Genomic DNA, 57,671 nt, shown 5'->3' with positions numbered 1-57,671 from the left:
AACGCACAGGCGGTGATATTTATTTTGGAGTTGTAGGAGCTGTTCGAACAGGGAAATCAACATTTATTAAAAAATTTATGGAACTTGTTGTTATTCCCAATATTGAAAATGAGTCAGACCGTCAAAGAGCGCAGGATGAACTGCCTCAAAGTGCTGCTGGTCGTACAATAATGACGACGGAACCGAAGTTTGTTCCAAACCAAGCGGTTTCTATCGAAGTAGATGAAGGTCTTGAAGTGAATATTCGATTAGTAGATTGTGTTGGATATACGGTTCCAGGAGCAAAAGGCTATGAAGATGAGAATGGTCCGCGCATGATTAATACTCCTTGGTATGAAGAGCCTATTCCATTCCATGAAGCTGCAGAAATCGGAACACGTAAAGTAATTCAAGAGCATTCAACAATAGGTGTCGTTATTACAACAGATGGAACAATTGGTGAAATTCCAAGAAGAGATTATATAGAGGCAGAAGAACGCGTTGTAAATGAGTTAAAAGAAGTAGGAAAGCCTTTCATTATGATTATCAATACTGTACAGCCATATCATCCAGATACGGAGCAGTTACGTCAAAGTTTATCAGAAGAATATGATATCCCAGTAATTGCGATGAGTGTAGAGAGTTTAAGAGAAACAGATGTGTATAACGTACTTCGAGAAGCGTTATTCGAGTTCCCGGTTTTAGAAGTGAATGTAAACCTTCCGAGCTGGGTAATGGTGCTAAATGAAGGACATTGGTTACGCCAAAGTTATCAGGAAGCGGTTCAAGAGACTGTAAAGGATATAAAACGTCTTCGTGATGTGGACCGTGTCGTTTGGCAGTTTAGTCAATATGAATTTATTGATCGAGCAAGTCTAGCTGGCATTGATATGGGGCAAGGTGTGGCAGAGATTGATTTATATGCGCCAGATGAATTGTATGATCAAATTTTAAAAGAAGTAGTAGGAGTAGAGATTCGAGGGAAAGATCATTTATTGAAGCTTATGCTCGATTTATCTCATGCGAAAACAGAGTATGACCAAGTGGCGGATGCCCTGCGGATGGTAAAACAAACCGGATATGGAGTAGCAGCGCCTGCATTAGCTGATATGAGCTTAGATGAACCGGAAATTATTCGTCACGGTTCAAGGTTCGGTGTTAAATTAAAAGCGGTTGCGCCGTCTATTCATATGATTAAAGTGGATGTAGAATCAACATTTGAACCGATTATCGGTACTGAAAAACAAAGTGAAGAACTAGTTCGTTACTTGATGCAAGATTTTGAAGATGACCCGCTATCAATTTGGAATTCTGATATATTTGGGCGCTCTCTTAGCTCTATTGTTAGAGAAGGAATTCAAGCGAAGTTATCACTAATGCCAGAAAACGCTCGTTATAAGTTAAAAGAAACGCTAGAAAGAATTATTAATGAAGGATCTGGCGGATTAATTGCGATTATATTATAAGAAAAAAATCCCTCTAATTGCAGAGGGATTTTTTTCTTTTTGAGTTCGTAATAGAAAAATAAACAGCCATTATCTAATATTTTGTTGTAAATTGTCAAGTTTCATCAGAAATTCACATTTTAAGAGTAACAATTTCCTTAAAAATATTGAATTATAAAGGAGAATCGTATAATATAGGCGTTGATAATGATTTATCTACATCTTTGTAGTATAGAATTTGCAAAAATTGCCTACAAATGAAAGTAAGACTCATTTTATGATCATTATACAGTCTTATCTTTGGGAGGAGGTGAATGGCATGAACAAGACAGATTTAATCAATGCTGTTGCAGAAGCAAGTTCCCTTTCTAAAAAGGACGCAACAAAAGCAGTGGACGCTGTTTTTGATTCTATCTTAGAAGCTTTAAAACAAGGTGATAAAGTACAACTAATCGGATTCGGTAACTTCGAAGTTCGTGAGCGTGCGGCTCGTAAAGGTCGTAACCCACAAACAGGTGAGGAGATTGAAATCGCTGCAAGTAAAGTACCTGCATTCAAACCTGGTAAAGCGTTAAAAGATGCGGTTAAATAATCCTTACATATTAACAGGGAAGAAGAGTTTCCTTTTTGGAAACTCTTCTTTTTGCTTTTAAAAACATAAATATGCTAGAATGTGTTCGTATCACTTTTAGGTTTTTCGGGAGGGCTAGCGGATGGCAAAAGTTAATTTAGAACAAATTGAACATGCAGTACGTCTTATTTTAGAGGCAATCGGAGATGACCCAAATCGCGAGGGAGTACTTGATACACCGAAACGTGTTGCGAAAATGTACGCAGAAGTATTCTCAGGGATGCATGAGGATCCGAAAGAGCATTTACACAAAGTATTCGGAGAAGACCACGAAGAGCTTGTATTAGTAAAAGATATACCATTCTATTCGATGTGTGAGCATCATCTTGTTCCGTTTTATGGAGTTGCTCACGTTGCATATATTCCGCAAGGTGGAAAAGTAACAGGGCTAAGTAAATTAGCCCGTACTGTGGACACAATTGCGCGTCGTCCGCAACTACAGGAACGAATTACATCAACAGTAGCTAACTCTATTATGGAAGTACTAGAGCCGCATGGTGTAATGGTAGTAGTAGAAGCAGAGCATATGTGTATGACGATGCGTGGTGTGAAAAAGCCTGGTGCGAAAACAATAACGACTGCGGTGCGCGGCGTGTTAGAAAATGATGCAGCAGCACGTAGTGAAATTTTATCGTTTATTAAGACGAAGTAAAGAAAAGCGGGAAACTGCTTTTCTTTTTTTTATATACAAAAAAATGATATAGTTTTAGTGTTAAAGAGCAAGAATATAAAGGGTGAAAATTACTTCTGCCTTTTGTGGAAATGAATGTTTGTAGTTGTTAGAGACGAAGATAACTCGTATGAATGAAAGGTGAGGCTTTATTCGTGGGCAGTTTGGCAGAAGTAGCCAAGTTTTGATTATAGAAAATAGAATGTATGTGTTATAATAAATTTTATGAATTAGAAAACAAGGGTGATTTTTTGTGTGTGACATCTACGGAGGGTATGCGGGTATTAAAGAGAAATTGATGGAGAAATTACGCCATCCTTATTTTATAAACTATATTGAAGAACCATTTATTGATGAAGAAAAAATAGCGCTGTTATACGGTGCATTAAAAAGTGCAAATATACATAAAGAACAAATTGATCATTATGTAGTAACGATTATGCTTGTACAAATTGCTCTTGATACACATGAAAAAGTATCAAATAAAGCAAACGAAGAGACGAGTGGATTCCATAAGCGTCGTCAATTGACAGTTCTTGCAGGGGATTATTATAGTGGTCTATACTATTACTTATTGTCAATGAATTGTGATATTATCTTAATTCGTGCACTTGCTGAAGGAATTAAGGAGATTAATGAACATAAAATTATGCTATATCAAAAAGCACATGTGGCGATTCAAGACATAATGGAAAGTGTAGTAATAATTGAATCTGCGCTTTTGCAAAAAACATGTGATCATTTTCATTTATCTAATTGGAAACCATATATAACTTATGTGTTAGGAAAAAATCGTCTTCAAAAAGAGTGTCAATTGTATGCGGATAAACAAAATTCACCTGTTTTTCAAGCGGTCCAAAAAATCTCATTGGATGACGATAAAAATCTAGAAACAGTTATTAATGAATGGCTTATGGAAATGAGAAAGCAGGAAGAAAATTTTCTAGAGAATCATACAGAAGTTAATGAGATAATTTCTATGTTAAGAGATAAATCAAGGACATAAGCAACTTTACATTGGAAGAAGGTACGAGCATGCAACAATCAAAAGAAGAAAGAGTACATGACGTATTTGAGAAAATTTCTGATAAATACGATGTGATGAATTCTGTAATTAGTTTTCAAAGGCATAAGGCATGGCGTAAAGAAACGATGCGAATTATGGATGTGAAACCTGGGAGTAAGGCACTTGATGTATGCTGCGGGACGGCAGATTGGACAATTGCACTAGCGGGAGCTGTAGGGGAAGATGGGAAGGTTTACGGTTTAGACTTTAGCGAAAATATGCTAGCTGTCGGTAAACAAAAGGTAGAAGCTTTAGAATTAAAGCAAGTAGAACTTATGCATGGAAATGCAATGGAACTTCCTTATGAAGATAATACATTTGATTATGTAACGATTGGTTTTGGGTTACGTAACGTTCCGGATTACATGCAAGTATTAAAAGAAATGACGCGTGTAGTAAAGCCTGGTGGAAAAGTAATTTGCCTGGAAACATCCCAACCAACGATGATAGGTTTTCGTCAAGGATATGTCTTATACTTTAAATATATCATGCCGTTATTTGGAAAGATGTTTGCGAAAAGTTATAAAGAATATTCATGGCTTCAGGAATCTGCTAGTACATTCCCAGGGATGAAAGAGTTAGCAAATATGTTTGAAGAAGCTGGGCTTAAGAATGTGCAAGTGAAACCATTTACTTTTGGTGTAGCAGCTATGCATTTAGGTATTAAACCAGAATCAAAATAGAAAAAAGAAAAAAGAAAAAAGAAAAAAGAAAAAAGAAAAAAGAAAAAAGAAAAAAGAAAAAAGAAAAAAGACGTTTTAGGTTAAGGTGAACAATATGAAGTTACAACTTATGTACTCTTTTTTACGATCGGATATTAATGTTATAGAAAAAGAATTGAAGAAGACAGTTGCTTCTGAGCAGCCGTTAGTAGAAGAAGCGGCATTACAGCTTATTGAAGCAGGTGGGAAGCGGATTCGCCCTGTTTTTGTGTTGCTTGCAGGGAAATTTGGGGATTATAAGTTAGATGCAATTAAGCATGTTGCGGTTGCATTAGAACTTATTCATATGGCTTCGCTTGTTCACGATGATGTCATTGATGCTGCGTTTTTACGACGCGGTAGCGCAACAGTGAATGCGAAATGGGGAGATCGTATTGCAATGTATACAGGAGACTACTTGTTTGCGAAGTCTCTTGAATGTATAACAAATATAGAAATTCCAGATGCACATCAAGCGTTGTCTCATACAATTTTAGAAGTTTGTAAAGGTGAAATCGAACAAATTAAAGATAAGTATAACTATGATCAAAATTTAAGAACGTATTTAAGAAGGATAAAACGAAAAACAGCATTGTTAATCGCCGCGAGTTGTCAGTTGGGAGCGATTGCTGCTGGTGCTAATCGTGATACTGTAAATCGTCTATTTTGGTATGGATATTTTGTTGGTATGTCTTATCAAATTATTGATGATATTTTAGATTTCGTATCGACAGAAGAGAAGCTTGGAAAGCCTGCTGGTGGTGATTTATTACAAGGTAACATTACATTACCTGTTTTGTATGCCATGGAAGATCCAGTTCTTCGTCAGAAAATTACATCTGTGCATGAAAATACAACAGCAAGTGAAATGAAAGAAATTATTGATGATATTAAAGCGAGCGAAGCTATTGATAAAGCATTTTCGTTTAGTGAACGTTATTTACATAAAGCATTAGAAATAATAAAACCACTCCCTCGTGGACAGGCGAAGTACGCGTTGCAAAATGTTGCAAAGTATATTGGAAAACGAAAATTTTAGTGATTTTTCTAAAAAATAAAATAATCTCTCTATTTCAAAACTATTGCACAATTGTGATAAGGGTGTTACTATGTGTGTGGGGATATACAATTACATACATAATTCAGAAGTGGAGAGATTTTTTATGGAAAAAACATTTCTAATGGTAAAACCAGACGGTGTACAACGTGCATTCATTGGGGAAATCGTAGCTCGTTTTGAGAAAAAGGGCTTTCAATTAGTTGGTGCAAAATTAATGCAAGTTACTCCGGAAATTGCTGAACAACACTACGGTGAGCATAAAGAAAGACCTTTCTTTGGTGAATTAGTAGACTTTATTACATCTGGCCCTGTATTCGCAATGGTATGGCAAGGTGAAAATGTAGTAGATACAGCACGCAATATGATGGGTAAAACACGCCCACATGAAGCTGATATGGGAACAATTCGCGGAGATTTCGGTGTAACTGTTGCGAAAAACATTATCCACGGTTCGGATTCTTTAGAAAGTGCAGAGCGCGAGATTGCTATTTTCTTTAAGGAAGAAGAATTAGTAGACTACTCAAAATTAATGAATCAATGGATTTACTAATTATTTTGAAATAATTTGTAAACGCTTTAATAACTGTGATAATAGTAAAAAGTGCAAGAAGAATAGGGGTATTCTTCTTGCACTTTTTTTATTTCGATCAGTTACGAAGTTAGGACTGTTATGATATATTGGTATGTAAAGTAAAAGGTCTATTATTATGAAAATAATAGAATAATTACAAGTAGGGAAAGCAAATACTCGATTTACTATATAATTTCTTTGTATTTTAAAGAGTGATGGAAGATAATATAGTTACTTTATGTAGCGGGATAAATACATATGCGAAAAGAGGAATAACTTATGCGATATATTACAGCTGGTGAATCCCACGGTCCGCAACTTACGACAATTTTAGAAGGTGTTCCGGCAGGATTATCTTTAGTAGCGAATGATATAAATGAAGAATTAGCTAGAAGACAAAAAGGATATGGACGCGGTAGACGCATGCAAATTGAGAAAGACCAAGTGCAAATTGTAAGTGGTGTTAGGCATGGGAAGACGATGGGGTCCCCGATTGCACTTGTTGTTGAAAATCGTGATTTTACACATTGGACAAAGGTTATGGGTGCAGAGCCGTTAACTGAGCAGGAAGAGAAAGAAATGAAAAGGCAAGTTACGAAACCTAGACCTGGACACGCAGATTTAAATGGTGCGATTAAATATGGTCATAGAGATATGAGGAATGTATTAGAGCGTTCTTCCGCACGTGAAACGACAGTTCGTGTTGCAGCTGGTGCAGTTGCAAAAAAAATATTAGCGGAATTAGGTGTACAAGTAGCGGGACATGTTGTCGAGATTGGTGGTGTACAGGCAGAAAATATCACATATAACTCTATTGAGGAATTACAAAGTACTACAGAAGTATCTCCTGTACGTTGTTTAGATGAAAAGGCCGGTAAAAAGATGATGCAAGCAATTGATGATGCGAAGGCAAATGGTGATTCTATCGGTGGTATTGTTGAAGTAGTTGTAGAAGGAATGCCAATCGGAGTAGGTAGCTATGTACATTATGATAGAAAATTAGATGCAAAATTAGCAGCGGCAATTATGAGTATTAACGCTTTTAAAGGTGTTGAAATTGGAATTGGTTTTGAAGCAGCACATAGACCCGGAAGTGAAGTACATGATGAAATCCTTTGGGATGAAGTGCAAGGATACAGTAGAAAAACGAACAATGCAGGTGGATTAGAAGGTGGCATGACAACTGGTATGCCGGTTGTTGTGCGCGGTGTTATGAAACCGATACCGACATTGTATAAACCGCTTCAAAGTATTGATATTGATACGAAAGAACCTTTTACAGCGAGTATTGAACGTTCAGATAGTTGTGCAGTACCGGCAGCTAGCGTTGTGGCTGAAGCTGTTGTCGCTTGGGAGCTCGCGACAGCTTTAATTGAACAATTTGGATTGGATCGTATCGATCTTATACGTGAAAATATTGAGAAACATAATGAATATGCGAGGGGATTTTAATGGAGAACATACATATTCAAACGAAATCAAAAGAATATGATGTACATGTTGGAAGGGAGGCGTTGTTACATTTAACAACGCTTATTCAAAAAATGAATCCTGCTGTATCTAACATAATGATTATTTCTGATGAAGCTGTTGCATCGCTGCATTTACAGACAGTTGTTGATGCATTGCAAGTAGAGCAAAAAGTATTTTCGTTTGTTGTACCGAGTGGCGAAAAAGAGAAGTCTTTTGAAAATTTCTATGAGGCTCACACTTCGGCTCTTGAAAATAAATTAGATAGAAATTCTTTAATCATCGCACTTGGAGGCGGAATGATTGGAGATTTGGCTGGATTTGTTGCCGCGTCGTTTATGCGTGGTATTCGCTTTGTTCAAGTTCCAACGACTTTATTAGCTCATGATAGCGCAGTAGGCGGGAAAGTAGCAATTAATCATCCACTAGGAAAAAATATGATTGGAGCGTTTCATCAGCCAGAAGCTGTTGTATATCATACGCCATTTTTACATTCACTTCCTGAAAAAGAGTGGCGATCAGGTTATGCAGAAGTGATAAAGCATGCTCTTATTGGTGATGTAGAGCTATATCATTGGTTAAAAGAAGAAGTGCAAACATTAACGGATCTTCGTGATGAAAAGTTAATTCATATATTAACGAAGGCGATTCCTGTGAAAGCGAATATTGTGTCGCAAGACGAAACAGAAAAAGGTGTACGTGCCCATTTAAATTTTGGGCATACGTTAGGACATGCTCTTGAAAAAGAGTTAGGATATGGAAATATTACTCACGGTGATGGAGTAGCGGTTGGTATGCTATTTGCCATGTTTTTAAGTGAGCAAGTGTACAAAATGGATCTTTCTTATGAAGAAATGAAGCAGTGGTTCTTGAAATACGGTTATCCAAAAATGCCAAGTGACTTGAATGTAGAACGTCTCGTTCAGTTGATGAAACAAGATAAAAAAGCAAATGCTGGAACAATTCATATGGTGCTTATGCAGGAATATGGGGGAGTGAATGTCGTATCTATTTCAGATGAGACTGTTCATATTGCGTTAGAAGCATTTCAAAAGGATATGGTCTAAAAAAGTTGGTAGAACAGGTATGAAATGCATATTTAAAGGTATTCTCGTAATGGTGACGGTTATGATGAAAGATGACAGTAAGGAATTATAAATCATATCAATGACTGGGGGAATAAAAGTGAGAGTAAAAGAGCAATTGTTAACTTTGAGAGCATATGTACCTGGGAAAAATATTGAAGAAGTAAAAAGAGAATATGGATTGTCAAAAATTGTGAAGTTAGCATCGAATGAAAATCCGTTTGGCTGCTCTGCGCGTGTGACAGAAGCATTAACTTCGTTAGCCAATCAATATGCACTCTACCCGGACGGGGCGGCTTTTGAGCTTCGTGAGAAAGTAGCAGAGCATTTAAGTGTAAAAGCGGAACAACTTTTATTTGGTAGCGGGTTAGATGAAGTCATTCAAATGATTAGTCGCGCTTTGCTACATAACGGAACAAATGTTGTAATGGCGAATCCTACGTTCTCACAATATTATCATCATGCTGTTATTGAAGGAGCGGAAGTTCGGGAAGTACCACTTGAAAATGGTATTCACAATTTAGATGCGATGTTACAGCAAGTAGATGAGAAAACGAAGATTGTATGGATTTGTAATCCGAATAATCCGACAGGTACATATGTAGAAAAACAAAAATTACTTTCATTTTTAGAATCAGTTCCAAAGTCAGCGCTCGTTATTATGGACGAAGCATATTATGAATATGCTGGGGCAGAAGATTATCCGCAAACATTACCCCTTCTTGAAAAGTACGAAAATCTTATGGTGCTACGCACATTCTCAAAAGCATATGGATTAGCTGCTTTTCGTATTGGATATGCGATTGGGGATGCAAAGCTTATTGGGCAGCTAGAGGTAGCAAGACTACCATTTAACACATCAACTATCGCCCAAGCGGTAGCAGTAGCGGCAATAGAGGATCAACAGTTTTTACAAGAGTGTGTGAAGAAAAATGCCGAAGGATTAAATCAATATTATGCATTTTGTAAGGAATATAACGTATTCTACTATCCATCTCAAACGAATTTCATTTTCTTGAAACTCGGTATACCTGGTAATGAAGCTTTCGAACGATTAATGAAAAAAGGATATATCGTTCGTTCTGGTGCAGCATTTGGTATGCATGATGGTATTCGTATTACTGTTGGATTAAAAGAAGAAAATGATGAGATTATTGAATTACTTACGGAACTTGTAAAAGAACAAGTGAAGAAAGAAGAAACGTATTCTTAAGAAATGGTGAAGGCTCCTGTAACAGGAGCCTTTTTCATTTGAACTGCAATAAGGGGAGTTGTTTGCACGTTCAAGAAAGAAAACGTTACAATAGAAGTAGACGTATAAGAAGAACTATTGTACATATAAACTATTTAAAATGTGAGGAGGATACAGTTTGAAACTAGTAGGACGAAAAAATAGTTTGAATGGGAAAATTGTTGTTCCAGGAGATAAATCTATTTCACATCGCTCTGTTATGTTTGGAGCGATAGCGGAAGGGACGACGAAAGTATCAAATTTTTTATTAGGAGAAGATTGTTTAAGTACAATTGCATGTTTTCAAAAACTAGGTGTCCAGATTGAACAGAGTGGGAACGATGTCACGGTTTATGGTAAAGGATTAGCAAATTTGCAAGAACCGAAAGAAGTATTAGATGTGGGAAATTCAGGGACGACTATTCGTCTGATGCTTGGAATTTTAGCAAATACGCCGTTCCATAGTACGATAATTGGGGATGCATCAATTGGAAAACGTCCTATGAAACGTGTTACAGACCCGCTTAGTAAGATGAATGCTCAAATTGATGGTAGAGAAAACGGACAATATACACCTTTATCTATTCGCGGTGGTAAGGTAAAAGGTATGCATTATCATTCACCAGTAGCGAGTGCACAAGTGAAGTCAGCAGTTTTACTTGCGGGTTTGCAAGGGGAAGGCGTAACTACAGTAACAGAGCCTATGCAATCTCGTGATCATACGGAAAGAATGTTACGTGCATTTGGTTGTACCGTAGATGTTAATGGACGGACCGTTTCATTACAAGGCGGACAACAACTTAAAGGTGCAGACATAGAAGTTCCAGGAGATGTTTCTTCGGCGGCATTTTTCTTAGTAGCTGGTGCAATTGTCCAAAATAGTAAGCTTGTATTGGAAAACGTTGGTTTAAATCCGACGAGAACAGGGATTTTAGATGTATTAACAAAGATGGGTGCACTTATTTCTATCAATCATATTAGAAATGAAGAGTTTGAGCCGTGCGGAGATATTACGATTGAAACATCTAAACTAAAAGGAATAGAAATTGGTGGAACTCTTATTCCAAGATTAATTGATGAAATTCCTGTAATTGCTTTATTGGCAACGCAGGCAGAAGGAATTACTGTTATTAAAAACGCTGAGGAGTTAAAAGTAAAAGAAACAAACCGTATCGATACGGTTGTAGATGAATTAGGCAAATTAGGCGCGAAGATTGAACCTACACCAGATGGTATGATTATATATGGTAAACAAAGTTTAAAAGGAAATACTGTTAATAGTCACGGCGATCATCGTATTGGGATGATGCTTGCAATCGCATCGTGTATTATAGATGGAGAAGTGAAAATAGAGAATAGTGATGCGGTCGCTGTATCGTATCCGAAATTTTTCGAACAATTAGCTGCGCTATAAGAGCAAATATAGGAAGAGGTAGTTCACTCAAAAGGTTGCGTTCTTACACCTAGTTGCTTATGATAAATGAACAGAAGAGAATATTTTTTGAATTAAAGGAGACGTTTATGCAAAAGTTTGAACAAGCTGTTTCTTATATTGAAAACGGTGAAGCCGAAAAAGGATTACAATTATTAAAAGAACAACTACGAGTTGCTAATGATGAAGAGAAGTATGATATCGCTCGTTACTATCATACACTTGGGTTTATGGATGAGGCGTTAGCAATTATTGATGATTTACGCTTGTTATATCCAGAAGAAAGTGAATTTACATTATTTTTAGCAGAATTATATATTGATTTAGATAAAGAAGATGAAGCGATTGAAGTGCTTCATGATATTCCAGAAAATGATAATCTATATGTTCAATCGCTATTACTTGTTGCAGATTTATTCCAAATGCAAGGTTTTGATGATGTAGCAGAACAAAAACTATTAAAGGCGAAAGAAATGATGCCAGACGAACCTGTTATTACGTTTGGATTAGCAGAATTATATAGTAGTAAAGGTGAAGAGAAAAAGGCGATCACTTATTATGAATCGTTACTAGCAGAACATAAAGTTATGGGCGGTGTTGTCATTGCGCTTCGTCTAGCAGAAACTTTAAGTGCTATTGGAAACTGGGAAGAGGCAATCTCTTACTATGAGGCGGGGTTAGAAGAGCAAAAAGATATTCACTCACTATTTGGATATGCCTTCACATTATACCAAGGGGAAGAATATCAAAGAGCAATTGGTGCTTGGCAAGAATTAAAAGAATTAGATCCTGAGTACGCATCGTTATACATGTATTTAGCGAAAAGCTATGAAAAAGAAGGCATGCTTCAAGAAAGCTATGAAACACTTCAAGAAGGAATTAAAGTAGATGAGCTTTCTGTTCCTTTCTATGTAGAATTAGCGAATATTGCGGCGAAATTAGGTAAAATAGCGGAGGCAGAAGAAGTGCTTCAAAAAGCGCTGGAGCTAGATCCGGGACATTTAGGTGCGACATTAAAATATGCGTATATCTTAAAAGAACAAGAGAAATACGAAGAGCTAATTGCAGTTGTAGAGCGTACAATTGACAGTGGAGAACCAGATACACAACTACTTTGGGATCTTGCATTTGCAAAAAAACAATTAGAAATGTATTCGGATGCATTAAAACACTATGAAAGTGCATATACTTCTTTTAAGAATCATCCAGATTTCTTGGAAGAGTACGGTTATTTCTTATTAGAAGAAGGAATGCGAAAAGAGGCGAAAGAAGTATTTACGCAGTTAATACAACTAGACCCGACACAAATTCATATTGAAGAATTGTTATATAATTTAGAGGATTTTTCGTAAGTTGGAAGGAAACTGAATGCCGCTTCTTGAATCTAAAAAGAAAAGAGCAAGACAGAGGAGGGACTTAATCGCTATGAATACCCCTGTTTCTGTAAACGAGAAGAAGGATTTTGTAAAATGGTTTTTGAATAATTACCAACTGAAACAGCGTGAATGTGTATGGATTTTGAATTATTTAATGAGTCACGATCAATTAATGCATAAAGTCCACTTCGTAGAACATGCAAAATATTGTCCGCGTGGCTTAGTAATGTCAGCGAATTGTGTGAAAGACACACCGTTTCACTTTTTTAAACAAAATGTAATGACAACAGATGCAGAAAAGTCGTTTCATGATATTCGTTTGAATCGAGATGAGGATATTTATATTCAGCTTAATTTTAAATCATCGTTCCAAAATGCAAACTATGTAGCTGTATTAGAAGAAAATCCATATTTGCCAAAGCATATTGAAGTGAATGAAAAAGATCGATTGCTTGCAGAACGATTTTTAGAAGAAAGTGTATTCTCATTTAGAAGAGAGCGTCTTTTGAAACAAATTGATGAAGCTTTGGATAAGCAAGATAAGGAAGCATTTCATAGGTTAACAGCAGAGTTGAAAATTTTATAGAATTCATTTTGATTATGTAATCTTTACGAATTTCAGACTTTTTAAGAAAAACTACTTAATAATAGGTAGTTTTTCTTTTTTTACCTCTTTTAGTATGGTTTAATATATATAAAGTGAAAGTTCTGTCATTTAAGGTGGAGGAGGGGAGAAAAGGTGAAATGGATTGTAAAAGATGTGGAACAGTTTGAGCAAGCGAGGGAGTATGTAGATACAGGGATTATCCCCCTTTTGTCTATTTCGGCAGCAAAAGAAATGAAAATGGTTGTAGAGCAAGGTGAATTTATTGAGGCTTTGAGTATGGAGTTGGAAAGGGAGTATAAAGGAAGAGTGCTTTTACTGCCCGCATTTACGTATTTGGTAGAGAGCCAAAAGAATGAAAAAGACCGCTTGCAAGAATGGACAGATCATTTGCAAAGGCAAGGTTTTAAGCATATTGCCTATGTGACAAGTGATTTTTCATGGAAAGAAGATATGCAAGAGTTGCAGGGTGATTTATTTTGGTTTCCATCGTTATCATTAGAGCAATTTAGTGATCAAGCGAAAAGGGAAGTTATTCGTGCTCACATAAAAAATATTATGGTAATGTTGGAAGAAAGATGGATAAGGTAACAATAAACAGAAAGTTCTTATTATTATGAGTAGTATGATATTGACCTATGCAAGAGGGTATTATATCATGATAGTGTCCTAGTATTTATTTTTTATATAATTTTTTCACGAGGGGACAATTTCTGATAGAGGGGGGAAATTTTCGTGAGCGAGAAAGAACATCGTGTGTCAAGAAGACAGTTTTTAAATTACACACTTACAGGGGTAGGAGGCTTTATGGCGGCGGGTATTTTAATGCCGATGACGCGGTTTGCGCTTGATCCGGTGTTAAGAAAAGAAGCGGGAACAGATATGGTTGCTGTTGGACAAGTAAAGGATATTACAACAGAGCCGAAGCGCTTTGATTTTAAGGTGAAGCAGGTTGACGGATGGTACAAGTCTGAAGAGCCAAAATCTGCTTGGGTGCATAAAGATGAAAGCGGAGACATTGTTGCGTTTTCTCCAGTGTGTAAACATTTAGGTTGCACAGTGAACTGGAATTCGGACAAAGCACATCCTAATCAATTCTTTTGCCCGTGTCACGGGGGACGTTACACAAAAGATGGGATGAACATTAAAGGCACACCGCCTCTTGCTCCACTTGACGTATACGAATCCAAAGTAAAAGATGGAACACTTTATTTAGGAAAAGCGAAGCCAAAAGGGGGTGCAAAGTAGATGCTAAATAAAATTTATGATTGGGTGGACGAACGTTTAGATATTACACCGATATGGCGTGATATCGCTGATCATGAAGTACCTGAGCATGTTAACCCGGCGCATCACTTTTCTGCATTCGTCTACTGCTTCGGAGGACTTACCTTTTTCGTTACTGTAATTCAAATTTTGTCTGGAATGTTTTTAACGATGTATTATGTGCCTGATATTAAAAATGCTTGGGAGTCGGTTTACTATTTACAAAATGAAGTGGCGTATGGACAAATTGTTCGTGGTATGCACCACTGGGGTGCCAGTCTCGTAATTGTAATGATGTTTTTACATACACTCAGAGTTTTCTTCCAGGGTGCGTATAAAAAGCCTCGTGAGTTAAACTGGATTGTTGGTGTTCTTATTTTCTTTGTTATGTTAGGTCTTGGTTTTACCGGATATTTATTACCGTGGGATATGAAAGCTTTATTTGCTACGAAAGTAGGGATTCAAATCGCAGAGCAAACGCCGCTCATTGGTCCTTATATTAAAACATTACTCGCTGGTCATTCTGAAATTGTTGGCGCTCAAACATTAACTCGCTTCTTTGCTATTCACGTCTTCTTCTTACCAGCAGCACTTCTAGGTTTAATGGCCTTCCACTTCATCATGATTCGCAAACAAGGTATTTCCGGTCCGCTATAAGAGATTGCTAAATTAAAGGGGAAAGAACAAAAGGAGGGAGATTATGCATCGCGGCAAAGGGATGAAGTTTGTAGGAGATTCTCGGGTACCGGTAGCTCGGAACCCAAATATTCCAAAAGATTATTCTGAATATCCAGGGAAAACAGAAGCGTTTTGGCCGAATTTCTTGTTAAAAGAATGGATGGTTGGTGCAGTTTTTTTAATCGGTTATTTATGTTTAACAGTGGCGCATCCGTCACCGCTTGAGAGAATGGCGGATCCTACAGATGCAGGATATATACCACTTCCAGATTGGTATTTCTTATTCTTGTATCAGTTATTAAAGTATTCGTACGCTTCAGGCTCATTTACTGTAATTGGTGCGTTTATTATGCCGGGGATTGCGTTTGGAGCGTTACTATTAGCTCCGTTTCTAGATCGAGGCCCAGAAAGAGCGCCATTGAAGCGTCCTGTAGCAACAGGGTTTATGCTTTTAGCAATTGCATCGATTATCTTTTTAACTTGGGAATCTGTAGCACACCACGACTGGGAAGCTGCAAAAAAACAAGGAGCAATTGTAAAAACAGCACCAGTTGATAAAAATGATGACGGCTACAAGTTAATGCAAAAAAATACTTGTTTAACGTGTCATGGTGACAATTTACAGGGCGGGGCGGCAGCACCGGCTTTGCAAAACTTAACTTTAAAACCAGAAGAAATCGCTAAAATTGCGAAAGATGGAAAAGGTTCAATGCCTAAAGGGGTATTTAAAGGTACAGATGAGGAACTGAAAAAGCTTTCGGAATTCGTTGCAAAGTATAATAAAAAATAATAGAAAAGCTGACTACAAAATCTGTAGTCAGCTTTTTATTTTGATGACGGAAAGTTTGCTATATAATAGAGTAGAGTTCGATGAAAGAATTACTTTGTTTGAAAGGTGTTGGACATACAGCTTGGTTTACTTGTATGCAATGTTAAGGCAACGTTCGGTACTATTATTTTTATTGGTTGTTAACATATTAGGTACAATTTACGGATTCATATGGTATGGAAATCAATTAAAAGAAACCTCACCTATATTTTGGCCGTTTGTACCAGATAGCCCTATGGCGAGTCTCTTTTTTATCTTTGTTTTAATTGCTTTTTTGATGAAGAAGAACTGGGGGTTAATAGAAGCGTTAGCGATAGTTACTTTAATAAAATATGGTGTTTGGGCTGTTGTTGTAAATGCAATTATGATTTATGTAAAAGGTCCTATTGGCTTTATGGGATATATGTTAATGTTATCTCATTTTGCGATGGCAGTGCAGGGGATGTTATATGCTCCGTTTTATCGGATAAAAAAATGGCACTTCACTGTAGCTGGCATATGGACATTACATAATGATGCAATTGATTATTTATTTTGGCAAATGCCGAGATACGGGATTATGCATTTGTTTGTAGAGAAAATTGGTTATTTTACGTTTTGGTTAAGTATTGTTGTACTGTGTATTACATATTATTATTGCTTACGTGAGAACCGAAAACAGTTTTCTTTATGATGATGAGGACATTTAGGGGGAGAAAATGAAGAAAAATAAGAGTGGTATAAACATATTGGATCGATTGATCACTTTAGTAGTTTCCTATAGCATAGCATTTTCTGTTTTCGCTCTCGCGGCAACGATAGTTGTATATGGAAAATGGTTGTATTATTTAGAAATTGATTTTTTAAATATTCCAGATTTAGCGGATATGACGAAAGATGAAATTAAGAGAAACTATGACGTGCTTATTACATATTTATCGCCGTTTTATGAAGGTGCATTACAATTGCCGACATTAGATATGTCCACAAATGGTCGCATTCATTTTGTGGATGTTAAAAATATTTTAGTAAAGATTCAATATATAATGTATGGAACGATTGTAATTGCTGTATTAGGAGGAGCGTATTTATTAAAAAAGAAAAAAGAAAAGTTTTTACTTCACGGAGCGATTCTTACAATTATTTTTCCGATAGCTCTTACGTTACCAATTGCTATTAATTTTGAAAAGAGTTTCGTATTATTTCACAAGCTTTTATTTAGCAATGATTATTGGATGTTTGATATTGAAACAGATCCGGTTATTTTAATGTTACCGGAAGAATTCTTTATGCATGCTGCATGTGTTATTTTATTATTGATTTTAGGCGGTAGCATACTTTGTTACGGTGTGTATAAATATTTAGTGAAAAAGAAAAGGGTTTCAAAGAAAAAATTCTCTGTTTAAAGAGAATTTTTTTGTTTTCATAGAGATAATATATTTTTTGATTTTGTTCTGTTCTATTCTTGTCCAATTCCACATATTTTGTACTAGTAGTTATAGGGGGGACCGGGATGAAGAGAACATTAATTGGACTGATAGCATTTCTAATTATAATGTTTCCAGTACGTATATATGCTGAAGAGTGGAGTGAACTAACTGGATTGCTAGATGACTCTTTGCAGTTAGTGAAGAAAAAAGAAGATGATAAGGCAATACAAGTACTGCATCATTTCTCAGAGCAGTTTCTATCAAAGGAAAATGAAAAAAATTCAAAAGTAACTCCGGGACAAATTAGAGTCGTTTCTTTAGCATACGATAAGGCGAAACAATCTCTCGCGGAAGATTTAGATAGGCAAGTTAAAGTTGATAATATGTTAGCGTTACAACTTGCTGTTGATGCACAAGTATCTAAATATCAGCCACTTTGGATGGAAAGAGAAAGAAAGATAATGAATGCTTTTTCTCAAGTAGAAAAAGCGATGGAAAAAGACGATGATGGACAGTTCCAACAGACGCTAAATACACTTTTAAATGAATTTAATATTATTTATCCTAGTTTAATGATTGCCCTGCCAGAAAACGAAGCACAGCGTGTAAATGCACATTTATCTTATTTGGATGAATTTCGTAACGTTATGTTAAAAACGAAAGGTGGACAAATGCAATTAGGGATTATTAAAGGTGATTTGCAAAAAATATTTCATACAGTAAAAAAAGATGAGATTGCTCCCTCTCTCATTTGGTTTATGACAATTACTGGAGGACTTATTTTGTTCACTTTAACGTATGTTGGATGGAGAAAGTATAAAGGGGAGAGAGAGAAGCGGAGAAGTAACTTGCATTCTAAAGATAGATAATGCGTATAAATAAAGATACGGATTGTAAGGTTTATTTATTGACAATGGTGGAAGAAAAAAATAGAATGAGAAGTACTATAATTAAAACTTCAATGGAGGTTTATGATGTTTTATTTAATTTACTTCGCGATCATTTTGATCATACCGTTGTATGCACAGTCCAAAGTACGTAGTGCCTATAGCAAGTATTCACAAGTTTATTCAACATCAGGTATGACAGGAGCGGAAGTGGCTCGGAAAATTTTAGATGAAAATGGATTGTACAATGTAGCTGTAGAAGAAACGCCAGGTCATTTGTCAGATCATTATGACCCGCGTGTAAAGACGGTTAGATTATCGACAGATAACTACTATGGTCATTCAGTTGCTGGTACAGCTGTAGCAGCACATGAAGTAGGACACGCAATTCAAGATGCGAAAGATTATAACTTCATGCGTGTACGCCATTCGTTAGTGCCAGTTGCTAATTTTGGTTCAAACATGTCATGGGTTTTTGTCCTAATTGGTGTATTTGCACAAATGTCTGGTTTGTTGTTACTAGGAATTATTTTAATGGCAGCAGGTGTTATTTTCCAACTTGTTACATTACCAGTTGAGTTTGATGCATCAAAACGTGCAATGCAACAAATTGAAGCACTTGGTATCGTATCGACAGATGAGTACGGTCAAGCTCGTAAAGTATTAAATGCGGCAGCATTAACATATGTAGCAGCAGCTGCTGTAGCAGTATTTGAATTATTACGTCTCGTATTAATTTATACTGGTATGCAGCGTAGCGACGATTAAAGACTATCAATTATGATAGTCTTTTTTTGTTTTGTGGATTGAATCTTATAATATGTTACAAATGGAAATAATAGAGAGAATATGGGGTATAGAACTAATTAAAATAAAGATAAGTATGGAATGATGAAAGAAGGTGACAGACATAGAATATCCGGATCATTTAGTTAAACAAGTGAGGGAGCGAAGTGCTACATACCAATTAGAAGGTTTTTTAAGTGGACAGGGCCCTAGAAATCCGAAATTAATGCTTGTTGGAGAAGCACCTGGTGAAACAGAAATTCATAATGGGATTCCGTTTAGCGGGAGAGCAGGAAAGCATTTAATGGAGTTTTTAGAACGTATTCACGTTACAAGGGAAGAAGTATATATTACGAGTGCGGTGCGGAGTAGACCTTATAAATGGAGAGAGAAAAGGGAACGAAATGGCGAAATAATACAGAAAAGGTATAATAGAACGCCAAATCAAGGAGAAATACTTGCCCATGCACCTTTGTTAGATTATGAGCTGGAACTTATACAGCCGCCTGTTATTGTTACACTTGGTAATATTGCATTACAGCGTTTAGTTGGTAAAAATAATAAAATTACGGATGTTCATGGCGAATTGTTAAAGCAACCCGTGCAGCAATTGAAAGATAGTAGCGGTACAGAATTCATATGGACTGAAAAAGAATATAATATATTTCCTACTTTTCATCCAGCTTCAATTTTTTATAATCGTAGTTTATTGGAGCTCATTTATGAGGATTTGGAGAAACTGAAAAGATATGTAATAAAAAACTAGAAAAGCTAAAGAGCTTTTCTAGTTGAATTTAATTATGTAACGGATTTTTATTTTCATCTAATGTAAATCCTTCGCCAACAACATCGTGTACATCACTTACAGCGACAAAGGCGTGAGGGTCTACAGAAGTAATGATATTTTTTAATTTCACGATTTCGTTTTTTGCAACAACACAATATAGTACATTTCGTTCAACTTTTGTATAGGATCCAACTGCTTTTAAAAAGGTTGCTCCGCGCTCCATTTCTGATAAAATTTTTGAAGCAATTGCATCATTTTTATCAGAAATAATAGTTGCTCCTTTTGCTGCATAAGCTCCTTCTTGCATAAAATCAATAACCTTAGCCCCGATAAATACAGCAACTAACGTATACATGCCTTCACGATATGATAAATATGTAAGAATAGAGACAATGATAACGATGGCATCAAACATAAACATCGTTTTTCCCATACTCCAGCCAACATATTTGTGAGCTAGTCTTGCGATAATATCAACACCGCCAGTAGTCCCGCCGTATTTAAATATAATTCCAAGTCCTATACCGATAAATGCCCCAGCGAATAAAGCAGCCAGTGTCATATCATTTTGCAAGTTTAAATGTAAGTTGAGTACTTCGTAGCGTTGGAAAATCCATAGGAATAAAGAGACGCTAAATGTACCGATTAATGTATATAAAAATGTTGTTCGGCCGAGTAACTTCCAGCCAATAAAAAATATAGGGATATTTAAAATTAAGTTTGTATAGGAAGGGTCAAGCGAAAATAGAAAATATAATAATAGCGTAATACCGGTAAACCCACCCTCTGCAAGATGGTTTTCAATATTGATATTTACAATGCCGAAAGAAAAAATAGCGGAACCGATTAAAATGAAAATGATATTTCGAATCTTCAAGTTTGCTTTCATATAGAAATCCCCCTAGTTATGTAATGATTGGAATTGCTCCGCTTACACGGTAAGACATAATAATAAGTTATTTCTAGTTGCTAGTAAAAATAGAGAATAGTATAAGGGTCTAATTAGTTCAGGCTGACCTTTTGCAAAAATCACGCAAAAGAAGTTTCACTTTACCCCGCTCAAACGGCTGGTAGGAGATAAAGCAGAGAAGACAGAGCAAACTAGCCGTAAGAGCCCAATTGGTTCAGGCTAATCTTTTGCAGAAAAACATTGCAAAAGAAAGTTTCACTTTACCCCGTCCCAACGGCTGGTAGAGGGAAAAGCAAAGAAGAAAAGGGCGAACCAGCCGTAGGGACCCGATTGGTTCAACTAATCTTTTGCAGAAAAACATTGCAAAAGAAAGTTTCACTTTACCCCGCTCAAACGGCTGGTAGGAGATAAAGCAGAGAAGACAGAGCAAACTAGCCGTAAGAGCCCGATTGGTTCAGGCTAATCTTTTGCAGAAAAACATTGCAAAAGAAAGTTTCACTTTACCCCGTCCCAACGGCTGGTAGAGGGAAAAGCAAAGAAGAAAAGGGCGAACCAGCCGTAGGGACCCGATTGGTTCAACTAATCTTTTGCAGAAAAACATTGCAAAAGAAAGTTTCACTTTACCCCGCTCAAACGGCTGGTAGGAGATAAAGCAGAGAAGACAGAGCAAACTAGCCGTAAGAGCCCGATTGGTTCAGGCTAATCTTTTGCAGAAAAACATTGCAAAAGAAAGTTTCACTTTACCCCGTCCCAACGGCTGGTAGAGGGAAAAGCAAAGAAGAAAAGGGCGAACCAGCCGTAGGGACCCGATTGGTTCAACTAATCTTTTGCAGAAAAACATTGCAAAAGAAAGTTTCACTTTACCCCGCTCAAACGGCTGGTAGGAGATAAAGCAGAGAAGACAGAGCAAACTAGCCGTAAGAGCCCGATTGGTTCAGGCTAATCTTTTGCAGAAAAACATTGCAAAAGAAAGTTTCACTTTACCCCGTCCCAACGGCTGGTAGAGGGAAAAGCAAAGAAGAAAAGGGCGAACCAGCCGTAGGGACCCGATTGGTTCAACTAATCTTTTGCAGAAAAACATTGCAAAAGAAGTTTCCCTTTACCCCGTCCCAACGGCTGGTAGAGGGAAAAGCAAAGAAGAAAAGGGCGAACCAGCCGTAGGGACCCGATTGGTTCAACTAATCTTTTGCAGAAAAACATTGCAAAAGAAAGTTTCACTTTATTATAGTCTATCCAAAAAAGAGTCGTAAATAGGGATATGAGAGAATAATATTTGTCAAATCGCGATGAATTGGCTAACATGAAAGAGGAAGGAATAGAGGTGACAAGTATGGAAGCAAAAACGATGAAAGATATGCAGAAAGAAGTAGATGCATATATTGGTCAATTTAAAGAAGGTTATTTTAGTCCGCTTGCAATGATGGCCCGTTTAACTGAAGAAATGGGAGAGCTTGCAAGAGAGGTTAACCATTATTATGGTGAGAAGCCGAAGAAAACGACTGAGATAGAACGAAGTATTGAGGAAGAGCTTGGAGATGTGTTATTTGTTATGATTTGTATGGCAAATAGTTTAAATATTGATTTAGAAACAGCGCATAACATTGTAATGAATAAATTTAATACACGTGATAAAGATCGTTGGACACGTATTGATGAGGGAGAGAAAGAAGCATGAAAGAAATTAAAGTAATCATCGCTGGACCAAGAGGACGTATGGGACAGGAAGCAGTCCTTTTAATGGAAAGAACAGAACATTTCAATTTAGTAGCAGCAATTGATTATAAGCATGGCGGAGAGAAAATCGCTGATTTACCTGGAATGCCAGCGCTAGATGCACCTATTTATGCGGATTTACATACTTGTTTAGATGAAGTAGAAGCAGATGTATTGTTAGATTTAACAACACCAGAAGTTGGAAAGAAACATGTGACACTTGCAGTTGAACGTGGACTTCGATCTGTTATTGGTACAACTGGATTTACTGAAGAAGAACTAAAGCAATTAACAGAAAATGCAAAAGAAAAAGAAGTAGGAACAATTATCGCTCCAAACTTTGCAATTGGTGCAGTTCTTATGATGAAATTTTCACAAATGGCAGCAAAGTACTTCCAAGATGTTGAAGTAATTGAATTACACCATGATCAAAAATTAGACGCACCATCTGGTACAGCTGTAAAAACAGTAGAATTAATCCGTCAAAATCGTGTACCAAAAGAGCAAGGACACCCTAATGAAACGGAACAATTAGAAGGAGCACGTGGTGCAAATGTGGATGGTATTCACATTCATAGCGTACGTCTACCAGGGCTTATTGCACACCAAGAAGTAATGTTCGGCGGAGATGGACAAATGTTAACAGTTCGTCATGATTCATTCAACCGTGCATCATTTATGTCAGGTGTAAAACTATCAATTGAAACAGTAATGAACCTTGATCATCTTGTGTATGGTTTAGAAAACATTATCGACTAAAGGGGAGACAAAGGATGAAAATTGCCTTAATCGCACATGACAAAAAGAAAGATGATATGGTTTCGTTCGCGTACGCATATAAACCAATCTTTGAAAAACATGAACTTTTTGCAACAGGAACGACAGGACTTCGTATTATGGAGGCAACTGGTTTAGTTGTAACAAGATATCAATCTGGTCCTCTTGGTGGCGATCAAGAAATTGGTGCAATGATTGCAAAAAATGAGATGGATATGGTGATTTTTTTCCGGGACCCACTAACAGCGCAGCCGCATGAACCTGATGTCAATGCGTTACTTCGTTTATGTGATGTATACGCCATCCCACTAGCAACGAATATGGCAAGTGCTGAAATGCTAATGCATGCATTAGAGCGGGGAGATTTAGATTACCGAAAGTTAAGAAAATGAGGGGAACAATTATGAGTGGATTACATATATTAGCGTTTGGTGCTCATGCCGATGATGTGGAAATTGGCATGGCAGGTACCATTGCAAAGTATACGAAACAAGGATATGAAGTAGGCATTTGCGATTTAACAGAAGCTGATCTTTCTTCAAATGGAACGGTAGAACTAAGAAAAGAAGAAGCAAAGGCTGCAGCTCGTATTATGGGAGTAAAAACGAGAATTAATTTAGCGATGCCAGACCGTGGTTTGTATATGAAAGAAGAGTATATACGTGAAATTGTAAAGATTATTCGTACATATAAACCAACACTAATTTTCGCACCATATTACGAAGATCGTCATCCAGACCATGCTAATTGCGCGAAACTTGTGGAAGAAGCTATCTTTTCAGCGGGAATTCGTAAATATATGCCTGAACTTCCGCCGCACCGTGTAGAGTCTTTTTATAATTATATAATTAATGGTTTTCATAAACCGAATTTTTGTATAGATATTAGTGAATACCTTTCTAAAAAGGTGGAAGCGTTAGAAGCGTATGAAAGTCAGTTTTCAACAGGGAGTGATGGTGTTAAGACGCCATTAACCGAAGGATACGTTGAAACTGTAATCGCTCGGGAGAAGATGTTTGGGAAAGAAGTTGGAGTGCTGTATGCCGAAGGATTTATGAGTAAGAAGCCGGTTTTATTACATGCTGATTTAATAGGGGGATGTAAATGAAATTGAAAATAGGTATTACATGTTATCCTTCTGTAGGTGGTTCTGGGGTTGTTGGGACAGAGTTAGGAAAGCAATTGGCGGAACGCGGACATGAAATTCATTTTATTACATCGGGTGTACCATTTCGGTTGAATAAAGTGTACCCGAACATTTATTTTCACGAAGTAACAGTAAATCAATATTCTGTTTTTCAATATCCACCTTACGATTTAGCATTAGCGAGTAAAATGGCAGAGGTTGCTCAAAGAGAAAACCTTGATATTTTACATGTGCATTATGCAATCCCTCATGCTATTTGTGCATATTTAGCAAAACAAATGATTGGGGAGCGTATTAAAATTGTTACAACCTTACATGGAACGGATATTACTGTGTTAGGTTCCGACCCTTCGTTAAATAATTTAATTCGCTTTGGTATTGAACAATCTGATGTTGTTACAGCTGTGTCACATTCGTTAATTGAAGAAACGAATGAACTTGTAAAACCAGATAAAGAAATTGAGACGGTATACAATTTTGTAGACGAACGTGTTTATTTCAAGCGTGATATGTCTCAATTAAAAAAAGAATATGGTATACGAGAAAATGAAAAAGTGTTGATTCATATTTCAAATTTCCGAAAGGTTAAGCGTGTACAAGATGTTGTGCAGTCATTTGCCAAAATTGTAAAGGAAGTAGATGCGAAATTGCTTCTTGTTGGTGATGGACCAGAGTTCTGTACTATTTTACAATTGGTGAAAAGTTTACATATTGAGGAACGTGTCTTATTCCTAGGAAAGCAAGATAATGTTGCAGAGCTTCTTGCGATGAGTGATTTAATGCTACTTTTATCAGAAAAGGAAAGTTTTGGTCTCGTTATATTAGAAGCGATGGCGTGTGGTGTGCCTAGTATCGGAACGAGGGTTGGGGGCATTCCAGAGGTCATTCAACATGGTGAGACAGGATATATATGTGAAGTTGGAGATACAGATGGAATAGCTAAGCAAGCAATTCAACTACTAGAAAATGAAGAACTTCACCGTAATATGGGAGAGCGAGCGATGAAATCTGTATATGAGCAGTTTCGTTCGGAAAAAATCGTTTCACAGTATGAGGCGATTTATTATGACATACTAAGGGATGACAAGAATGGAAAGATTTAAAAAAGCTAGTTCAATTATTGAGATATTAAAACAGCACGGACATGAGGCTTACTTCGTTGGTGGAAGTGTACGCGATCTTATTATCGATAGACCGATTGGAGATATCGATATCGCAACATCTGCTTTACCAGAAGAAGTAATGGCTATTTTCCCAAGACATGTTCCGGTTGGTCTTGAGCATGGAACTGTAATTGTTGTAGAAAATGGTGAACCGTATGAGGTAACTACTTTTCGAACAGAAAGCGAATATGAAGATTTTCGGAGACCTAGTAGTGTTCAATTTGTCCGTTCATTAGAAGAGGATTTAAAACGACGTGATTTCACGATGAATGCAATTGCAATGACAGAGGAAGGCGAAATGGTTGATTTATTTGCTGGAAAAGAAGCGATTCGTCTGAAGGAAATTACAACGGTTGGAGATGCTGCAGACCGTTTTCAAGAAGATGCACTGCGAATGATGCGTGGTATTCGGTTCGTAAGTACGTTAGGTTTCTCTTTGGAAATAAAGACGAAACAAGCAATTGAAACGTATGGGCATTTGCTCGAACATATAGCGATTGAAAGAATTACAGTTGAATTTGAAAAATTGTTGACCGGTACATATTGTGTGAATGGTCTTCAAGAGTTAGTAGAAACGAAGCTATTTTCTCATCTGCCATATTTGCAAATGTCAGAAGAAAGACTCTTGAAAGCTACGCAGTATAAATGGGATTCTTTCGAAACAGACGTTGAGGCGTGGGCATTTTTCTTATATTGTATCGGAGAAGAGCATCCATCTGTCTTTTTACGTCAATGGAAGTTCTCGAATAAAAAGATTAAAGATATCGTAGCGGTTTTATTAGCAATTCGTTCTAGAAAGGAGAAGGAGTGGGATACAATCCTTCTTTATAAAACTGGAATTCGCATCGCTGAGATGGCGGAAAGAGTATATGAAGCGATAATAGAAAGTTATAATAGTGCGTCTGTTAAGCAAGTACAATCATTATTTCATGCATTGCCGATAAAAAATCGTCAAGAAATGAATGTGACTGGTAATGATTTATTAAGCTGGGCAGATAAAAAGCCAGGTCCGTGGGTTGCCGAAATGCTTCAAAATATTGAAGAAGCAATCGTACAAGGAGATTTAGTTAATAAGAAAGAGAATATAAGGGAGTGGCTACAAAGATGCAATCTACTATAAGAAAGCAGTTATTACAAGTTTTTTCTGAAGCAGATGGTGCATTTGTATCTGGTCAAACACTTAGTGACAAACTTGGCTGTTCGAGAACCGCTGTATGGAAGCATATGGAGGACCTTCGTAATGAAGGGTATGAACTAGAAGCTGTACGCCGCTTAGGGTATCGAATTGCTAGTAAACCAGATAAAGTAACTGCTAATGAGATTCAATTAGGATTACAAACAGAGCGTATCGGTAGAACGGTTTATTTTGAAGAATCGGTTGAATCTACTCAGCATATTGCAGCGAGACTTGCTTATGAAGGCGCAGAAGAGGGAACAATTGTCGTTGCTGAAGAACAAACAGCAGGTAGAGGACGTTTAAGTAGAAAATGGTATTCTCCAAAAGGAACAGGAATTTGGATGAGTATTATTTTGCGTCCATCTATTCCAGTTCATCATGCACCACAGCTTACTTTATTAGCAGCTGTTAGCGTAGCGCAAGCAATTGAAAAATGTACCGGTGTAAACGTAGGGATTAAATGGCCAAATGATATTTTAATTCAAGGTAAAAAAGCTGTCGGTATATTAACAGAGATGCAAGCTGATCCAGATAAAATTAATGCTGTTATTATGGGGATTGGCATTAATGCAAATCAGAAACAAGAACATTTTGATGAGGAAATTCAGCAAATTGCAACTTCATTAGCAATTGAATCGGATAAGCCGATTGTTCGTGCGGAACTTATGCAACAAATTTTCTTGCAACTAGAGAAATTGTATGAAGAGTATTTAAAAAATGGCTTCTCTGTTATTAAAATTCTTTGGGAAAGTTACGCAGTAAGTATCGGAAAAGAAATTACAGCTCGAACGATGAAGGAAACTATTAATGGGCTAGCAAAAGGGATTACGGAGGATGGTGTATTATTACTTGAGGATCATCAAGGACAAGTGCACCACATTCATTCTGCTGATATAGAAATTAAGTAAAAGAAGTTCCTATTTTGGAGCTTCTTTTTGTTATTTAGATACTAATAAATTTCACATACCGTAATAGGGATAGAAAATTATTTTTTCGAAAAAATGTAGCAATTCCTTTTCAGAGTTTGCTATAATTAGTTCGAATATGGGCAGTATCAAAGCGAACTGCACCATTATTTCACGCAGTATGAAAAAATAATAATTTGGATTCTGCCTTGATCCAATAACGGACTGGGACAGAGGGATGAATAATGCCGACTAACACACAACCCTTCTGCCCTTTTATGGCCAGAGGGGTTTTTTATATGATTTCGGCCATCTCCTCTCTCCTGCATAAAGGAGGAGTAGTTTTTGAAAACAAAAACAGATTTTTTGAAAATGAAAGAGCAAGGTGAGCCGATTACAATGCTAACGGCGTATGATTATCCATCTGCTAAATTAGCAGAAGAAGCTAAAGTCGATATGATTTTAGTGGGTGATTCTCTAGGAATGGTTGTACTTGGGTATGATTCAACAGTTCCAGTAACTGTAGAGGATATGATTCATCATACGAAAGCTGTACGCCGCGGAGCGAAAGAGACGTTTATTGTAACTGATATGCCATTTATGTCTTATCATGTCTCATTGCAAGATACGATGGTTAATGCACGTCGCATTGTTCAAGAGAGCGGGGCACATGCATTAAAGGTAGAAGGTGCTGGAGAAGTTATATCAACTATTCACTACTTAACGAATGCGGGAATTCCCGTTGTGGCGCATTTAGGTTTAACTCCTCAATCTGTAGGAGTGCTAGGTGGGTATAAAGTACAAGGGAAAGATGCTAAAAGTGCAAAAAAATTAATAGAAGATGCAAAGAAATGTGAGGAAGCTGGTGCGATAGCACTTGTATTAGAGTGTGTGCCAATGCAATTAGCAGAACTTATTTCAGAGCAGTTAACAATTCCTACAATCGGAATTGGAGCAGGACAAAAAGTAGATGGGCAAGTTCTTGTATATCATGATCTTATCTCGTACGGCGTAAATCGTGTTCCGAAATTTGTGAAGCAATATACGTCTGTTCAAGAGGAGATTGTGCGAGGGATTTCGCAATACGTTACTGAAGTAAAGACAGGGCAATTTCCTGAAGAAAAACATTCATTCACAATGAAAGAGGAAGAATGCTTAGCGTTATACGGAGGAAAACAATAATGAAAATCATAACTACAGTGCAAGAGATGCAGCAAATTACAAACGAACTTCGTACAAGTGGAAAAAGTATCGGTTTTGTTCCAACGATGGGGTATTTACACGAAGGGCATGCTACGTTACTACGTAAGGCAAGGGAAGAAAATGAAATTGTAGTGTTAAGTGTATTTGTAAATCCACTACAATTTGGACCAAATGAAGATTTAGATCGATACCCACGTGATATTGATAGAGATGAAAATGTAGCAAAAGAAAATGGTGTTGATTATTTATTTTATCCGAGTGTAGAAGAGATGTATCCAGCAGAACAAACGACAACAGTAGAAGTTGTGAAGCGTACCGATGTATTATGTGGTAAACAAAGACCTGGTCATTTCGCTGGTGTTGCGACTGTATTAATGAAACTATTTAATATTACATTGCCAACGCGTGCTTATTTCGGTATGAAAGATGCACAGCAAGTAGCTGTAATTGAAGGATTCGTAACTGATTTTAATATTCCCGTTACGATCGTACCAGTTGATATTGTAAGGGAAGAAGATGGATTAGCGAAAAGTTCTCGTAATGTGTATTTATCACTAGAAGAACGCGAAGAGGCTCCTCATTTATACCGCAGTCTATGTATAGCGAAAGAACGAATTGAGGCAGGCGAACGTAATCCAGAAATCATTATGAATCTTGTGAAAGAGCATATTGAGAAGTATACGAAAGGCACTGTAGATTATGCTGATTTATATGCATATCCTTCATTAAAAGCAATAGATAAAATTGAAGGAAGAATCATTTTAGCGATTGCAGTTAAGTTTGAACATGTACGATTAATTGACAATATAACATTAATGGGGAAATAAGGGGGAGCATCTATGTTTCGCACAATGATGAGAGCGAAGTTACATCGCGCAACTGTAACAGAAGCAAATTTAAATTATGTAGGTAGTATTACAATTGATGAAGATTTAATGGATGCGGTAAATATTGTAGAAAATGAAAAAGTACAAATTGTAAATAACAACAATGGAGCTCGCTTAGAGACATATGTTATTAAAGGAGAGCGCGGTAGCGGTGTTGTGTGTTTAAATGGTGCAGCTGCAAGACTTGTACAACCGGGTGATAAAGTTATTATTATTTGCTATGGTTTAGTGGCAGAAGAAAATATTCATAAACAAGAGCCGAAAATTGCAGTATTAGACGATGATAATCAAATTATTGAAATGTTAGGTGCTGAAAAAGCTGGCACGATATTATAAGTAGGAAGGCTATCTCTAATTAAGGAGATAGCTTTTTTGTGCATCTTTTCATTAAGATGAGGTAAAACGTGGTATAGTAACATTATATAATTTTTGTGTTTGATAGGTAAGAAATTGAGGTGTTACATATATGAGTAAGCGTTATGTCGTTGTTGATTTAGAGACGACAGGGAACTCCTGGAAGGATGGGAAAGATAAAATCACCCAAATTGCAGCTGTTGTAGTGGAAGATGGAGAGATATTAGAGATTTTTTCATCTTTTATTAATCCGAAGAGAGAGATTCCCCTATTTATTACAGAATTAACTGGGATTGATGCAGATCTTGTAAAGCAAGCCCCGTTATTTCGAGATGTAGCCCCGATGATTGTTGAGCTATTACAAGGTGCGGCTTTTGTTGCACATAACGTTCACTTTGATTGGAATTTTTTAAATGAAGAATTAAGGCAGGCTGGATATACAGAAGTGCATTGTCCTAAAATTGATACAGTTGAATTGGCGCAAATTCTTTTGCCGACAGCTGATAGTTATAAATTACGTGATTTAGCTAAGCAGCATGAGCTAGAGCACGATCAACCACATCGTGCGGATAGTGATGCTCTTGCAACAGCGGAGTTGTTTTTACAATTTTTAAGTGAAATTGAAAAGTTACCACTTGTCACATTACAATCGCTTTATGAATTAAGTGATGTTTTCCAAAGTGATATAGCTGATGTACTTTCTGAAAATATTTTAAAGAAAATGATGCATGGTAAAGAAAGGGCAGAGGAGTATGAAGTGTATCGAAATATTGCGATTCGAAAGCGGAATTATTCTTTAGGCCTCAGTGAAACATGCGCATCTAAATTTGATGCTTTCTTACATAAGGCAATGGATAAACTTGAATTGAATATGCCAAGGTTTGAAAAAAGAGAAAGCCAACAAATTATGATGAAGGAAATATATACAGCGCTAAGAGATTCTAGGTTTTCACTGATTGAAGCAGGAACAGGTACGGGGAAGACGCTTGCGTATTTACTTCCAAGTATTTATTTCGCAAAGAAAAAAGAAGAACCTGTCATTATAAGTACACAAACTGTACAATTGCAACAACAAATACTAGAAAAAGAAATTCCGTTATTACAGAAAATAATGCCATTTTCATTTGAAGTGGCTCTTCTGAAAGGAAGAAAGCATTATCTTTGTCTACATAAATTTGAATATGCTTTGCAAGAAGAAGAGAAAAATTATGATATGGCGCTCACAAAGGCAAAAATTTTAGTATGGTTATTGCAAACGGAAACCGGCGATCGTGATGAATTAAATATTCCTGAGGGCGGAAAGTTACTTTGGAACCGTATTTGTAGTGATGCATATAGTCCAGGCGGGATGCAAAGTAACTGGTTTAGTCGTTGTTTTTATCAGCGAGCGAAGAATAAAGCATTGTTTGCAGATATTGTTATTACAAATCATGCGTTATTATTTCAAGATTTTTCAAGTGAAGAACCACTGTTTGCTTCATGTGAACATATTATTTTTGATGAAGCTCATCATATCGAGGAAGCGGCGAGTAGAACATTCGGTGAACAGTTCTCATGTATGTATTTTCAATTAGCTTTATCTCGTCTTGGTACGCTAGAAACAGATGATGTGCTTTCCAAAGTATATAAAATGATGAAAAAATCAGAGCAAGCTTCTCGTTCGACTTTCCGTATGGTGAGTCATAGTTTGAAGGAACTTAAATTTGATGCAGATGAACTATTCCAAATGTTACGTGCTTTCATATTTAAACAAACAAAGCAGGAACAAGGGATGAGCAATATGCCGCTCATTTATCGATATAACACGGAAGTAGAGACAGGTAAGTTATGGGATAGCATTACCGAGTTAACAAATCGTTTTGTATATGATGTAAGAAAATTAGTGACTACACTTGAGAAGCAAGTTGATATATTGCAAAGTAAATTAGAATGGGAGATGCATGTTGTTACAGGTGAATTTATGCACTTAATTGAGTTGTTGAGAAAGATGGTACAATCTTTACAATTACTCATTTTAGAAAAAAATTCATACGTGACATGGATGGAGACTGAAACGAAGGGAACGATTCATTCAACAGTTTTATATGCGCAGCCTGTTCATATTAGTGAAAGATTTGCTGATGAATTTTTAACAGAAAAAAAGAGTGTTATTTTCACATCAGCAACGTTAACAGTTAGTGATTCATTCGACTATATAAAAGAGGAGCTAGGTTTGCATGATTTTGCGCCCAATACATTAAAGGTTCCATCACCATTTCGTTTTGAAGAACAAATGAAATTAATGGTTTCAACTGATGTGCCTTTTATTAAGCAAGCAAGTAATGAGGAATATATTGAATCTGTATCGGCACATATTGCGAAAATAGCGAAAGCTACAAAAGGTAGAATGCTTGTTTTATTTACTTCGTATGAAATGTTGAAAGAAGCGTATACGAATTTGAAAAGTGATGATTCATTAGAAGGATATTTATTATTAACACAAAGTGTGAATAATAAGAGCCGAAGTCGCCTCATTCGTAAATTTCAAGAGTTCGACAAATCGATTTTGTTAGGAACAAGTAGTTTTTGGGAAGGGATAGATATACCTGGAGATGCTCTGAGTTGCCTTGTCATTGTCCGTCTGCCCTTTACGCCTCCTAATCAGCCGATGATGGAAGCAAAAGGAGAGTGGCTAAAAAATCAAGGAGAAGACGTATTCGTTAAGTTAGCGCTCCCACAAGCGATATTACGTTTCAAACAAGGATTCGGTCGTCTTATTAGAACAAATACAGATACGGGAACGGTATTTGTTCTAGATCGCCGTTTGACAAGTTCTTCCTATGGAAAACGTTTTTTACAATCAATCCCAACTGTCCCGCTCTATGAAGGACCTTTAGAAGAATTGTTAGAGCAATTAAAGGAACGACCAAATAAATAAAATTGGAAGAAAAATACGCCTGAAGTACACTTAAACTTCAGGCGTAAAAAATGTGGGTAGGAGGAATTTTATTTTTCTTACTTCTTGTATACAAAATATATTGCTTTTCGATTTGAAACCTTTTTTTGCTGTACATGTCCTGCTATAATAGATGGGTGATGAAGCAGGGGTTGTAAAGAATGTACTCTTATTGTAACCGTATTGCGTTCTTCTATAATTAGAAATTTTTGTGTAACGGAGGAGTTTTTTCATGGATAAGAAAATCGAAGTCCTATCAACGACGCGTATTAAATATTCGTCTGACTTGTATAAAATTGTTGATAGCTTGAATCGTACGTTAAAAGAGCAGGACCTCATGTTCGGATTAGCATTAGACGAAAAAGATAAAGAAATAGCTGTATTTACGATTTACAGAACGTAGTGATACAATGAAAAAGTGGATCTTTGCAATCATTATCGTTATCGTTGCTAGCGGAATATATGGGGCGTATGTTTATAATAAAGCAATGGAAAAGAAAATTCCAAAAGAGTCAAAGTCTGTAGAAATTGCAAAAGAAAAGGCAAAGCTTACAAAGGTAAATGCTGTTGATTATTATAACGGAAAATCTTCATATACAGTCGTGCAAGGTGTAGATGAAAAAGGAGAACAAATTATTGTTTGGGTGCCTGATAAAAAAGGAAATGTCCTTGTGAAGAAAAAGAGTGAAGGTATTTCTGAAAAAGAAGCTTTGCAAAAATTGGCTGAACAGGCGACTGGAGAAGGTGCTGAACCTAAGCCGAAGCCAAAACAAATTGTAAAAGTAAAATTAGGTGCTGAAAACGATATTCCGTTGTGGGAAATTACATATATTGATCAGGAAGATCGTTATACGTATTATTATCTAGAAGTTCAAAATGGTGCATATGCTGGACACTACAGCATTGAAAAATAGATGTAGGGGGAACTACAAATGAAATTAGCAAAGCGAGTAGCTGCTTTAACACCGTCTTCAACTTTAGAAATTACAGCAAAGGCACAAGCATTAAAAGCAGAAGGTCATGATGTAATTGGATTAGGAGCAGGAGAACCTGACTTTAATACACCAGAACATATTATGGATGCCGCGCATAAAGCGATGTTAGAAGGACATACGAAGTATACACCAACAGGTGGATTACAAGCGTTAAAACAAGAAATTGTGAAGAAATTTACTCGCGATCAAGGAATTGCGTATGATCCATCTGAAATTATTGTATGTAATGGTGCCAAGCATGCATTATATACATTATTCCAAGTGTTACTTGATGAAGGAGATGAAGTTATCATCCCAACTCCTTACTGGGTAAGTTATCCTGAACAAGTAAAACTCGCTGGTGGTAACCCAGTTTATGTAGAAGGTCTAGAAGGTAATGAGTACAAAATTACAGCAAAGCAGCTGCGTGGGGCAATTACAGAGAAAACGAAAGCAGTTATTATTAATTCACCGAGCAATCCAACAGGAATGATTTACAGCAAAGAAGAATTACAACAGCTTGGAGAAGTGTGTTTAGAACATAATATCTTAATCGTTTCAGATGAAATTTATGAAAAATTAATTTATGGTGCTGCAGAATATACTTCAATTGCCCAGCTTTCTAATGCATTAAAAGAACAAACACTTATTATTAATGGTGTATCTAAATCACATTCTATGACAGGATGGCGCATTGGATATGCAGCAGGAAATAAGCAGCTTATTAAAGCGATGACGAACTTAGCGAGTCATAGTACGTCAAACCCTACTTCAATTGCTCAATACGGTGCAATTGCTGCGTATGCAGGCTCACAAGAACCTGTAGAAACAATGCGTCAAGCGTTTGAAGAAAGATTGAACATTATTTATGATAAATTAATTCAAATCCCTGGTTTCACTTGTATCAAACCACAAGGTGCTTTTTACTTATTCCCAAATGTAAAAGAAGCCGTAGCTTTAGCTGGGTATGATACAGTTGATGAGTGGGCAAAAGCATTATTAGAAGAGGAAAAAGTAGCTCTTGTTCCTGGTACAGGATTTGGTGCACCAAATAACGTTCGATTATCGTATGCGACATCTCTTGAGCAAGTAGAGAAAGCATTAGAACGAATTCATACGTTCATGAAAAGCAAAGTACAGGCGTAATCTTCTGTCTTTTGTAGTAAATGGCAAGTAACCTCCCTATATATAGGGAGGTTTTTTGACGAATTGTGGCAAAAAGAAATGGCTGAAGGTGTGTTATACTAGAGAACGAGGTGTTTGGTGATGAAAAAGAAAATGATGTTACAATGGTTTGAACAGGGAAGCATAGCAATTCCTAAATTGCTTATGATGCATTATAAAAAGCTAGGCTTAAATGAAACGGAATTTATGGTGGTACTTCATGTACACACATTTTTAGAATCAGGTAATTCGTTCCCGACTCCTTCAGAGATTTCAGAGCGGATGACGATAACAGAAATGAAATGTATGGAAGTGATTCAGACATTAATCCAAAAAGGTTTTTTAGCGCTAGAAGGTGGACAAAGATCAGAAGCGATGATGTGTGAAAGTTATTCTTTACAACCACTTTGGGAAAAAATATTGCATTTTTTAATGGATGAATCAATAGAGGAAGAACAGCAAGAAAAAAAGAAACTTCAAGTAAATTTATATACAGTATTTGAAAAAGAATTTGGGAGACCGCTCTCACCGTTTGAATGTGAAACATTAGGAATGTGGGAAGATCAAGATCAACATCATCCGAATTTAATTCAAGCTGCTCTCAGAGAAGCTGTTATGAGTGGTAAACTTAATTTCCGGTATATTGATCGTATTTTATTTGAGTGGAAAAAGAACGGAATTAAAACGATAGAGCAAGCGCAAAATCAAGGCCAAAAATTTAGAGCGAATCAGCAACGTACACAACAAACAACAAAACAAGAAACAAAATTTACTGGGAAAGTGCCTTTTTACAATTGGTTGGAGCAGTAATGTAGGAGGAAAGATATGTTGAATAAAACGCAAATTCGCTATTGTTTAGATACAATGGCGGATATGTATCCAGAAGCGCATTGTGAATTAATTCATGATAATCCATTTGAACTTGTAATCGCAGTGGCATTATCTGCGCAATGTACAGATGCACTTGTGAATAAAGTGACGAAAAACTTATTCCAAAAATATAAAACACCAGAAGATTATTTAAGTGTGTCTTTAGAAGAATTACAACAAGATATACGTTCCATTGGATTGTTTAGAAATAAGGCGAAAAACATTCAAAAATTGTGCCAGATGTTGCTAGATGAGTATAACGGGAAAGTTCCAGAAGACCGTGACGAGCTGACGAAGTTACCAGGAGTAGGGAGAAAGACAGCGAATGTAGTTGTTTCGGTAGCGTTTGGGATTCCAGCGATTGCTGTTGATACGCATGTAGAGAGAGTGAGTAAACGGTTAGCAATTTGTAGATGGAAAGATTCTGTGTTAGAAGTGGAAAAGACATTGATGAAGAAAATTCCAATGGATGAGTGGGGAGTTACACACCACCGTATGATTTTCTTCGGACGTTATTATTGTAAGGCGCAGCGACCACAATGTGAAGAGTGCCGATTACTAGAAATATGTCGCGAAGGAAAGAAACGAATGAAGGGGAAATAAAGGATGGAGCGAGTTATAGAAATACCGAAAGAGTTTCGGTGCGTACCATTTTTTAAAGAGAGTGCAAATTCGATTACGTATCGCACAGACCAATCTTTTGAAGAAATAATACAAAATACTTACTTTATATTTGATATTGAAAGACAATATGAGCCATGGAATGAAATTGAAACAAGTATTCCAGCGGTGTTAAATATATGGAAAAGCAAGCATGAAGAAATTGCTACACTATTTCGGAACAGAAAAAAACAAGAAGCTGAAGGTCCGATGATTCTTTTTGCAGCTCACGTTCTATCGGTTATATATTGGTTAAATGAGCAGCCTGTTTATAGTTTGAATGGGATGCAAGTAAATACAAATAAATTGGAAGTACAACCTGTTAATTTTATGGAGCGATATTCATTTATTATAAAGAAACCGAGTAATTACCATTCATATATTCAATTAGCGCAGTTGTATATCGAAATAGAAAAGCTATATGTAAAGAAAATGATAACAAAAAAGAAGTCGGTTTCTCGTTAAGAGAAACCGACTTCTTTTTTTGTTTATTAAGACTCTGTTGTAACAACATTTCCGTCTGCGTGAGGTGTATCTCCTCCGGTATTCTGTTGTTGCTGTTCTTCTTCAGCTTTTTTTCTAGCTTCTTCTTCAGCTTTTCTCTTAGCTTCTTCTTGTTTTAGCTTATCTTCATTGGCCTTTTTCTGGGCTTCTTCGTCAGCCTTCTTCTTAGCTTCTTCGTCAGCAGCTTTCTTTTGAGCTTCTTCTTGCTGTTTACGTTGTTGTTCTTGTTGCTGCTGTTGTTCTTGTTGTTGTTGTTGCTGTTCTTGTTGTTTGCGCTGATCTTCGTCAGCTTTTTTCTTAGCTTCTTCTTGTTTTAGTTTATCTTCATTGACCTTTTTCTGGGCTTCTTCGTCAGCCTTCTTCTTAGCCTCTTCGTCAGGTTTTTTCGCATTTGGAGTTCCGCCAGGCGCAGTGAAGGATGCACCAACTGCAGGACTTGTTCCAGTACCCTTTTTCGCTACTACAGAGAAGCTGTAAGTAACACCTGGTTTAATACCACCAAGAGTAGCTGTCGTACCGCTTACTGATAAGCTACCACTAGAACCGTCAGTAGCTTTATAGCTTGCTGCGTATGCATCAACATTTGATGATGGTCCAGACCAGTTCAGTGTAACTGTGCTAGCGCCATCGAAAGCGACATTAAGGCCGCTTGGCGAATCTACTTTAATTTCTTTAACTGCATCTTTTTTCGCGCCTTTAATGTACAGTTCTCCATTTAATTCTTGTACAGAAGAAGGGCGCTCGAAACGAGATTTATCCGTAGCAAATTTGCTCATCATTGTTTGGAACATTTGCTGAGCAATTCTAGTAGAACGATCTCCAATGTAATTTTCTGGGCTATCTTTTTCATAACCAGTCCATACAGCCATTGTATATTGTGGTGTATATCCTGCGAACCAACTATCTCTGTTGGCATCTGCTGGAATACCGTATTTTTTAATAACAGATTCATCAAAGTTTTGTGTTCCTGTTTTACCTGCTACGTCTACTCCTGGAACATACGCTGTCGGACCTGTACCGCCAGAGCCAGGTTTTACTACGTCGCGAAGAACATCAGTAATCATGTAGGCCGTATAGTCATGCATCGCACGTTGTTCTTTCGGCTTAAAGTTTTTCTTTTTCCCATCTGGGAAGATAACTTCTTTTACGAAGTGAGGTTTATTATAAACACCGTCATTTCCGAATGCTGCATATGCACCAGCTACTTCTAATGGAGAGCTGTCATTACTACCAATTGCAGTAGATTCATATACCTTGCCCTCTTTAAATGTCATTCCTAAGCCTTGAGCAAATTCTTGTGACTTATTGAGGCCAACTGCTTGAGCTGTCTTTAAAGCAGGAATATTTAATGATTTTTTCAATGCTTCACGAAGTGAAACGTCACCTTTATAACTATTTGTTGCATTTCGTATTTTTTTACCGTTGGAATACGTATACTCTGAGTCGTTTAATTGATGATACGTAGACCATTGTAGGTTCTCAATTGCTGGACCATAGTCGAAAATCGGCTTCATTGTTGAACCTACTTGGCGTTTTAAATCGATTGCCATATTATGACCTTTGAAAGTAGACTTACTTTCTTTACGACCAGCGCCAATTGCTCGAACTTCTCCAGACTGAGTATCCATAAATACGAATGATCCTTGGAATTGATCGTTTGGATACTTGATGAGATTCCCATCCATTATTTTATCAGCATAGTCTTGAGCATCCAGATCAAGAGTCGTTTGGATCGTTAAACCGTCCGAACCGATATTTATATCAGGAATTTCTTTTTCAACTTCTTTTACAACTGCATCTAAAAATGCTTGGTATTTCATTTCAGTTACTTCTGAAGATGGAAGAAGTCCTTGTGTTACAGGGATTTTTACTGCTTCATCCATTTGTTGTTTTGTAATAAAATCATGGCGCTCCATAAATCCTAGTACAAGATTGCGACGCTTTGTTGCCCGCTCGACATTTTCTGGTTTAGTTGGATCATAAATGTTAGGACCTTGGGGTAAAGCAGCGAGCATTGCAGCTTCATGTAATTGTATGTCTTTTAAATCTTTGCCGTAATATTTTGTTGCTGCTGTTGCAATACCGTAAGAGCGATTACCTAGATTAATTTTATTTAAGTACATTTCTAAAATTTCATGTTTAGAGTACTGTTGCTCTAATTTATAAGATAAGTACCACTCTTGCACTTTTCTCTTTGCGGTTTTGTCCATTGTTAGAAAATAGTTTTTAACTACTTGCTGTGTAATCGTACTACCACCTTGTGATCCGAAACCACCAGTGACATTTTCCATAACTGCTTTTCCAGTACGTATAAAATCAATTCCATTATGATCGTAGAAGCGAGCATCCTCAGTCGCAAGGAATGCACTTTCCACTACTTTTGGAATTTGATCGTATGTAACATGGGTTCGTTTTTCAGCACCATATTCATAGAAGAAATTTCCGTTTTTATCAAGAAACTTTGTTGATAAAGGATTGACAAGTTTTGATTTGTCTAATTTTGGAGCGTCCTTTACCATAACAAAGAAAGCTGAAACGCCAGCTACGAGACCGACGATACCAAGAAGTAGACAACCTATAAGAAATCTTTTGAAAAAGGAACCTTTTTTCTTTGGTTTTTCTTCTTTATTTGTTTCCTTCGTTTGATTTTTTACATGATTTCGTTCTGTACGAGAACGATAATTATCTGACATTATACTTTCTCCTACCTTTCATTCTCTCCCCCAAAAGTCGAAAAAAGAGCCTTAGTGATGACTCTATCACGAAAAATAAACCGTGTCTAGTACGCGGATATAATCAATTCGAGGGTGATAACCGCATGATAATAAAGACCCATGCTCTTCTATTTCTTGTTTTGTAATCGATTTACGTCCACCAGTATTTTGACGATTCCAAAATGCAATAATATGTTTTGCATCTAATAAATAAAATTCATCAAAAAGTGTAAATTTAATAATAACAAATGCAATTCCATTATGAGCGACTACTTGCTTCATATGTTCAATTTGATGAAGGTGGAAGTTTTGAAGTGGAAAACTGGTTTTATTTTTAGTTTCTTTCGCTTCAAAATCGATGTATTTCCCTTTGTATACACCGTTGTAATCTGTTGTAGAAGGTTGTTTGAAATACGCTTCTTTTACCACTGCAGCACTTCGAGCGGGGTAATCTACTTTTACAATTTGAAGAGGTGTAGGTTTTTTATGTACGCATGCAATATTATGGGTTAAGTAATATTGATTGGTTTCATTCAATTCCTCTTCAAGGGACATACCTCTATTACTGTAAGTATGTTTTTTTATTGGTGTTTTATGGGGTTGTGAAGCTTGATCGTACCTTTTTCCATTTGGGTAACGAATGGTCATATTTTGTCCACTCCCAACTTGATAAGATTTACTTACAAAGGTGATTATATCAAAAAATGAAAAAAGATGTGACCTTTTTCAAGAAAGGTATGGTGACTTACTCATGTTTCGATGGAATGATTACGAAAAAATTAAACAGAGCCGTAATGATATTTTTTGTACAGAAGAGGAAAAAGCTATAGTTCTTAATATTGAGGAGAGAACGGATGTAGCTAACGTAGATAATATTTCACGTACACAATCTTACCAAGAATATTATTTGAGAAATAGAGAAATTAGATGGTCTTTTTTAGCAAGCATGGTTTCAAGGAATGGGGGATGGAACATGACAGACTTAGAAGGAGAATATTATTCTAATCTGTTATCTCAAACAGTTAAGAGACGATTATTTCATTTGTATGAGAAAGCCAATTGGCTCATTTTCTTAGATGCATTTCCTCAACTATTACTGTATGAGGAAAGTAAAAAGAGATGTGCGCCGCTCTTTCATTTGTTACAATTTTTCAACATATCAATTTTTATGGAAAAAGAATGGATCGCGTTTTGGGGGAAAAAAGATATAAATAGGCTTATGACGGCACTTATTATTAATGAACAAAATAAAATTCAAAAACCAGTAATTGAGAATGCATATTTTCAAAAACATGTATTTGATACTGCACTATTCAAATTTCAAGAAATATTTCACGTTAGTGCAGTTATTTTTCCAATGATGGAAGGGGGAATGTATGGATTTTCAGTTTATCAATTTGAAACGTTGCAAAAACGTATAGAACTGGGGAAGCAATTAGCTTGGTTATTATTTCATTCAAAGTATAAGGCTTCTTTTTATAAATTTGCAGTGCAAACTAGGCATACAGGATCAAGGATGGATTATGAATGTAATATAAGGGGGATTAGGAAATCAGGTACGCCCGCTCTTAGGGATGTGTATTCTATTGTCATTCATGAAAAATTAATAGAAAAAGATTGGTTTAGTGAAGGATTGGAAATAGATTCTTTATTTTCACTTGAAAAACCTAAGGGGGAGATTAATATAACAGAATGGTATAGAAAGAAGAGGGAGCAAATACATACTCTTTCTATATTAAGTAGTTTTGTTAAAAGAATAGATGAGTTCATGATATAATAAAGAAGTCCCGCCTTCCTAAATGAAGGCGGGACTTCTTTATTAAAAGTAATATGCTCTACAACAAATTACTTTCTAATCCGCTATTTGCTTGCAGTACGACTTTAGCTTCAACACTTATCGAAAGCGAAGAGGTAAAGTTAGACTAGAAAATAGCTGTTTGTAAAAGCCACTTTGATTAAAGTGGCATTTTATCCCGCTATTTGCGGGCAGTAAAACTCCCACCTCAAAATTCAGCTGGAGAAGTTAGCTGGGAGCCCTGCTGCCCGTAAACGCCCGATTGGTGCGGGCTGATAATCAGTGGGGGATGAACATAACCCCCGCTGATTAAAGTTTCATTTTATGTAGCGGGGAAATTTGGACCATCAAGCTTTGGATTACCAGTCTCAGGTTTGTTTTGTTGTTTGTTTTGCTGTTTCTTTTTTTCGTTTTTATTTTTTGCCATCGTAATACACCTCCTTTTTGTATTGTTACCATTTCTAAAAATGGCATACTAAATGATTTCTTTGACGAATATCAACTAGTTTTGTCATGTGAGAAGGAGTAATCAATCAATCGGCGAAATTACATGACAAAGGAAAGGCAAAGAAGGGGGCGTTTTAAATATGGCGATGGTTCAGAAGGAAGATGTTATGAAAAAAATGGATCAAATGTTAAGTTCTCTCGATTTGCTGGAAATGAATATTGGGATTAGAATGAATCATGCATTAAAGGGTAAAGGTGAAAAAATATGCAATAAGATAGAAATAACAGAAATGCATATAGAACATATGGAAAATAAATTAGTGCATCACGAAGAAAAAGGGAGCTGGGTAAAAACATTTCAAAACGTCGTAGTGATTGCATAATAAGGTGGGAACAAAATGGGATATGAAGCATTAATCCAGTCCTCGGAGAAGTTAATGCAGTATAATGATGAAGCGAATGTGAAAAAAAGAGAAATGGCTGAATATGATTTTTATAAGGATATGAAGCCATTTGTTGATATTGTAGATGCGGAGTTAGAGATGTGGAAAGAATTAGCTTATAGGTGGATAAAGGAAGAACGACCTAAGTATATACATGTACAACAAATTGATCAAGTGTATGATAATTTACAAACTAATGTGCTACAATGTTTTGTTAATAAGGGAAAAGGTAAACGTTTCTTTGAAACTCATCAAGCTATTTCGTATACTTTGCAAAATATCGTAGATCAATGTAAGTAACAAGAGGGAAAACCCTCTTGTTTTTTTATGCCTCTGTCACTGTTGTAGGTTTTGTTGCACCGTTTATTTCTAATTCTCGTATTAATGTTCGGTAATCTGATATGCATACTTTTCCTTCAAGATAACAATGTCTCGCAAAGTCTAACAGTTCATTCGAATTTTCTGTGTAATACCCCTTTTTTTGAGAAAACGCTTGTTTTAAATCCCCTAATACCATGTTGATTCCTCCCCAATGAGAATCTTCTTCCTTATTATCATAGCATGGAAGGGTTTACTTTCTAATTTTTTTAAAAATTTAAACTTCCGACAAAAACAGACAGATACTCCGTCACACATTTTATTTTATAGGTACATATTCTATATGTAGAAACTTATGCGAAGGAGGAGAGAATGCATGTTTCAACAACCTAATGTATATCAGCAAACAAATCCATATGCACAGCAAAATATGTACCAATATAATGAGGATACATATTTACGATATAATATGTATCCTTTCGAGCCTCATTATGGAAACCAAAATTATTATCAACCATTTGAAGTGTCGTTTGGGAATCAGCAGCAAGCGCATATGAATCAACCACAGCAAGCGCATATGAATCAACCACAGCAAGCGCATATGAATCAACCACAGCAAGCGCATATGAATCAATTACAGCAAGCACATATGAATCAACCACAGCAAGCGCATATGAATCAACCACAGCAAGCGCATATGAATCAATTACAGCAAGCACATATGAATCAACCACAGCAAGCATATATGAATCAACCACAACAAGCGCATATGAGTCAGCCACAGCAAATGTATACGAATCAACCACAGCAAGCGTATATGAATTCACAAAACTACATGTCACCAGCTCAATATGTAAATCAACAAGCTATGTTTTATCCACCAAAACAACCATATCCAACGATGAATAAACAAAAGCAACAGCAACAGCAACCAAGTCAGTTTTCTAGTTTTGTTTCACAATTTAAATCATCAGATGGTAACTACGATGTAAATAAAATGATGAACACAGCTGGACAAATGATGAACGCGATGAATCAAGTAACAGGGATTGTTAAGCAAGTTGGGGGCTTTTTTGGTAAATAATAGTAGGGGGTTGTCTATAATAGGTATTACGTATGAAATTGGATACTAGACAAATTTCCATGAAATAAATGGGTATATATAACAAGCGGCTTTACCCCCTCGCTCATATTGTAAAGTGTAGTCAGATTTTTTTAATGAGAGAGGAGAGAAAAAACTATGCATCATTGTCATCCTTGCTTTGGAGGGCATAAGCCTGTAGGACCTATTTGTACAACTGCTCCTGTCATTCATCCGGCAAAACAGTGCGTAACACATTCTTTTTCAACAACGGTGGTGCCACACATTTTCCCAACGCATACAACACACGTACATCATCAACAAATTAAAAATCAAAACTTCTTCCCGCAAACAAACTCAAATGTAAATGTTGTAGATCCTGGTGATCCAGGATTTGTTGGTGGATTTGGCGGCGGATCTGTTGGTGGATTTGGCGGTGGATGTGGACCATGTGGTCATGGTCATCACCACGGTCATCACCACGGTCATCAAATATCACCATTTGGTCCAGGACCGAACGTATCACCATTTGGACCAGGACCGAATGTATCACCATTTGGACCAGGACCGAATGTATCACCATTTGGACCAAATATCGGACCAAATGTTGGTGGAATGTTTAAAAAGTAAATGATATGTTAGAACTAGCAAAATGCTAGTTCTTTTTTTGTAATTGGAGTGTTGATATGAAAGTTGTTGCTGTAACAGGATATAAGCCATTTGAACTTGGAATATTTAAAAATGATCATCCAGGAGTAGAATGTATAAAAAAGGCGCTGCGTCGCAAATTAACTGCTTTTGTAGAAGAAGGTTTGGAATGGGTTATTATAAGTGGTCAATTAGGAGTCGAGTTATGGGCTGCGGAAGTTGTTTTTGAAATTCAAGTAGAATATCCAGATTTAAAATTAGCGGTATTTACTCCTTTTTTAGAACAAGAAGAAAATTGGAAGGAAGATAACCGTGAATATTACCAATTTATTCTTTCGCAAGCAGATCACATTGATAGTATTACGAAACGGAAGTACGAAAGCCCAGAGCAATTTAAATTAAAGAATCAATTTTTTATTGAAAAAAGCGATGCACTTTTAGCTGTATATGATGAAGAAAAGTCTGGGAGCCCTAAATATATTGTAGAAGCAGCTAAGAAAAAAGGAGAAATAGAAAATTATCACAGTTATTTCATTCTTTTTTCTGATTTACAAGATATAATGGAAGAGGAACAGTGGAATAATGCAGAGTAATATGTAATATAGTACTCGTATATTTGATTGACAAAAGGCATTGTTTCTGAAAAAATTTAGTTAATGAAAGCTTTGGCAAAAATTTGAGGTGAAGAAAATGATTTCGGATAAAATTAAATTAACAGCGAAAGATATTTTAGAAAAAGAATTTAAAACAGGTATGAGAGGTTATCAACAAGAAGAAGTAGACAAGTTTCTTGATACGATTATTAAAGATTATGAAGCGTTTCATAAGGAATTTGATCAATTAAAACAACAAAATGCTCGTTTGAAACGTGAATTAGAAGAGCAGAAAGTAGCGGCAACACAAGTTCCGCAACAACCGGTACAAACACCAGTTGCACAACCAGTATATAACAATACGAATACGGATATTTTAAAACGTCTATCTAATTTAGAAAAAGCTGTATTTGGAAGTAAGTTATACGAATAAATTAAGGTAACAAAAAGGTTAAAGTATTTTACATAGAAAAAAACATTGCAAAATCTTTTTGTTTCCACTATACTAATGTTTGTCATAACGTTTGGGTAATCGCTGCAACGCCAACGTTGTAGAGGAAAGTCCATGCTCGCACAGCCTGAGATGGTTGTAGTGTTCGTGCCTAGCCAAGTCATAAGCTAGGGTATTCTGGCTGTGAGGCTGGTTTAACGGCAGGGAAAAAACCTAAGTCCTTTCGGATATGGTTTGACTACCTTTAAAGTGCCACAGTGACGAAGTCCTTGAAGAAATGATAGGAGTGGAACGAGGTAAACCCCACGAGCGAGAAACCCAAATAATGGTAGGGGAATCTTTTCCAAGGAAATGAACGACGGAAAAGGACAGGTTTTCGTAACCTGTAGATAGATGATTACCACCGGAGTACGAGGCGTGAGCCGTTTGCAGTACAAAGGAACAGAACATGGCTTACAGAACGTTATGAACCAACTATGAAATAACTCAGCTCTCCTTTGTTAGAGGAGGGCTTTTTATTTGTATGAAGTTATAAGTTGTGAGTTAAAATGGTAAGTGAGAATATTCTTCGTAATATGTGATAATTAATAGGACAACATGTTATTAATTATTGTTTGATTATACATAAGAGGTGAATGAAAATGGGAAAAGTTACTTTAATTGCAACAGCGGCAATGGGTATTGAAGCGTTAGTTGCCCGAGAAGTTCGCGATCTTGGTTATGAATGTGAAGTGGAAAACGGAAAGGTAACGTTTGAAGCGGATGAAAAAGCGATTTGTCGTACGAATTTATGGTTACGTACTGCAGACCGTGTGAAAATTAAAGTCGGCGAATTTAAAGCAACAACATTCGATGAGTTATTTGAAAAAACAAAAGCGTTAAACTGGGGAGATTATATTCCAGAGAACGGTGAATTCCCTGTTATTGGGAAATCTTTGAAATCAACATTATTTAGCGTTTCAGACTGCCAACGTATTGTTAAAAAGGCTGTTGTTGAGAAATTAAAAACAACGTATAGACGCACAACATGGTTTGAAGAAGATGGTCCGTTATTCCGTATTGAAATTGCAATGCTCAAGGATATTGCAACGTTAACAATCGATGCGAGTGGTGTAGGTCTTCATAAACGTGGATACCGTCTTGAGCAAGGTGAAGCGCCTTTAAAAGAAACATTAGCTGCGTCTTTAATTAAGTTAACAAACTGGAAGCCGGATCGTCCTTTCGTTGATCCTTTCTGTGGATCTGGTACAATTCCAATTGAAGCTGCATTAATTGGACAAAATATCGCACCAGGATTTAACCGAGGCTTTGCATCGGATGAATGGGGCTGGGTTGGTAAACAAAATTGGCGTGAAGCTCGTCAAGAAGCTGAAGATTTAGCAAATTATAATCAACCATTGCAAATCATTGGATCAGATATCGATCACCGTATGATAAGAGTTGCCCAAGATAACGCAGATGAAGTTGGATTAGGGGATCTTATATCATTTAAACAAATGCAAGTAAAAGATTTCACGACAAAAGAGGAATATGGCTATGTTGTAACGAATCCTCCATACGGAGAACGTTTAAGTGAAAGAGCGCTTGTTGAAAAATTATATAAAGAAACGGGAGAGGTATTCCGCCCATTAGATACGTGGTCAATGTATTTATTAACAAGTTATGAAGCATTTGAGAAGTGTTACGGAAAAGATGCATCGAAAAAGCGTAAACTGTTTAACGGATTTATCCGTACAGATTACTATCAATACTTTGGAAAACGTCCACCGCGTAATTCATAGTATAAAACTCCTCCAGCGCGCATATACTGGCTATTATGTAATGCGTAAAGGAGGAAGTGATATGGATAGTTTTCAATTATCAATGATTCAAAAAGCTATTCACCGTACGTATGATGAGCTCGGAAAAGAAGTGGATAGTCAAGGTGCGATTGTAGATGAAATACAAAAAGCGCAGGAAGAATATTTGTCAGCTCTTTCACATGAAACAGCGATTGATAAACGGTATTTAAAGTCATTAATATAGAAAAAAATTTTCCTTTTTCGAAAGGAAAATTTTTTTTCGTGTATTTCTATGTATTGCAACAGGGGAAAGTGGCTGCACACATGTGAGTAGCAGTTGCTATATCTTTTTATAGAAAAACTGTTTGGTTGGAGGCTAAGGATGTTTACTGAGAATAGGTTACCATTTGAAGTAGGGAAACAAGATAATTTTTATGATAAGTTGAATGAGTGGATTGGAGATGTGTTTTACGACATTCTTCCGGAAAAAGGCTTTGAAGAGCGTGATGAACAGATTTTTATGGCGTTTCAGTTAGAACGCGCTTTCCAAGAGAAGAAAGTTATGTTTGCAGAAGCAGGTGTAGGAACAGGGAAAACAATTGTATATCTTCTATATGCAATTTGTTATGCACGTTATACAGGGAAGCCAGCTATTATCGCTTGTGCAGATGAAACGTTAATTGAGCAGCTTGTGAAAGAAGAAGGAGACATTGCTAAGTTATCTGAAGCATTAGGGCTATCTGTTGATGTTAGACTTGCGAAATCAATGGATAATTATTTATGTTTGCGTAAACTTGAAGATGTTATGAGTGGACGAGCTCCAGAAGTAATTGAAGATGTATATTACGAATTACCTCAGTTCGTATTCGATCATGGTACGATGCAGAACTTTACTCACTATGGTGATCGAAAAGAATTTCCACTGTTAAATGACGAGGAATGGTCAAAGGTAAACTGGGATTACTTCCAAGATTGCTTCACTTGTGATTCTCGTCATCGTTGTGGTCAAACACTTTCTCGTGAACATTATCGTAAAGCTGCAGATTTAATTATTTGTTCTCAAGACTTCTATATGGATCATATTTGGACATATGATGCACGTAAACGTGAAGGGCAAATTCCGTTATTACCAGAAAGTAGCTGCGTTGTATTCGATGAAGGACATCTTGTAGAGTATGCAGCTCAAAAAGCTTTAACGTACCGTTTAAAACAAACGATGATGGAGCAACTTTTAACGAGATTATTACAAAACGATATTCGTGAAGAGTTCGCACATTTAGTAGAAGAAACAATTTGGCAAACTGAACAATTCTTTGGGGTACTACAAGAGAATAAAAAGGAAATTGAAGGTTCTGATCGTTTAGAAATTACTGTGACAGAAAAGGTAACTGCAGAAGCGAAAAGACTTTATGCGAAAATCGGTGAAGTCGGTGATGCATTAGTATTTGAAAGTGAAATGCATACAGTAAACACATACGATTTAAATATTGTTGATGAGCATTTAGATGTGTTAGAGCATTCACTTCGTCTTTTCATGCACGAGAAAAATGTAATTACGTGGGGTGAAGAAAGTGATGGTGCTTTCACGTTAGTTATTATGCCACGTGCAGTTGAAGAAGTGTTACAAGAAAAAGTATTCTCGAAGAAAATTCCGTACATTTTCTCATCTGCAACATTATCGGATAACGATTCGTTCGCATTTACAGCAAATAGTCTAGGGGTAAAAGATTATTTATCATTCTCAGTTGCCTCACCGTTTGATTATGAAGAGCAAATGGCAGTAAACTTACTATCGCATACGAAAGAAAATGAATGGGAAAGAAAGTGTCAATATACACTTGAAAATATCCAGAAAACAAATGGACGTACGCTTGTATTATTCCGTACAATGCAAGAACTTGCAGCGTTCAAAGAGTATGTAAGTAAAGAGCAAATGTCGGTTCCGTTCTTATATGAAGGGGATCAGGAAATTAGTCAGCTCGTTTCTCGTTTCCAAAATGAAGAAGAGACTGTACTTTGTGCTGTGCATTTATGGGAAGGTTTAGATATTCCTGGTTCATCATTATCACACGTTATTATTTGGTCATTACCATTCCCTCCAAACGATCCTGTGTTTGAAGCGAAGCGTAAACATGTGAATGATCCATTCTGGGACGTAGATGTGCCTTATATGATTTTACGTCTTCGCCAAGGAATTGGACGTTTAATTCGTACAAGTGAAGATAAAGGTGCTATATCATTATTCTTATCAGATAATGAAGATGAAAAAGTGATAGAAGCAGTGAAGAAAGTGCTTCCGGTAGAAGGAAAAGTACTTTAAGCGAAAAAATATTGTAGGGAAAAGTTTGGCATTTGCCAAGCTTTTTTTTCTATTAGAAAAGGAATTTATGTTTTAATGTCGAAATAAGGTTGAGGTAGAAAAAGGAGGTTTTTTTATACTATGACAGTTGCTACATATGAAGTAGAAAAACAATTTTTAACATATGTGAAGAAGATAGAGAATTATGGAGAAGCATTAAGCTTAATGTTTTGGGATTTAAGAACAGGTGCACCAAAGCAAGGAGTAGACCAGCGTTCAGAAGTAATTGGAATGCTTTCATCCGAAGTGTTTGTGATGTCGACTTCAGATGAGATGGGGAACTATTTAACTGAACTAGAATCTTTAATTGTTGAAAATAAACTTTCTGAAACGACAAAGAAAATGGTTGAAGAGTGTCGGAAAGAATATGATAGAAATAAGAAAATTCCACAAGCGGAATATGAAGCGTATGTGAAATTAGAAGCGAAAGCGGAAAGTGTATGGGAAGAAGCTCGCGAAAAATCTGACTTCGAAATGTTCCGTCCGTATTTAGAAAAAATTGTTGAATTCAAAAAGAAGTTTATTACATATTGGGGTTACGAAACGTACAAATATAACACGCTATTAGACATGTATGAGCCGGGAATCACAGTAGAAGTGTTAGATCATGTATTTGGTCAACTGCGTGAACGTATCGTTCCGCTTGTGAAAGAAATTTCTGAGTCTAAAAAAGAATTAAAAACAAATGCTTTAGCTGAACATTTTTCAAAAGAAAAACAAAAGAATTTTACTTTAGAGTTATTAAAACAATTGAACTATAACTTTGAAGCGGGTCGTCTTGATGAAACGGTACATCCTTTTGAAATTACATTAAATAGAGGGGATGTTCGTATTACGACTCGTTACGATGAGAAAGACTTCCGTATGGCTGTTTTCGGCACGATTCATGAATGTGGTCATGCTGTATATGAGCAAAATGTTGCAGAGGAACTAGAAGGAACACCACTTTGCAGTGGAACATCAATGGGAATTCACGAGTCACAATCGTTATTCTTTGAAAACTTCATTGGCCGTAATAAGTCGTTCTGGAAGAAAAACTATGATTTGTTAAAGCGATATAGTGACGGTCAATTTGACGGTGTATCAGTAGACGAGTTTTATGATGCGATTAATGAGTCAAAACCATCCTTTATCCGTATAGAAGCCGATGAACTTACATATCCGCTTCATGTTATGGTTCGCTATGAGCTGGAGAAAGAATTATTTGATGGCACATTGCAAGTAAAGGACTTACCAGCGGCATGGAATGATAAGATGGAAACGTATTTAGGTATTCGTCCAGAGAATGATGCACAAGGTGTATTACAAGACGTTCACTGGGCTGGCGGTTCATTTGGATATTTCCCATCTTATGCGCTTGGTTATATGTATGCAGCGCAATTTAAACAAAGGATGCTAAAGGATATTCCAAACTTTGATGCATTATTAGAAGAAGGAAACGTGACGCCAATTCGTGAATGGTTAACAGAGAATATTCACCAATACGGCAAAACGAAAAAACCACTTGAAATTTTAAAAGATGTGACAGGTGAAGGTTTAAATGCAAACTACTTAGCTGATTATTTAGAAGCTAAATATAAAGAGATTTATGAGTTATAAAACAGGAGCTGCTTAATTGCAGCTCTTTTTTATGAGGGAGTGAGAGAAATGGGCTATATGTTTACAGTAATGTCGCAAGCGGAAGCAGAAGAAATTGCATACAACTGGCATTATGAAGGCGAGTATTCTTTTTATGATATAGAGGCAGATCAAGAAGATTTAGTGGAGTTTTTAAATGCTCATATGAGAGGGAGTACTACATTTGTCGTGAAAGAAAACGATAGTATAATTGGCTTCTTTAGTTTTTGTAAAATAAATAATCAAACGGTTGATATAGGCCTTGGAATGAGACCTGAGATAACAGGCAATGGATTAGGTTTACAGTTCGTAAAAGCTGGATTAGATTTTAGTAAAGAAAAATATAACTGTGACTATATAACATTATCAGTAGCGGCATTTAATGAAAGGGCAATCAAAGTATATAAAAAAGCAGGGTTCGAAGCAGTTGGGACGTTTATTCAAAAAACGAATGGCAGTTGTTTTGAGTTTTTGAAAATGAACTATATATGTAAAAATGATTAAGAAACAGAAGGGGGCTTCTGTTTTTTTATTTTGATGCAGAAATAAATGATGTTTGTTTTTGTACTTGTTGTAATTAGAAGTTTTGAAATTTTGGAAGAGGATGTGTATGATTGAAGTTTAGTAGCAAATAGCAAGTTTAGTAAGGAGAGGTAGAGGTAGTATGATTACAATTAAAACGAAAAATGAAATAGATTTGATGCATGAATCGGGGAAGTTACTAGCTTCTTGTCATAGAGAAATTGCAAAAATGATGAAACCAGGTATCACTACACAAGAAATTGATACGTTTGTTGAAGCATATTTAGAAGAGCATGGTGCCAGGTCCGAACAGAAAGGGTATAACGATTATCCATACGCAATATGTGCATCTGTGAATAATGAAATGTGTCATGGGTTTCCAACAGATGTTCCTTTAAGTGAAGGAGATATTGTGACAATTGACATGGTAGTAAACTTAAATGGTGCGCTCTCGGATTCTGCATGGACGTATATAGTTGGAGATATTTCTGATGAAGCAAAAAGGTTATTGTTAGTAGCAGAGAGTGCTTTATATAAAGGGATTGAGCAAGCGATAAGTGGTAACCATGTTGGAGATATTGGATACGCAATTGAAAGTTATGTAGCTTCTGAAGGATTTTCTGTTGCAAGAGATTTTACGGGACACGGAATTGGCAAAGAAATTCATGAGGAACCAGCAATTTTTCATTTTGGTAAGTCAGGGCAAGGACCAGAATTACAAGAAGGAATGGTAATTACAATTGAACCTATTGTAAATGCCGGTATGCGATATTCTAAAGTAGATTTAAACGGATGGACTGCACGGACGATGGATGGGAAATTATCTGCACAATATGAGCATACAATTGCGATTACGAAGGATGGTCCTATCATATTAACAACGTTGTAATATGAAATGTGAAAGTTGGGAAAACTCGAACGAAAACGGTGTTTTCATAAAATTTGTACGTGTTTTTTTCGATAAATGCTTTTCAAAGTGAAAAAAGTGCGTTATAATCCTTCTATAAATAAATAAGTTAGCTACACTCATATAATCGCGGGGATATGGCCTGCAAGTTTCTACCGAAGTACCGTAAATACTTTGACTATGAGTGAGGACGAATATATTTGCTTGTTTAGCATTCTTTTTTGCGAAACTCCAAAAGCACGTCTCTCACTTGTAACGAGTGGTGGCGGCTTTTGGAGTTTTTTATTTGCATAAGAGGAGGAACTAACATGAAAGTATTACAAGAAAAGATTTTGAACGAAGGAAAGGTTTTATCTGGTGATGTATTAAAGGTAGATGCATTTTTAAATCATCAAATTGATCCAGTACTTATGCAAGAAATCGGAAAAGAATTTGCTAAGCGTTTTAAAGAAGAGAACATTACAAAAATCGTGACGATTGAATCTTCAGGCATTGCACCAGCGGTTATGGCTGCTTTAGAGCTTGGTGTAAAAGTAGTTTTTGCAAGAAAGCGTAAATCGTTAACGTTACAAGATAATATGTATGTTGCGGAAGTATACTCATTTACAAAACAAGAAACGAACGAGATTTCATTATCTCGAAATCATATTGATGAAAATGATCATGTACTAATTATTGATGACTTCTTAGCAAATGGTCAGGCTGCTTTAGGTTTAATGAATTTAGTAGAGCAAGCCGGGGCAAGTATTGCGGGAATTGGCATTGTTATTGAAAAAGCATTTCAAGATGGAGGAAAGAAGCTGCGTGAACAGGGTGTTCGTGTTGAATCACTAGCAGAAATTGCATCACTTGATAACGGCACAGTTACATTTGTACAGCAAGAAACTGCGGAGGTGAACTAAGGATGAAGCAGCACCCATTTAAAATTGCATCGCTTGGCATTCAGCACATGCTTGCCATGTACGCTGGCGCAATTATTGTTCCGCTTATTGTTGGCGGGGGACTTGGTTTAAATCAACAAGAATTAACGTATTTAGTATCGATCGACTTATTAATGTGCGGCGTAGCAACGATTTTACAAGCATTATCAAATCGCTTTTTCGGTATTGGGCTTCCGGTTGTACTTGGTTGTACATTTACAGCGGTTGGACCGATGATTGCAATTGGTAAACAATACGGCGTGTCCTCTATATATGGAGCAATTATTGCTGCGGGATTATTTGTTGTTATTTTCGCGAAATTATTTGGGAAACTTGTAAAACTGTTTCCTCCTGTTGTAACAGGATCTGTCGTTACAGTCATTGGGGTTACACTTGTTCCAGCAGCTATTAATGATATGGCTGGAGGAGTTGGAAGCAAAGATTTTGGAAGTTTAGAAAATTTAGCTTTAGCATTTGGTGTTTTATTATTTATCATTATTATGTATCGTTTCTTTGACGGATTTATCCGTTCAATCTCTATATTACTTGGTCTTTTGTTCGGTACAATCGTTGCGGCATTTATGGGGAAAGTAAGCTTGCAAGCGGTTGGAGAGGCAGATTGGTTCCACGGTATTCAGCCGTTTTACTTTGGTACACCAACATTTGAATTAACGCCAATTATTACGATGATTCTCGTTGCTTGCGTAGGAATTGTGGAAGCAACAGGTGTATATTTTGCATTATCTGATATTTGCAATAAAAAGATCGGTGAAAAAGAATTAACAAAAGGCTATCGCGCAGAAGGATTAGCAATGGTTCTAGGTGGTATTTTTAACGCATTTCCATACACAACATATTCTCAAAACGTAGGCCTTGTTCAATTAACTGGAGTAAGAAATCGCGTTATTATCTATACTTGTGGTGGTATGTTAATTGCTCTTGGGTTTATTCCTAAAATCGCAGCCATTACAACAATTATTCCGAAATCAGTACTTGGCGGTGCGATGTTAGCAATGTTCGGCATGGTAATGGCGTATGGCATTAAAATGTTAAGCAGTGTTGATTTTGGAAAACAAGAGAATTTATTAATCGTTGCATGTTCTGTCGGAATCGGACTTGGTGTTACAGTCGTTCCAACGTTATTCTCACAGCTTCCGGAAAATATTCGTATTTTAACTGATAACGGAATTGTACTTGGAAGTGCATCAGCAGTACTTTTAAATATTGTATTTAATATGGTGCCGCAGCGTAAAGTGAAAGTAAAAGAAGAGCCAGTTTCGATGCAAAGTGCAGTAAGAGAAGCATAGAAAAGCAAGGTCTCATTAGGAGACCTTGCTTTTCTTTTTAAGTGGCATCATCTTACCGTACGTACCAAGGCGCCATATATATTCAAGTGGTCCGTATTGGTAACGAGAAAGCCACCAGCGGCTAATGAAAATTTGTAACGTGTAGAAACCAATGCAAAATAGTGGTCCGACCCATAATGGAGCGGGATAATAATTTTTGAACAATAGCCCGAATACAAGTAATGTAACAATTGTATGCGTGATGTAATTTGTTAACGCCATTCGTCCGACATATTGGAATGGTCGTAATAATTTTTGCCATCTTTCTTTTTGTAATAAGCGCATGAGTGTGAAAATGTAGAAGATGAATAATGTTTTTCCACTAAACATTGTAAAGGCACTCATATAAATCGGATCATAAGGTTGTTTTGACAAGAAATAACGAACCATAAAGAACCACATTGGTAATGTTAAAACGAACATAATAATTTGCCATTTTTTTAGTTTTGGATCTAATTCTTTTGAGCGGCGGAAAATATCTTTTTTGCCAGCATATAAACCAAGCAAAAATAATCCAACTGTTTCTGGAAGCATGAATGCACTTAGCCCAATTGCTTCAGAATAAAACGCATGGAAACGATTTTGTATTTGTAACATCCAGTCTTCTAATGGCATGATTGGTAAGGAGAGTCCTAGCTCATCTCTTGGCATTAAGGCAATTCCAATGCTAGTAATTAGCATTAAAAATTGAAAAATGCTTAGTAGAACTAATGCCCAAATCAAAATAGTACGAGGTTCTCTCTTATAAAATAACAATAAGAAAAATCCAGCGATTGCATAACTATGTAAGATGTCCCCGTCCCATAAAAGAACATAATGCAAGAACCCAAATAATAATAAAATGAGAAGACGGCGAACAAACAAAGTTTTTGGACGATCTGTTTTCGCCTCAGCACGATTCATAAAGATATAAAAACCTAATCCGAATAAAAACGAAAAAATAGTATAAAATTTCGTTTGAATAAACATATCGTAAAATAGGCGGATGTAGCTGTCTACTCCTTCGTAAATCCCTGAAATTTCACTTGAGTCAACTCCGGCAATAACTGGCCAGTTAACAAGAAAAATACCTAGTACAGCTATTCCTCTAATGATATCAATTGAGTGTATCCTCTCGCCTTGTGGAATATTTCGTGTCATTATTTTCCTCCTTATTAAGTAAATCCCTTTTATTATACAAAATGTAAGGTGAAGGGTATAGAGGAGATTTCCAATTTTTAAAACTGTTAAGATGTGCATTATGAGATATAATAAGAGTGCACAGCAAGTTTTAAACTTCTTTAAAACAGGCAGTAAAGCTCCTTTTCCCGAAGGAGCTTTCTTTTTTAGAAAATTGTTGATAATGATTCTCTTTAATGGTAAAATGTATTTAAAATTGATAATCATTATCAAAAAAGGTTGGTGTGTTAATATGGTGTATGCACTTGTTGCAGGAACGATTGCTATATATGTTGGTGTTACAAAGTATGTATTAAATGGAGTAGGAACAACAAAATGAATAATATTACATAAAATCCCTTTCATTTGTAAAAAGAATGAAAGGGATTTTTTATTTTTGATGTGAATATGCTGAAAATTTAGTATGATAATAAAGTGAAACTTTAATCAGCGGGGAGGTCTATCCCTCATTGATTATTATACCGCACGAAACGGGCTTTTACTGCCCACAAATAGCGGGATAAAGTATATACATCTTGGATAAAGGGGAACAAGGGGATGACAAACATAGTACAGACAAACGGTATGAAAAAACTTGTTTGTTTTTATGAAGAGTGGCAAAAAAACGGCGATGTAGAGAATAGTTTGAAGTTGTTTGAATTGATTCAAAAATATAAACAAGAGCAGCTTATGCTAGCTTTTTGTGGTCATTTTTCTGCGGGGAAATCGACAATGATGAATCACCTATATAAAGCGCAATTATTACCGACAAGTCCGATTCCAACGAGTGCTAACGTCGTTAAAATTGAAAGAGGATCTGATCGCGTTGTTGTAACGATTAAGTCTGGAGAACAGTATGAATATGACGGCGCATATTCAGCAGAAGAATTAAAACAAATATGTAAAGACGGTGATGAAGTAATTGGTGTTCATATTTATCGAAATGATGCGCCAATTCCTGATGGGGTTATGTTAGTTGATACGCCCGGAATTGATTCTACGGATGATGCCCACCAATTAGCGACAGAATCAACACTGCATCTAGCAGATGTTATTTTCTATATGATGGATTATAACCATGTCCAATCAGAGGTTAACTTACAATTTGTTAAAGAATTGAAACAACGTAATAAAACGGTTTATCTCGTTGTAAACCAAATAGATAAACATAAAGCAAATGAGTTATCGTTTGAAGAGTATAGAGATAGTGTAAAACAGTCTTTTTCTAACTGGGATATTGAAGTGGATGGTATTTTTTATACATC

At 36.5% G+C, this 57,671-nt stretch carries 62 protein-coding genes, 1 other RNA gene and 1 riboswitch (2 of these 64 cut by a window edge); of the genes, 57 read left to right on the top strand and 6 right to left on the bottom strand.

The annotated features are described in order from the left end of the window. The 22 genes from spoIVA to JTF23_RS01605 form a co-directional block, all read left to right on the top strand. Positions 1-1,445 carry the 3' portion of a stage IV sporulation protein A gene (gene spoIVA, locus JTF23_RS01710; protein ID WP_000416521.1) on the top strand. The gene continues 34 nt to the left of window position 1, outside the view, so 1,445 of the gene's 1,479 nt are visible here — the last part of the coding sequence; the start codon falls outside the window, past its left edge; it ends in the stop codon at positions 1,443-1,445. Between the two features lie 298 nt (positions 1,446-1,743). Next, a complete protein-coding gene (locus tag JTF23_RS01705; protein ID WP_001043860.1) occupies positions 1,744-2,016 on the top strand; it encodes an HU family DNA-binding protein in 273 nt (90 codons plus the stop codon). 121 nt (positions 2,017-2,137) lie between these two features. Then, positions 2,138-2,707, top strand: a complete 570-nt coding sequence (folE, locus tag JTF23_RS01700; protein WP_001151479.1) for a GTP cyclohydrolase I FolE — start codon at positions 2,138-2,140, stop codon at positions 2,705-2,707. Positions 2,708-2,978: 271 nt separating this feature from the next. Then, positions 2,979-3,731: a heptaprenyl diphosphate synthase component 1 gene (locus JTF23_RS01695; RefSeq protein ID WP_002117667.1), complete on the top strand. Its 753-nt coding sequence runs from the start codon at positions 2,979-2,981 to the stop codon at positions 3,729-3,731. Positions 3,732-3,760: 29 nt separating this feature from the next. Next, positions 3,761-4,474, top strand: coding sequence for a 2-heptaprenyl-1,4-naphthoquinone methyltransferase (menG, locus tag JTF23_RS01690; RefSeq protein ID WP_002158591.1), 714 nt, complete (start codon positions 3,761-3,763; stop codon positions 4,472-4,474). A 94-nt stretch (positions 4,475-4,568) separates the two neighbouring features. Beyond that, the gene (hepT, locus tag JTF23_RS01685) at positions 4,569-5,531 is read left to right on the top strand and encodes a heptaprenyl diphosphate synthase component II (protein WP_002011823.1); all 963 of its coding nucleotides are present in this window, start codon (positions 4,569-4,571) and stop codon (positions 5,529-5,531) included. Positions 5,532-5,655: 124 nt separating this feature from the next. Then, positions 5,656-6,102, top strand: coding sequence for a nucleoside-diphosphate kinase (ndk, locus tag JTF23_RS01680; RefSeq protein WP_002064527.1), 447 nt, complete (start codon positions 5,656-5,658; stop codon positions 6,100-6,102). 300 nt (positions 6,103-6,402) lie between these two features. After that, on the top strand, positions 6,403-7,575 hold the full coding sequence (gene aroC, locus JTF23_RS01675) for a chorismate synthase (RefSeq protein WP_204207961.1): 1,173 nt from the start codon (positions 6,403-6,405) through the stop codon (positions 7,573-7,575). Further along, the gene (gene aroB / locus JTF23_RS01670) at positions 7,575-8,660 is read left to right on the top strand and encodes a 3-dehydroquinate synthase (RefSeq protein WP_204207960.1); all 1,086 of its coding nucleotides are present in this window, start codon (positions 7,575-7,577) and stop codon (positions 8,658-8,660) included. Before aroC ends, aroB begins: the two co-directional genes overlap by 1 nt. Before the next feature lie 118 nt (positions 8,661-8,778). Continuing rightward, complete coding sequence (gene hisC / locus JTF23_RS01665) at positions 8,779-9,891, top strand: histidinol-phosphate transaminase (RefSeq protein ID WP_016104331.1); 1,113 nt, start codon at positions 8,779-8,781, stop codon at positions 9,889-9,891. A 157-nt stretch (positions 9,892-10,048) separates the two neighbouring features. Further along, entirely contained in the window at positions 10,049-11,323 is a 1,275-nt protein-coding gene (gene aroA / locus JTF23_RS01660) for a 3-phosphoshikimate 1-carboxyvinyltransferase (protein WP_204207959.1), read from the top strand. Between the two features lie 107 nt (positions 11,324-11,430). Then, positions 11,431-12,693 carry a tetratricopeptide repeat protein gene (locus JTF23_RS01655; protein ID WP_204207958.1) on the top strand — a complete coding sequence of 421 codons (1,263 nt, stop codon included), beginning with the start codon at positions 11,431-11,433 and terminating at the stop codon, positions 12,691-12,693. Positions 12,694-12,766: 73 nt separating this feature from the next. Next, complete coding sequence (locus tag JTF23_RS01650) at positions 12,767-13,303, top strand: ReoY family proteolytic degradation factor (protein WP_002086615.1); 537 nt, start codon at positions 12,767-12,769, stop codon at positions 13,301-13,303. Between the two features lie 153 nt (positions 13,304-13,456). Further along, positions 13,457-13,912 carry a YpiF family protein gene (locus tag JTF23_RS01645; RefSeq protein ID WP_002158585.1) on the top strand — a complete coding sequence of 152 codons (456 nt, stop codon included), beginning with the start codon at positions 13,457-13,459 and terminating at the stop codon, positions 13,910-13,912. A gap of 144 nt (positions 13,913-14,056) precedes the next feature. Then, entirely contained in the window at positions 14,057-14,569 is a 513-nt protein-coding gene (gene qcrA / locus JTF23_RS01640) for a menaquinol-cytochrome c reductase iron-sulfur subunit (protein WP_002158584.1), read from the top strand. After that, entirely contained in the window at positions 14,570-15,244 is a 675-nt protein-coding gene (qcrB, locus tag JTF23_RS01635; protein ID WP_000932700.1) for a menaquinol-cytochrome c reductase cytochrome b subunit, read from the top strand. It begins immediately after the preceding gene. A gap of 43 nt (positions 15,245-15,287) precedes the next feature. Continuing rightward, on the top strand, positions 15,288-16,055 hold the full coding sequence (qcrC, locus tag JTF23_RS01630) for a menaquinol-cytochrome c reductase cytochrome b/c subunit (protein ID WP_002158583.1): 768 nt from the start codon (positions 15,288-15,290) through the stop codon (positions 16,053-16,055). Between the two features lie 121 nt (positions 16,056-16,176). After that, positions 16,177-16,767, top strand: coding sequence for a lipoprotein heptaprenylglyceryl N-acetyltransferase LhaT (gene lhaT / locus JTF23_RS01625; protein ID WP_204207957.1), 591 nt, complete (start codon positions 16,177-16,179; stop codon positions 16,765-16,767). A 25-nt stretch (positions 16,768-16,792) separates the two neighbouring features. Next, positions 16,793-17,479: a lipoprotein intramolecular transacylase Lit gene (gene lit, locus JTF23_RS01620; protein ID WP_016104335.1), complete on the top strand. Its 687-nt coding sequence runs from the start codon at positions 16,793-16,795 to the stop codon at positions 17,477-17,479. Positions 17,480-17,586: 107 nt separating this feature from the next. After that, entirely contained in the window at positions 17,587-18,372 is a 786-nt protein-coding gene (gene ypjB / locus JTF23_RS01615) for a sporulation protein YpjB (protein WP_078174411.1), read from the top strand. Positions 18,373-18,477: 105 nt separating this feature from the next. Beyond that, on the top strand, positions 18,478-19,158 hold the full coding sequence (locus JTF23_RS01610; RefSeq protein ID WP_002086606.1) for a zinc metallopeptidase: 681 nt from the start codon (positions 18,478-18,480) through the stop codon (positions 19,156-19,158). A gap of 133 nt (positions 19,159-19,291) precedes the next feature. Continuing rightward, positions 19,292-19,942: a uracil-DNA glycosylase gene (locus JTF23_RS01605; protein WP_002201128.1), complete on the top strand. Its 651-nt coding sequence runs from the start codon at positions 19,292-19,294 to the stop codon at positions 19,940-19,942. Between the two features lie 28 nt (positions 19,943-19,970). Here JTF23_RS01605 and JTF23_RS01600 read toward each other — a convergent pair whose 3' ends face one another. Next, on the bottom strand, positions 19,971-20,852 hold the full coding sequence (locus JTF23_RS01600) for a YitT family protein (protein WP_204207956.1): 882 nt from the start codon (positions 20,850-20,852) through the stop codon (positions 19,971-19,973). A gap of 1,351 nt (positions 20,853-22,203) precedes the next feature. Between JTF23_RS01600 and JTF23_RS01595 the strand changes: the two genes are divergently transcribed. The 17 genes from JTF23_RS01595 to JTF23_RS01515 all read left to right on the top strand — a co-directional run bounded on the left by JTF23_RS01595 (position 22,204) and on the right by JTF23_RS01515 (position 37,267). Beyond that, complete coding sequence (locus JTF23_RS01595; RefSeq protein ID WP_002158575.1) at positions 22,204-22,548, top strand: nucleotide pyrophosphohydrolase; 345 nt, start codon at positions 22,204-22,206, stop codon at positions 22,546-22,548. Next, the gene (gene dapB / locus JTF23_RS01590; protein WP_002158574.1) at positions 22,545-23,345 is read left to right on the top strand and encodes a dihydrodipicolinate reductase; all 801 of its coding nucleotides are present in this window, start codon (positions 22,545-22,547) and stop codon (positions 23,343-23,345) included. The genes JTF23_RS01595 and dapB overlap by 4 nt, the downstream gene beginning before the upstream one ends. A 14-nt stretch (positions 23,346-23,359) precedes the next feature. Next, positions 23,360-23,755 carry a methylglyoxal synthase gene (mgsA, locus tag JTF23_RS01585; RefSeq protein ID WP_000684753.1) on the top strand — a complete coding sequence of 132 codons (396 nt, stop codon included), beginning with the start codon at positions 23,360-23,362 and terminating at the stop codon, positions 23,753-23,755. 11 nt (positions 23,756-23,766) lie between these two features. Further along, a complete protein-coding gene (gene bshB1, locus JTF23_RS01580) occupies positions 23,767-24,471 on the top strand; it encodes a bacillithiol biosynthesis deacetylase BshB1 (protein ID WP_002202604.1) in 705 nt (234 codons plus the stop codon). Beyond that, entirely contained in the window at positions 24,468-25,613 is a 1,146-nt protein-coding gene (gene bshA / locus JTF23_RS01575; protein ID WP_002086596.1) for an N-acetyl-alpha-D-glucosaminyl L-malate synthase BshA, read from the top strand. The genes bshB1 and bshA overlap by 4 nt, the downstream gene beginning before the upstream one ends. Further along, a complete protein-coding gene (locus tag JTF23_RS01570; RefSeq protein ID WP_002202602.1) occupies positions 25,600-26,793 on the top strand; it encodes a CCA tRNA nucleotidyltransferase in 1,194 nt (397 codons plus the stop codon). Before bshA ends, JTF23_RS01570 begins: the two co-directional genes overlap by 14 nt. Further along, the gene (locus JTF23_RS01565) at positions 26,778-27,758 is read left to right on the top strand and encodes a biotin--[acetyl-CoA-carboxylase] ligase (RefSeq protein ID WP_002201125.1); all 981 of its coding nucleotides are present in this window, start codon (positions 26,778-26,780) and stop codon (positions 27,756-27,758) included. Before JTF23_RS01570 ends, JTF23_RS01565 begins: the two co-directional genes overlap by 16 nt. Positions 27,759-28,100: 342 nt before the next feature. Beyond that, positions 28,101-28,937 carry a 3-methyl-2-oxobutanoate hydroxymethyltransferase gene (gene panB, locus JTF23_RS01560; RefSeq protein ID WP_193645906.1) on the top strand — a complete coding sequence of 279 codons (837 nt, stop codon included), beginning with the start codon at positions 28,101-28,103 and terminating at the stop codon, positions 28,935-28,937. Further along, positions 28,937-29,785, top strand: a complete 849-nt coding sequence (gene panC, locus JTF23_RS01555; RefSeq protein WP_002158568.1) for a pantoate--beta-alanine ligase — start codon at positions 28,937-28,939, stop codon at positions 29,783-29,785. The genes panB and panC overlap by 1 nt, the downstream gene beginning before the upstream one ends. Positions 29,786-29,797: 12 nt before the next feature. Beyond that, complete coding sequence (panD, locus tag JTF23_RS01550; protein WP_000490176.1) at positions 29,798-30,181, top strand: aspartate 1-decarboxylase; 384 nt, start codon at positions 29,798-29,800, stop codon at positions 30,179-30,181. Between the two features lie 130 nt (positions 30,182-30,311). Further along, positions 30,312-33,116, top strand: coding sequence for an ATP-dependent DNA helicase DinG (dinG, locus tag JTF23_RS01545; protein ID WP_204207955.1), 2,805 nt, complete (start codon positions 30,312-30,314; stop codon positions 33,114-33,116). A 250-nt stretch (positions 33,117-33,366) separates the two neighbouring features. Beyond that, positions 33,367-33,537 carry a YpmA family protein gene (locus tag JTF23_RS01540; protein ID WP_000358351.1) on the top strand — a complete coding sequence of 57 codons (171 nt, stop codon included), beginning with the start codon at positions 33,367-33,369 and terminating at the stop codon, positions 33,535-33,537. Positions 33,538-33,544: 7 nt separating this feature from the next. Continuing rightward, the gene (locus JTF23_RS01535; RefSeq protein WP_204207954.1) at positions 33,545-34,048 is read left to right on the top strand and encodes a cell wall elongation regulator TseB-like domain-containing protein; all 504 of its coding nucleotides are present in this window, start codon (positions 33,545-33,547) and stop codon (positions 34,046-34,048) included. Between the two features lie 18 nt (positions 34,049-34,066). Further along, positions 34,067-35,254 (top strand): pyridoxal phosphate-dependent aminotransferase, encoded by a 1,188-nt coding sequence (gene aspB, locus JTF23_RS01530; RefSeq protein ID WP_204207953.1) that lies wholly within the window; start codon positions 34,067-34,069, stop codon positions 35,252-35,254. 120 nt (positions 35,255-35,374) lie between these two features. Further along, complete coding sequence (dnaD, locus tag JTF23_RS01525; RefSeq protein WP_078181042.1) at positions 35,375-36,082, top strand: DNA replication protein DnaD; 708 nt, start codon at positions 35,375-35,377, stop codon at positions 36,080-36,082. 15 nt (positions 36,083-36,097) lie between these two features. Next, positions 36,098-36,745 carry an endonuclease III gene (gene nth / locus JTF23_RS01520; RefSeq protein WP_204207952.1) on the top strand — a complete coding sequence of 216 codons (648 nt, stop codon included), beginning with the start codon at positions 36,098-36,100 and terminating at the stop codon, positions 36,743-36,745. 3 nt (positions 36,746-36,748) lie between these two features. Beyond that, positions 36,749-37,267, top strand: coding sequence for a YpoC family protein (locus JTF23_RS01515; RefSeq protein ID WP_204207951.1), 519 nt, complete (start codon positions 36,749-36,751; stop codon positions 37,265-37,267). A 26-nt stretch (positions 37,268-37,293) separates the two neighbouring features. On the opposite strand, the gene JTF23_RS01510 is transcribed toward JTF23_RS01515, so the two are convergent. Together JTF23_RS01510 and recU are read right to left on the bottom strand one after the other, a co-directional pair. Beyond that, on the bottom strand, positions 37,294-39,999 hold the full coding sequence (locus JTF23_RS01510; protein ID WP_204207950.1) for a penicillin-binding protein 1A: 2,706 nt from the start codon (positions 39,997-39,999) through the stop codon (positions 37,294-37,296). Positions 40,000-40,065: 66 nt separating this feature from the next. Next, positions 40,066-40,668: a Holliday junction resolvase RecU gene (gene recU, locus JTF23_RS01505; protein ID WP_000155584.1), complete on the bottom strand. Its 603-nt coding sequence runs from the start codon at positions 40,666-40,668 to the stop codon at positions 40,066-40,068. 103 nt (positions 40,669-40,771) lie between these two features. Here recU and JTF23_RS01500 point away from each other — a divergent pair, with 103 nt between their 5' ends. Beyond that, positions 40,772-41,797, top strand: a complete 1,026-nt coding sequence (locus JTF23_RS01500; RefSeq protein ID WP_204207949.1) for a DUF2515 domain-containing protein — start codon at positions 40,772-40,774, stop codon at positions 41,795-41,797. A 340-nt stretch (positions 41,798-42,137) separates the two neighbouring features. On the opposite strand, the gene JTF23_RS28180 is transcribed toward JTF23_RS01500, so the two are convergent. After that, positions 42,138-42,284, bottom strand: coding sequence for a phage portal protein (locus JTF23_RS28180; protein ID WP_306292139.1), 147 nt, complete (start codon positions 42,282-42,284; stop codon positions 42,138-42,140). A 118-nt stretch (positions 42,285-42,402) separates the two neighbouring features. Between JTF23_RS28180 and JTF23_RS01495 the strand changes: the two genes are divergently transcribed. Together JTF23_RS01495 and JTF23_RS01490 are read left to right on the top strand one after the other, a co-directional pair. Beyond that, complete coding sequence (locus tag JTF23_RS01495) at positions 42,403-42,645, top strand: hypothetical protein (RefSeq protein ID WP_204207948.1); 243 nt, start codon at positions 42,403-42,405, stop codon at positions 42,643-42,645. 15 nt (positions 42,646-42,660) lie between these two features. Then, positions 42,661-43,005: a YppE family protein gene (locus JTF23_RS01490; RefSeq protein ID WP_002158556.1), complete on the top strand. Its 345-nt coding sequence runs from the start codon at positions 42,661-42,663 to the stop codon at positions 43,003-43,005. A gap of 25 nt (positions 43,006-43,030) precedes the next feature. Here the strand turns inward: JTF23_RS01490 and JTF23_RS01485 are convergent, their stop codons facing one another. Further along, positions 43,031-43,222 (bottom strand): YppF family protein, encoded by a 192-nt coding sequence (locus JTF23_RS01485; RefSeq protein ID WP_002030817.1) that lies wholly within the window; start codon positions 43,220-43,222, stop codon positions 43,031-43,033. Positions 43,223-43,399: 177 nt separating this feature from the next. Here JTF23_RS01485 and JTF23_RS01480 point away from each other — a divergent pair, with 177 nt between their 5' ends. From JTF23_RS01480 to pbuX, 13 genes are all read left to right on the top strand, one after another. Then, positions 43,400-44,107, top strand: a complete 708-nt coding sequence (locus JTF23_RS01480) for a YppG family protein (protein WP_204207947.1) — start codon at positions 43,400-43,402, stop codon at positions 44,105-44,107. 156 nt (positions 44,108-44,263) lie between these two features. Beyond that, positions 44,264-44,734, top strand: a complete 471-nt coding sequence (locus JTF23_RS01475) for a CotD family spore coat protein (protein ID WP_204207946.1) — start codon at positions 44,264-44,266, stop codon at positions 44,732-44,734. Between the two features lie 56 nt (positions 44,735-44,790). Then, positions 44,791-45,345 carry an SLOG family protein gene (locus JTF23_RS01470; RefSeq protein ID WP_204207945.1) on the top strand — a complete coding sequence of 185 codons (555 nt, stop codon included), beginning with the start codon at positions 44,791-44,793 and terminating at the stop codon, positions 45,343-45,345. Between the two features lie 97 nt (positions 45,346-45,442). Then, positions 45,443-45,778 (top strand): cell division regulator GpsB, encoded by a 336-nt coding sequence (gene gpsB, locus JTF23_RS01465; RefSeq protein ID WP_002149280.1) that lies wholly within the window; start codon positions 45,443-45,445, stop codon positions 45,776-45,778. A gap of 87 nt (positions 45,779-45,865) precedes the next feature. Next, positions 45,866-46,257: RNase P RNA component class B (gene rnpB, locus JTF23_RS01460), an RNA gene on the top strand. 180 nt (positions 46,258-46,437) lie between these two features. Next, positions 46,438-47,577: a THUMP domain-containing class I SAM-dependent RNA methyltransferase gene (locus JTF23_RS01455; protein ID WP_002149278.1), complete on the top strand. Its 1,140-nt coding sequence runs from the start codon at positions 46,438-46,440 to the stop codon at positions 47,575-47,577. A 61-nt stretch (positions 47,578-47,638) separates the two neighbouring features. After that, the gene (locus JTF23_RS01450; protein ID WP_000376895.1) at positions 47,639-47,821 is read left to right on the top strand and encodes a DUF3921 domain-containing protein; all 183 of its coding nucleotides are present in this window, start codon (positions 47,639-47,641) and stop codon (positions 47,819-47,821) included. A gap of 138 nt (positions 47,822-47,959) precedes the next feature. After that, a complete protein-coding gene (locus JTF23_RS01445; RefSeq protein WP_002158552.1) occupies positions 47,960-49,897 on the top strand; it encodes an ATP-dependent DNA helicase in 1,938 nt (645 codons plus the stop codon). Between the two features lie 120 nt (positions 49,898-50,017). Further along, positions 50,018-51,535 carry a carboxypeptidase gene (ypwA, locus tag JTF23_RS01440; RefSeq protein ID WP_002158551.1) on the top strand — a complete coding sequence of 506 codons (1,518 nt, stop codon included), beginning with the start codon at positions 50,018-50,020 and terminating at the stop codon, positions 51,533-51,535. A 48-nt stretch (positions 51,536-51,583) separates the two neighbouring features. Next, positions 51,584-52,057: a GNAT family N-acetyltransferase gene (locus JTF23_RS01435; RefSeq protein WP_204207944.1), complete on the top strand. Its 474-nt coding sequence runs from the start codon at positions 51,584-51,586 to the stop codon at positions 52,055-52,057. 160 nt (positions 52,058-52,217) lie between these two features. Further along, a complete protein-coding gene (locus JTF23_RS01430) occupies positions 52,218-52,964 on the top strand; it encodes a type I methionyl aminopeptidase (RefSeq protein WP_002201110.1) in 747 nt (248 codons plus the stop codon). 117 nt (positions 52,965-53,081) lie between these two features. Further along, positions 53,082-53,183: riboswitch (purine riboswitch) on the top strand. A gap of 107 nt (positions 53,184-53,290) precedes the next feature. Beyond that, positions 53,291-53,884, top strand: coding sequence for a xanthine phosphoribosyltransferase (locus JTF23_RS01425; protein WP_204207943.1), 594 nt, complete (start codon positions 53,291-53,293; stop codon positions 53,882-53,884). A gap of 2 nt (positions 53,885-53,886) precedes the next feature. Continuing rightward, positions 53,887-55,209 carry a xanthine permease PbuX gene (gene pbuX, locus JTF23_RS01420; RefSeq protein ID WP_002158545.1) on the top strand — a complete coding sequence of 441 codons (1,323 nt, stop codon included), beginning with the start codon at positions 53,887-53,889 and terminating at the stop codon, positions 55,207-55,209. A gap of 15 nt (positions 55,210-55,224) precedes the next feature. Here the strand turns inward: pbuX and JTF23_RS01415 are convergent, their stop codons facing one another. Then, positions 55,225-56,388 carry a DUF418 domain-containing protein gene (locus tag JTF23_RS01415; RefSeq protein WP_204207942.1) on the bottom strand — a complete coding sequence of 388 codons (1,164 nt, stop codon included), beginning with the start codon at positions 56,386-56,388 and terminating at the stop codon, positions 55,225-55,227. 100 nt (positions 56,389-56,488) lie between these two features. Between JTF23_RS01415 and JTF23_RS01410 the strand changes: the two genes are divergently transcribed. After that, positions 56,489-56,746 (top strand): hypothetical protein, encoded by a 258-nt coding sequence (locus JTF23_RS01410; protein WP_002158543.1) that lies wholly within the window; start codon positions 56,489-56,491, stop codon positions 56,744-56,746. Between the two features lie 218 nt (positions 56,747-56,964). Further along, positions 56,965-57,671 carry the beginning of a dynamin family protein gene (locus JTF23_RS01405; RefSeq protein ID WP_204207941.1) on the top strand. The gene runs 2,953 nt beyond the window's last position, so only the first 707 of its 3,660 coding nucleotides appear in the window; the start codon lies at positions 56,965-56,967; its stop codon lies off the right edge, out of view.

Source organism: Bacillus sp. RIT 809 (assembly GCF_016892495.1).
Classification (GTDB): domain Bacteria; phylum Bacillota; class Bacilli; order Bacillales; family Bacillaceae_G; genus Bacillus_A; species Bacillus_A cereus_U.
The sequence above is the reverse complement of the archived record's forward strand: the minus strand, read 5'-3'. Positions and strand labels throughout refer to the sequence as shown.

Bases quoted from the DNA above. Each gene is read 5' to 3' on its own strand.
- JTF23_RS01705 (WP_001043860.1), top strand. From the start codon at position 1,744: ATGAACAAGACAGATTTAATCAATGCTGTTGCAGAAGCAAGTTCCCTT.
- folE (WP_001151479.1), top strand. From the start codon at position 2,138: ATGGCAAAAGTTAATTTAGAACAAATTGAACATGCAGTACGTCTTATT.
- menG (WP_002158591.1), top strand. From the start codon at position 3,761: ATGCAACAATCAAAAGAAGAAAGAGTACATGACGTATTTGAGAAAATT.
- hepT (WP_002011823.1), top strand. From the start codon at position 4,569: ATGAAGTTACAACTTATGTACTCTTTTTTACGATCGGATATTAATGTT.
- ndk (WP_002064527.1), top strand. From the start codon at position 5,656: ATGGAAAAAACATTTCTAATGGTAAAACCAGACGGTGTACAACGTGCA.
- aroC (WP_204207961.1), top strand. From the start codon at position 6,403: ATGCGATATATTACAGCTGGTGAATCCCACGGTCCGCAACTTACGACA.
- aroB (WP_204207960.1), top strand. From the start codon at position 7,575: ATGGAGAACATACATATTCAAACGAAATCAAAAGAATATGATGTACAT.
- JTF23_RS01655 (WP_204207958.1), top strand. From the start codon at position 11,431: ATGCAAAAGTTTGAACAAGCTGTTTCTTATATTGAAAACGGTGAAGCC.
- JTF23_RS01650 (WP_002086615.1), top strand. From the start codon at position 12,767: ATGAATACCCCTGTTTCTGTAAACGAGAAGAAGGATTTTGTAAAATGG.
- qcrB (WP_000932700.1), top strand. From the start codon at position 14,570: ATGCTAAATAAAATTTATGATTGGGTGGACGAACGTTTAGATATTACA.
- qcrC (WP_002158583.1), top strand. From the start codon at position 15,288: ATGCATCGCGGCAAAGGGATGAAGTTTGTAGGAGATTCTCGGGTACCG.
- lit (WP_016104335.1), top strand. From the start codon at position 16,793: ATGAAGAAAAATAAGAGTGGTATAAACATATTGGATCGATTGATCACT.
- ypjB (WP_078174411.1), top strand. From the start codon at position 17,587: ATGAAGAGAACATTAATTGGACTGATAGCATTTCTAATTATAATGTTT.
- JTF23_RS01610 (WP_002086606.1), top strand. From the start codon at position 18,478: ATGTTTTATTTAATTTACTTCGCGATCATTTTGATCATACCGTTGTAT.
- JTF23_RS01600 (WP_204207956.1), bottom strand. From the start codon at position 20,852: ATGAAAGCAAACTTGAAGATTCGAAATATCATTTTCATTTTAATCGGT.
- JTF23_RS01595 (WP_002158575.1), top strand. From the start codon at position 22,204: ATGGAAGCAAAAACGATGAAAGATATGCAGAAAGAAGTAGATGCATAT.
- dapB (WP_002158574.1), top strand. From the start codon at position 22,545: ATGAAAGAAATTAAAGTAATCATCGCTGGACCAAGAGGACGTATGGGA.
- mgsA (WP_000684753.1), top strand. From the start codon at position 23,360: ATGAAAATTGCCTTAATCGCACATGACAAAAAGAAAGATGATATGGTT.
- bshB1 (WP_002202604.1), top strand. From the start codon at position 23,767: ATGAGTGGATTACATATATTAGCGTTTGGTGCTCATGCCGATGATGTG.
- bshA (WP_002086596.1), top strand. From the start codon at position 24,468: ATGAAATTGAAAATAGGTATTACATGTTATCCTTCTGTAGGTGGTTCT.
- JTF23_RS01570 (WP_002202602.1), top strand. From the start codon at position 25,600: ATGGAAAGATTTAAAAAAGCTAGTTCAATTATTGAGATATTAAAACAG.
- JTF23_RS01565 (WP_002201125.1), top strand. From the start codon at position 26,778: ATGCAATCTACTATAAGAAAGCAGTTATTACAAGTTTTTTCTGAAGCA.
- panC (WP_002158568.1), top strand. From the start codon at position 28,937: ATGAAAATCATAACTACAGTGCAAGAGATGCAGCAAATTACAAACGAA.
- panD (WP_000490176.1), top strand. From the start codon at position 29,798: ATGTTTCGCACAATGATGAGAGCGAAGTTACATCGCGCAACTGTAACA.
- dinG (WP_204207955.1), top strand. From the start codon at position 30,312: ATGAGTAAGCGTTATGTCGTTGTTGATTTAGAGACGACAGGGAACTCC.
- JTF23_RS01540 (WP_000358351.1), top strand. From the start codon at position 33,367: ATGGATAAGAAAATCGAAGTCCTATCAACGACGCGTATTAAATATTCG.
- JTF23_RS01535 (WP_204207954.1), top strand. From the start codon at position 33,545: ATGAAAAAGTGGATCTTTGCAATCATTATCGTTATCGTTGCTAGCGGA.
- aspB (WP_204207953.1), top strand. From the start codon at position 34,067: ATGAAATTAGCAAAGCGAGTAGCTGCTTTAACACCGTCTTCAACTTTA.
- dnaD (WP_078181042.1), top strand. From the start codon at position 35,375: ATGAAAAAGAAAATGATGTTACAATGGTTTGAACAGGGAAGCATAGCA.
- nth (WP_204207952.1), top strand. From the start codon at position 36,098: ATGTTGAATAAAACGCAAATTCGCTATTGTTTAGATACAATGGCGGAT.
- JTF23_RS01515 (WP_204207951.1), top strand. From the start codon at position 36,749: ATGGAGCGAGTTATAGAAATACCGAAAGAGTTTCGGTGCGTACCATTT.
- JTF23_RS01510 (WP_204207950.1), bottom strand. From the start codon at position 39,999: ATGTCAGATAATTATCGTTCTCGTACAGAACGAAATCATGTAAAAAAT.
- recU (WP_000155584.1), bottom strand. From the start codon at position 40,668: ATGACCATTCGTTACCCAAATGGAAAAAGGTACGATCAAGCTTCACAA.
- JTF23_RS01500 (WP_204207949.1), top strand. From the start codon at position 40,772: ATGTTTCGATGGAATGATTACGAAAAAATTAAACAGAGCCGTAATGAT.
- JTF23_RS01495 (WP_204207948.1), top strand. From the start codon at position 42,403: ATGGCGATGGTTCAGAAGGAAGATGTTATGAAAAAAATGGATCAAATG.
- JTF23_RS01490 (WP_002158556.1), top strand. From the start codon at position 42,661: ATGGGATATGAAGCATTAATCCAGTCCTCGGAGAAGTTAATGCAGTAT.
- JTF23_RS01485 (WP_002030817.1), bottom strand. From the start codon at position 43,222: ATGGTATTAGGGGATTTAAAACAAGCGTTTTCTCAAAAAAAGGGGTAT.
- JTF23_RS01480 (WP_204207947.1), top strand. From the start codon at position 43,400: ATGTTTCAACAACCTAATGTATATCAGCAAACAAATCCATATGCACAG.
- JTF23_RS01475 (WP_204207946.1), top strand. From the start codon at position 44,264: ATGCATCATTGTCATCCTTGCTTTGGAGGGCATAAGCCTGTAGGACCT.
- JTF23_RS01470 (WP_204207945.1), top strand. From the start codon at position 44,791: ATGAAAGTTGTTGCTGTAACAGGATATAAGCCATTTGAACTTGGAATA.
- gpsB (WP_002149280.1), top strand. From the start codon at position 45,443: ATGATTTCGGATAAAATTAAATTAACAGCGAAAGATATTTTAGAAAAA.
- JTF23_RS01455 (WP_002149278.1), top strand. From the start codon at position 46,438: ATGGGAAAAGTTACTTTAATTGCAACAGCGGCAATGGGTATTGAAGCG.
- JTF23_RS01450 (WP_000376895.1), top strand. From the start codon at position 47,639: ATGGATAGTTTTCAATTATCAATGATTCAAAAAGCTATTCACCGTACG.
- JTF23_RS01445 (WP_002158552.1), top strand. From the start codon at position 47,960: ATGTTTACTGAGAATAGGTTACCATTTGAAGTAGGGAAACAAGATAAT.
- ypwA (WP_002158551.1), top strand. From the start codon at position 50,018: ATGACAGTTGCTACATATGAAGTAGAAAAACAATTTTTAACATATGTG.
- JTF23_RS01435 (WP_204207944.1), top strand. From the start codon at position 51,584: ATGGGCTATATGTTTACAGTAATGTCGCAAGCGGAAGCAGAAGAAATT.
- JTF23_RS01430 (WP_002201110.1), top strand. From the start codon at position 52,218: ATGATTACAATTAAAACGAAAAATGAAATAGATTTGATGCATGAATCG.
- JTF23_RS01425 (WP_204207943.1), top strand. From the start codon at position 53,291: ATGAAAGTATTACAAGAAAAGATTTTGAACGAAGGAAAGGTTTTATCT.
- pbuX (WP_002158545.1), top strand. From the start codon at position 53,887: ATGAAGCAGCACCCATTTAAAATTGCATCGCTTGGCATTCAGCACATG.
- JTF23_RS01415 (WP_204207942.1), bottom strand. From the start codon at position 56,388: ATGACACGAAATATTCCACAAGGCGAGAGGATACACTCAATTGATATC.
- JTF23_RS01410 (WP_002158543.1), top strand. From the start codon at position 56,489: ATGAGATATAATAAGAGTGCACAGCAAGTTTTAAACTTCTTTAAAACA.